At 60.8% G+C, this 56320-nt stretch carries 55 protein-coding genes, 1 other RNA gene and 1 pseudogene (2 of these 57 running past the window's edge); 34 read left to right on the top strand and 23 right to left on the bottom strand.

What is annotated here, in order from left to right; translation table 11 throughout:
* The 10 genes from PG900_RS18230 to PG900_RS18185 all read right to left on the bottom strand — a co-directional run.
* On the bottom strand, positions 1-848 hold the 5' portion of the coding sequence (locus PG900_RS18230) for a DgaE family pyridoxal phosphate-dependent ammonia lyase (RefSeq protein ID WP_270831966.1). It extends 268 nt beyond the left edge of the window; 848 of the gene's 1116 nt are visible here — the first part of the coding sequence; it begins with the start codon at positions 846-848; the stop codon falls past the left edge of the window.
* Positions 832-1971, bottom strand: coding sequence for an amidohydrolase/deacetylase family metallohydrolase (locus PG900_RS18225; RefSeq protein WP_270831965.1), 1140 nt, complete (start codon positions 1969-1971; stop codon positions 832-834). Before PG900_RS18225 ends, PG900_RS18230 begins: the two co-directional genes overlap by 17 nt.
* A gap of 43 nt (positions 1972-2014) precedes the next feature.
* The gene (locus PG900_RS18220) at positions 2015-2665 is read right to left on the bottom strand and encodes a DUF4310 family protein (protein ID WP_011707606.1); all 651 of its coding nucleotides are present in this window, start codon (positions 2663-2665) and stop codon (positions 2015-2017) included.
* 11 nt (positions 2666-2676) lie between these two features.
* The gene (locus PG900_RS18215) at positions 2677-3453 is read right to left on the bottom strand and encodes a DUF4311 domain-containing protein (protein WP_106551611.1); all 777 of its coding nucleotides are present in this window, start codon (positions 3451-3453) and stop codon (positions 2677-2679) included.
* A 40-nt stretch (positions 3454-3493) separates the two neighbouring features.
* Positions 3494-3790: a DUF4312 family protein gene (locus PG900_RS18210; protein WP_106551612.1), complete on the bottom strand. Its 297-nt coding sequence runs from the start codon at positions 3788-3790 to the stop codon at positions 3494-3496.
* On the bottom strand, positions 3790-4155 hold the full coding sequence (locus tag PG900_RS18205) for a glycine-rich SFCGS family protein (protein WP_011707603.1): 366 nt from the start codon (positions 4153-4155) through the stop codon (positions 3790-3792). Before PG900_RS18205 ends, PG900_RS18210 begins: the two co-directional genes overlap by 1 nt.
* Positions 4156-4518, bottom strand: coding sequence for a transcriptional regulator (locus tag PG900_RS18200; RefSeq protein ID WP_017409378.1), 363 nt, complete (start codon positions 4516-4518; stop codon positions 4156-4158). It lies immediately after the preceding gene.
* Between the two features lie 308 nt (positions 4519-4826).
* Positions 4827-5948, bottom strand: a complete 1122-nt coding sequence (degS, locus tag PG900_RS18195) for an outer membrane-stress sensor serine endopeptidase DegS (RefSeq protein WP_011707601.1) — start codon at positions 5946-5948, stop codon at positions 4827-4829.
* A gap of 89 nt (positions 5949-6037) precedes the next feature.
* Positions 6038-7399, bottom strand: coding sequence for a Do family serine endopeptidase (locus tag PG900_RS18190; RefSeq protein ID WP_011707600.1), 1362 nt, complete (start codon positions 7397-7399; stop codon positions 6038-6040).
* An 81-nt stretch (positions 7400-7480) separates the two neighbouring features.
* Positions 7481-7861: a YhcB family protein gene (locus PG900_RS18185; protein ID WP_011707599.1), complete on the bottom strand. Its 381-nt coding sequence runs from the start codon at positions 7859-7861 to the stop codon at positions 7481-7483.
* 140 nt (positions 7862-8001) lie between these two features.
* Between PG900_RS18185 and zapE the strand changes: the two genes are divergently transcribed.
* The 8 genes from zapE to PG900_RS18145 all read left to right on the top strand — a co-directional run bounded on the left by zapE (position 8002) and on the right by PG900_RS18145 (position 14175).
* The gene (zapE, locus tag PG900_RS18180) at positions 8002-9096 is read left to right on the top strand and encodes a cell division protein ZapE (protein WP_270831962.1); all 1095 of its coding nucleotides are present in this window, start codon (positions 8002-8004) and stop codon (positions 9094-9096) included.
* Between the two features lie 266 nt (positions 9097-9362).
* Entirely contained in the window at positions 9363-9791 is a 429-nt protein-coding gene (gene rplM / locus PG900_RS18175; RefSeq protein ID WP_005336289.1) for a 50S ribosomal protein L13, read from the top strand.
* A gap of 15 nt (positions 9792-9806) precedes the next feature.
* On the top strand, positions 9807-10199 hold the full coding sequence (gene rpsI / locus PG900_RS18170; RefSeq protein ID WP_005336286.1) for a 30S ribosomal protein S9: 393 nt from the start codon (positions 9807-9809) through the stop codon (positions 10197-10199).
* 295 nt (positions 10200-10494) lie between these two features.
* Positions 10495-11085: a ubiquinol-cytochrome c reductase iron-sulfur subunit gene (gene petA, locus PG900_RS18165; RefSeq protein WP_011707597.1), complete on the top strand. Its 591-nt coding sequence runs from the start codon at positions 10495-10497 to the stop codon at positions 11083-11085.
* A 2-nt stretch (positions 11086-11087) separates the two neighbouring features.
* Entirely contained in the window at positions 11088-12305 is a 1218-nt protein-coding gene (locus tag PG900_RS18160; protein WP_011707596.1) for a cytochrome b, read from the top strand.
* Positions 12302-13036 carry a cytochrome c1 gene (locus PG900_RS18155; protein WP_085734751.1) on the top strand — a complete coding sequence of 245 codons (735 nt, stop codon included), beginning with the start codon at positions 12302-12304 and terminating at the stop codon, positions 13034-13036. Before PG900_RS18160 ends, PG900_RS18155 begins: the two co-directional genes overlap by 4 nt.
* Positions 13037-13123: 87 nt before the next feature.
* On the top strand, positions 13124-13753 hold the full coding sequence (gene sspA, locus PG900_RS18150; protein WP_011707594.1) for a stringent starvation protein SspA: 630 nt from the start codon (positions 13124-13126) through the stop codon (positions 13751-13753).
* Positions 13750-14175, top strand: coding sequence for a ClpXP protease specificity-enhancing factor (locus PG900_RS18145; protein WP_017409380.1), 426 nt, complete (start codon positions 13750-13752; stop codon positions 14173-14175). Before sspA ends, PG900_RS18145 begins: the two co-directional genes overlap by 4 nt.
* A 52-nt stretch (positions 14176-14227) precedes the next feature.
* Here the strand turns inward: PG900_RS18145 and dolP are convergent, their stop codons facing one another.
* Genes dolP through PG900_RS18125 form a run of 4 tightly spaced genes read right to left on the bottom strand, consistent with a single transcriptional unit; the run spans position 14228 to position 17511 of the window.
* Positions 14228-14806 carry a division/outer membrane stress-associated lipid-binding lipoprotein gene (gene dolP / locus PG900_RS18140; protein ID WP_024945441.1) on the bottom strand — a complete coding sequence of 193 codons (579 nt, stop codon included), beginning with the start codon at positions 14804-14806 and terminating at the stop codon, positions 14228-14230.
* 4 nt (positions 14807-14810) lie between these two features.
* Complete coding sequence (locus PG900_RS18135) at positions 14811-15401, bottom strand: D-sedoheptulose-7-phosphate isomerase (RefSeq protein ID WP_270801186.1); 591 nt, start codon at positions 15399-15401, stop codon at positions 14811-14813.
* A gap of 9 nt (positions 15402-15410) precedes the next feature.
* The gene (locus PG900_RS18130; RefSeq protein WP_073351968.1) at positions 15411-15803 is read right to left on the bottom strand and encodes a YraN family protein; all 393 of its coding nucleotides are present in this window, start codon (positions 15801-15803) and stop codon (positions 15411-15413) included.
* On the bottom strand, positions 15724-17511 hold the full coding sequence (locus tag PG900_RS18125; protein WP_045525728.1) for a penicillin-binding protein activator: 1788 nt from the start codon (positions 17509-17511) through the stop codon (positions 15724-15726). The genes PG900_RS18130 and PG900_RS18125 overlap by 80 nt, the downstream gene beginning before the upstream one ends.
* Before the next feature lie 199 nt (positions 17512-17710).
* Here PG900_RS18125 and rsmI point away from each other — a divergent pair, with 199 nt between their 5' ends.
* The 21 genes and pseudogenes from rsmI to mutT all read left to right on the top strand — a co-directional run bounded on the left by rsmI (position 17711) and on the right by mutT (position 41674).
* Positions 17711-18544, top strand: a complete 834-nt coding sequence (rsmI, locus tag PG900_RS18120) for a 16S rRNA (cytidine(1402)-2'-O)-methyltransferase (protein ID WP_039213937.1) — start codon at positions 17711-17713, stop codon at positions 18542-18544.
* 115 nt (positions 18545-18659) lie between these two features.
* An RNA gene (rnpB, locus tag PG900_RS18115) (RNase P RNA component class A) lies at positions 18660-19046 on the top strand.
* A 449-nt stretch (positions 19047-19495) separates the two neighbouring features.
* Complete coding sequence (gene mraZ, locus PG900_RS18110) at positions 19496-19954, top strand: division/cell wall cluster transcriptional repressor MraZ (protein ID WP_005305730.1); 459 nt, start codon at positions 19496-19498, stop codon at positions 19952-19954.
* Positions 19955-20893, top strand: coding sequence for a 16S rRNA (cytosine(1402)-N(4))-methyltransferase RsmH (rsmH, locus tag PG900_RS18105; RefSeq protein ID WP_270831961.1), 939 nt, complete (start codon positions 19955-19957; stop codon positions 20891-20893). It abuts the gene before it with no gap.
* 3 nt (positions 20894-20896) lie between these two features.
* On the top strand, positions 20897-21211 hold the full coding sequence (ftsL, locus tag PG900_RS18100; protein ID WP_005305726.1) for a cell division protein FtsL: 315 nt from the start codon (positions 20897-20899) through the stop codon (positions 21209-21211).
* On the top strand, positions 21208-22962 hold the full coding sequence (locus PG900_RS18095) for a penicillin-binding transpeptidase domain-containing protein (protein WP_270831960.1): 1755 nt from the start codon (positions 21208-21210) through the stop codon (positions 22960-22962). Before ftsL ends, PG900_RS18095 begins: the two co-directional genes overlap by 4 nt.
* Entirely contained in the window at positions 22943-24427 is a 1485-nt protein-coding gene (gene murE / locus PG900_RS18090) for a UDP-N-acetylmuramoyl-L-alanyl-D-glutamate--2,6-diaminopimelate ligase (protein WP_270831959.1), read from the top strand. Before PG900_RS18095 ends, murE begins: the two co-directional genes overlap by 20 nt.
* Positions 24424-25779, top strand: coding sequence for a UDP-N-acetylmuramoyl-tripeptide--D-alanyl-D-alanine ligase (gene murF / locus PG900_RS18085; RefSeq protein ID WP_194759168.1), 1356 nt, complete (start codon positions 24424-24426; stop codon positions 25777-25779). Before murE ends, murF begins: the two co-directional genes overlap by 4 nt.
* Complete coding sequence (gene mraY, locus PG900_RS18080) at positions 25773-26855, top strand: phospho-N-acetylmuramoyl-pentapeptide-transferase (RefSeq protein WP_011707583.1); 1083 nt, start codon at positions 25773-25775, stop codon at positions 26853-26855. The genes murF and mraY overlap by 7 nt, the downstream gene beginning before the upstream one ends.
* 3 nt (positions 26856-26858) lie before the next feature.
* Positions 26859-28142: a UDP-N-acetylmuramoyl-L-alanine--D-glutamate ligase gene (gene murD / locus PG900_RS18075; RefSeq protein WP_017409430.1), complete on the top strand. Its 1284-nt coding sequence runs from the start codon at positions 26859-26861 to the stop codon at positions 28140-28142.
* Complete coding sequence (gene ftsW / locus PG900_RS18070; protein WP_016352178.1) at positions 28139-29320, top strand: cell division protein FtsW; 1182 nt, start codon at positions 28139-28141, stop codon at positions 29318-29320. The genes murD and ftsW overlap by 4 nt, the downstream gene beginning before the upstream one ends.
* On the top strand, positions 29320-30405 hold the full coding sequence (gene murG, locus PG900_RS18065) for an undecaprenyldiphospho-muramoylpentapeptide beta-N-acetylglucosaminyltransferase (protein ID WP_270831957.1): 1086 nt from the start codon (positions 29320-29322) through the stop codon (positions 30403-30405). The genes ftsW and murG overlap by 1 nt, the downstream gene beginning before the upstream one ends.
* Complete coding sequence (gene murC / locus PG900_RS18060; protein ID WP_010635950.1) at positions 30402-31856, top strand: UDP-N-acetylmuramate--L-alanine ligase; 1455 nt, start codon at positions 30402-30404, stop codon at positions 31854-31856. Before murG ends, murC begins: the two co-directional genes overlap by 4 nt.
* A gap of 97 nt (positions 31857-31953) precedes the next feature.
* On the top strand, positions 31954-32706 hold the full coding sequence (locus PG900_RS18055) for a cell division protein FtsQ/DivIB (protein WP_017409434.1): 753 nt from the start codon (positions 31954-31956) through the stop codon (positions 32704-32706).
* A complete protein-coding gene (ftsA, locus tag PG900_RS18050) occupies positions 32687-33946 on the top strand; it encodes a cell division protein FtsA (protein WP_005305690.1) in 1260 nt (419 codons plus the stop codon). Before PG900_RS18055 ends, ftsA begins: the two co-directional genes overlap by 20 nt.
* Positions 33947-33986: 40 nt before the next feature.
* The gene (gene ftsZ, locus PG900_RS18045; protein ID WP_005305686.1) at positions 33987-35138 is read left to right on the top strand and encodes a cell division protein FtsZ; all 1152 of its coding nucleotides are present in this window, start codon (positions 33987-33989) and stop codon (positions 35136-35138) included.
* 101 nt (positions 35139-35239) lie between these two features.
* On the top strand, positions 35240-36163 hold the full coding sequence (lpxC, locus tag PG900_RS18040) for a UDP-3-O-acyl-N-acetylglucosamine deacetylase (protein ID WP_011707578.1): 924 nt from the start codon (positions 35240-35242) through the stop codon (positions 36161-36163).
* Positions 36164-36303: 140 nt separating this feature from the next.
* Positions 36304-37209 carry a M23 family metallopeptidase gene (locus PG900_RS18035; protein ID WP_016352175.1) on the top strand — a complete coding sequence of 302 codons (906 nt, stop codon included), beginning with the start codon at positions 36304-36306 and terminating at the stop codon, positions 37207-37209.
* A 59-nt stretch (positions 37210-37268) separates the two neighbouring features.
* Positions 37269-39989: a preprotein translocase subunit SecA gene (gene secA, locus PG900_RS18030; protein WP_011707576.1), complete on the top strand. Its 2721-nt coding sequence runs from the start codon at positions 37269-37271 to the stop codon at positions 39987-39989.
* Between the two features lie 74 nt (positions 39990-40063).
* Positions 40064-41252 (top strand): annotated as a pseudogene (locus PG900_RS18025) (tetratricopeptide repeat protein).
* Between the two features lie 8 nt (positions 41253-41260).
* On the top strand, positions 41261-41674 hold the full coding sequence (gene mutT, locus PG900_RS18020; RefSeq protein WP_016352173.1) for an 8-oxo-dGTP diphosphatase MutT: 414 nt from the start codon (positions 41261-41263) through the stop codon (positions 41672-41674).
* A 60-nt stretch (positions 41675-41734) separates the two neighbouring features.
* On the opposite strand, the gene yacG is transcribed toward mutT, so the two are convergent.
* From yacG to PG900_RS17975, 9 genes are all read right to left on the bottom strand, one after another.
* The gene (gene yacG / locus PG900_RS18015; protein ID WP_005305661.1) at positions 41735-41929 is read right to left on the bottom strand and encodes a DNA gyrase inhibitor YacG; all 195 of its coding nucleotides are present in this window, start codon (positions 41927-41929) and stop codon (positions 41735-41737) included.
* Positions 41930-41938: 9 nt separating this feature from the next.
* Positions 41939-42661: a cell division protein ZapD gene (zapD, locus tag PG900_RS18010; RefSeq protein ID WP_024945431.1), complete on the bottom strand. Its 723-nt coding sequence runs from the start codon at positions 42659-42661 to the stop codon at positions 41939-41941.
* 37 nt (positions 42662-42698) lie between these two features.
* On the bottom strand, positions 42699-43313 hold the full coding sequence (gene coaE, locus PG900_RS18005; protein ID WP_270801156.1) for a dephospho-CoA kinase: 615 nt from the start codon (positions 43311-43313) through the stop codon (positions 42699-42701).
* 19 nt (positions 43314-43332) lie between these two features.
* Positions 43333-44205: a prepilin peptidase gene (locus PG900_RS18000; protein ID WP_270801150.1), complete on the bottom strand. Its 873-nt coding sequence runs from the start codon at positions 44203-44205 to the stop codon at positions 43333-43335.
* Between the two features lie 62 nt (positions 44206-44267).
* Positions 44268-45509 carry a type II secretion system F family protein gene (locus PG900_RS17995; RefSeq protein ID WP_270831953.1) on the bottom strand — a complete coding sequence of 414 codons (1242 nt, stop codon included), beginning with the start codon at positions 45507-45509 and terminating at the stop codon, positions 44268-44270.
* 115 nt (positions 45510-45624) lie between these two features.
* Positions 45625-47331 carry a PilB family type IVa pilus assembly ATPase TapB gene (tapB, locus tag PG900_RS17990; RefSeq protein ID WP_029302067.1) on the bottom strand — a complete coding sequence of 569 codons (1707 nt, stop codon included), beginning with the start codon at positions 47329-47331 and terminating at the stop codon, positions 45625-45627.
* Between the two features lie 6 nt (positions 47332-47337).
* Entirely contained in the window at positions 47338-47769 is a 432-nt protein-coding gene (locus tag PG900_RS17985) for a pilin (protein ID WP_041216993.1), read from the bottom strand.
* Positions 47770-48091: 322 nt separating this feature from the next.
* Positions 48092-48949: a carboxylating nicotinate-nucleotide diphosphorylase gene (gene nadC, locus PG900_RS17980; protein ID WP_041216965.1), complete on the bottom strand. Its 858-nt coding sequence runs from the start codon at positions 48947-48949 to the stop codon at positions 48092-48094.
* A 5-nt stretch (positions 48950-48954) separates the two neighbouring features.
* Positions 48955-49425, bottom strand: coding sequence for a retropepsin-like aspartic protease family protein (locus tag PG900_RS17975; protein ID WP_024944772.1), 471 nt, complete (start codon positions 49423-49425; stop codon positions 48955-48957).
* A gap of 147 nt (positions 49426-49572) precedes the next feature.
* On the opposite strand from PG900_RS17975, the gene ampD reads away from it, so the two are divergent.
* From ampD to lpdA, 5 genes are all read left to right on the top strand, one after another.
* Positions 49573-50145 (top strand): 1,6-anhydro-N-acetylmuramyl-L-alanine amidase AmpD, encoded by a 573-nt coding sequence (gene ampD, locus PG900_RS17970; RefSeq protein WP_270831951.1) that lies wholly within the window; start codon positions 49573-49575, stop codon positions 50143-50145.
* Positions 50146-50420: 275 nt separating this feature from the next.
* Positions 50421-51185, top strand: a complete 765-nt coding sequence (gene pdhR, locus PG900_RS17965) for a pyruvate dehydrogenase complex transcriptional repressor PdhR (protein ID WP_011707564.1) — start codon at positions 50421-50423, stop codon at positions 51183-51185.
* Positions 51186-51264: 79 nt separating this feature from the next.
* Positions 51265-53925: a pyruvate dehydrogenase (acetyl-transferring), homodimeric type gene (gene aceE, locus PG900_RS17960; RefSeq protein WP_011707563.1), complete on the top strand. Its 2661-nt coding sequence runs from the start codon at positions 51265-51267 to the stop codon at positions 53923-53925.
* Between the two features lie 113 nt (positions 53926-54038).
* Entirely contained in the window at positions 54039-55940 is a 1902-nt protein-coding gene (gene aceF / locus PG900_RS17955; RefSeq protein ID WP_270831949.1) for a pyruvate dehydrogenase complex dihydrolipoyllysine-residue acetyltransferase, read from the top strand.
* Between the two features lie 149 nt (positions 55941-56089).
* Positions 56090-56320, top strand: partial view of a dihydrolipoyl dehydrogenase gene (gene lpdA / locus PG900_RS17950; RefSeq protein WP_011707561.1) — the 5' end (the start) only. 1197 nt of this gene lie beyond the right edge of the window; 231 of the gene's 1428 nt are visible here — the first part of the coding sequence; the start codon lies at positions 56090-56092; the stop codon falls past the right edge of the window.

Raw genomic sequence — 56320 nt, 5'->3', positions numbered from 1 at the left:
AGGCGCTCGATAAAGGGGGTCATCTTGGTGACCATGGCGGCGCCGCTCTCCTTCTCTTTGGCCAGGTAGCGCTCGATGGCGTGGGTGAGGCCGAGGATCCCCTCCTTGCCCACCTTCATGGCGCGACCGATGCCGTTGGCCTGCTGCTTGACCCACTCCACATACTGGCGCTTGCCGAGCACCAGCCCGCTGGTGGGCCCTTCGATGGCCTTGGCGCCGCTGTAGATGACCAGATCGGCCCCCTGGTTGTAGTAGAGACGCAGATCTTCCTCGGCTGCGGCATCGACGATGAGCGGGAGCCCGTGGGCCTTGGCCACCTCGGCTGCCTCGGCCACCGACAGAATGCTCTTCTGCACGCAGTGGTGGGATTTGATATAGAGGATGGCAGCTGTGTTGGCATTGATGGCGGCGGCCAGCTGGGCGGCAGAGCACTCGTTGGCATAGCCGGCCTCCACCACCTTGCCGCCACCCAGGTTGACCATGGTGCCGACCGGGGCGCCGAAGTTGACGTTGTGTCCCTTGGGCAGCACGATTTCGCTCGGCACACCGTGGGCATGGGCGTGCAACTGCTCGAGGCGGTAGGGGTCGCCGCGCACTATCACTGCGGCCACCGACTGGGCGATGCCGGCGCTGGCGCAGGAGACCACCACCGCATCTTCCACGTCCAGCAAGCCTGCCAGGTAGGCGCCGGTCTTGTTGACCAGATCCTTCACCTCGAAGTAGTGGCCGAGGCCGAAGTTGACCGCGTCGACCACCTCCTGCTCAGGGGTGGAGACGCCGAGAATGGTCATGCGTCCGGAGGCATTGATCACCGGTTTGAGCTGATATTTCTCATACACAGAAGGCATGGTGTGATTTCCCATAGTGAGTCAGAACCAGTTCGCCACCGACCAGGGCGGCGAGGGGTAGCAACTGCCGATCGCCATTGCGGGCGCCGGCTTCGGTATCGGTAAAGAGGGTGGGGCCGCTGCTCACCTCGAACAGGGTCAGGTCGGCATCGGCGCCCACCTCGAGTCGCCCCTTGCCGGGCAGACGCAGGGCATCGGCGGCATGGTGGGTGACGCAGGCGATCACCTGCTCCAGGGTCATGCCGATGGCGAGAAATTTCGACATCACGTGGGCCAGGCTGTAGACCGGTCCCTTGATGCGGTTCTTGCAGTAAATGTCGGAGCTGATGGTGCGGGGCAGGATCCCTTGGGCAATGGCCAGCTCCGCCACCTCGAAGCTGAAGCTGGCGCCGCCGTGGCCGATGTCGAGCAAGAGGCCCCGCTGCATCGCCTCACGCACCGCCTGGCGCAGTTCGCCGGCCGGGGTCAGGATGCGGTTGGGCTTGCCGTTGAAGCAGTGGGTCAGCAGATCGCCATCGCCCAGCAGGGCGACGATCTCGTCCAGATCCGGCGGCGTGTTGCCCACGTGTACCATCAGCGGCAGCCGGCCGTGGGCCTGTTGCAGTGCCTTGGCCATGCGTAGCGGCTGCAGGCCGTTCTCACCCACTACGCTGCCGCTCATCCGCGCCTTGATGCCGACGATGAAGCCGGGGTGGCGGCGGATGGCCGCCGAGGCGAGATCCATGTCGAGGTCCCGGCTGTCGGCCAGCTCGTTCTGGCGCAACAGGCCGATGCGGGAGATGTTGAGCAGGGCGTGCACTCGGGTCTTGCAGCCGGCGGCGAGACGCTGGAAGTCATCCACGTCGTCGGCCCCGGTGCTGCCGGCGTCGATGACGGTGGTGACACCGGACTCCACGCCCACCTTGTCCGGCTCATCGTGATAGATGGGGGAAGCGGGATAGCAGTGGGTGTGGCCGTCGATCCAGCCGGCGCTCACATGCACCCGGCCGCCGAGATCCAGGATCTGCTGCGCCGCGGTCGTCTCCGGCAGGGTGCCGATGGCGGCTATCTTGCCCTGCTGGATGGCGATATCGACGAGCTGGCCATCTCCCTGGCGTCCCGCTCTGATGATGATGTCGTACATGCTAGATGGCCTCTCGAGCGCCGCCCCGCAGGGCGGCGGATGGTTATGCAAGTGCAACCGGGAAGAAGGTGCCGAGCAGCATGGCCCCCAGGATGGCGCCGCCGGTGATGGGCTTGCCCCACACGTAGAACAGCAGAGCACCCAGCAGGGAACCGATACCGATCGGGATCGAGGCGCCCATGGCGGAGAGGATGATGAGGGGGCCGAGGAAGCGGCCCGAGCTGTTGCCAGCCCCCATCATGACGTCTGCGCCGTAGGTGGAGTTGCTCTGGTTGATGGTGAACTTGCGCGCCAGGATGATCACGTAGCCGATGGCCAGACCAATCCCCATGCCGGTCGCCAGCGAGGCACCGAAGTTCTCCACCGGATAGACGATGCCGGCCCCCAGCAGCAGGGCAGGCACGCCGAGGCCTACCCCGGTCTGGATGGCGCCGCCGATATCCAGGATCCCCACCAGGGAGCCCTCGATGATGCGGGCAAACAGGAAGCTGGCGCCGAAGGCCGCCACCGCGCCATAGGCACCGGTATCCATGCCTGCCTTGAGCATGGCGACGAAGGCCACCTCGTTGAAGGCGCCGACCCCGTACAGGTAGAACATGTGGGTACCGGCAAAGACCCCGGCCGAGAGCAGGCCGACAAAGATGGGGAAGGACCAGTCGGCGTACCAGAAGTTGTTTTTCAGTTTCTCATCCACGGTGTGACCCCTTATTTGCCGCTGAGCAGGTTATGGACGTTTTCCAGCCACAGGGGAACCCCCAGATGGAAGGACTCGATGAGTTTCATGTCGAAGCCGCGGAAGAAACCGCTCAGCACGAACAGCAGGACGATGGCCGCCATCATCACCTTGGTGACATGGTTCCAGCCGCTCTCTTCCACGCCCTTGCCGATCAGGATGCCGAGCACCAGGCCCGGTACCGCGTTGCCCATGATGAGCTGGGCCAGACCGCCGAAGATGGTGGCCCAGAAACCGGACTTCTTGCCCGCCTCGATGGCGGCCAGCCAGAAGATCACCGGCATGACGGTGTTGACCAGCAGGTTGGCGGCCGGTACCAGCACCTTGACCGCGGTGACCTGCAGGGCGGCCGGTACGGCGGCGGCCGTGCTGTTGAGGAAGGCGACCACGATGGCACCTATGATGCCGCCGGCAATGGCCATCTTCTTCGGGTCGTGCAGGGTGGTGACGAGATCCCGGTTCTTGAACAGCAGTGCCGCCGTGGCCCAGTGCGGAATGATGCGGTGATCCACATCCTGGGTGAAGGCGCCGGCCGCCACGGTGGAAGCCCAGGCGTTGAAGAAGAAGCCGAGACCAAACGAGAAGTGGGAGGCGGGGTCCCCTTCACAGGAGTTGAGCTCACCCAGGGTACGGAAGGCTCCCATGCCCTGTACGGTCGGCGCGTGGAACATCCGTGCCGCGCCGGCCCCCACCCCGACGCCTACCAGGCCGCCGATGATGAGTGACTTGATAAATATGATTAGAAACATCCAACGTATCCTTCTTGTGGGGTGGTACCCGCGGGCGGCGTCACACCAGGGTGAACCTTACTTGCTCGGCATCCAGGCTGGTGACCTTGACCGTGATTGCCAGCTGGACCCGGAATTCGCGGCGCTGGCGCGGCAGGAAGAAGAACAGGAACTTCTCCACCCGGACCGACTCTTCGGCCTTGAGCACCTGCACCTCGAGCGGCTCGATGCGCAGCATCACCCGCGGGTTGTCCTTGAGCAGCGTTGGCTGCACCTGGCTGAGGGCGGCGGCGAACGCCTGCTGGCGAGTCGGTCCCTTGCCGTTGACCATGACCTGGGTGGTGAAGTCCTCTTTCATCAGGCGCGTCCGTGTTTCTTGGCGAAGGCTTCGATCAGCTTCTGACCCAGCTCTTCCTTGTCCATGAAGCCGAAGCCCAGCACCACGCAGCCTTCGTTGATGGCGGTCACGCCCTCTTCGATGGAGCGCATGCCGTAGCGGCACTTGTAGCCGTACTTGGTCTGCGCCGTGATGGCACCGGCGCCGCCGCTGCCGCAGAAGGAGATGCCGAGATCCGCCTGCTCCTTGTTCATCACGTCACCGAGCTTCATGTCGGCGGCCATGCCGGGGATGATGGTCACGCTGGCACCGGCGGTTTCCGCGCCTGCCCCCACTTTCTGGCCCTTGCCGAGTCGATCACCGATCACGAGTTTGATGGCTGTCATTTAGCTTTCTCCTTTCACTGAGCTGAGTTCGTTTTCTTTGGCAACTTCGAAATGGACGGACAGCAGATGGGCCTCTTCATAGGCCAGCTTGTCCAGCCAGGCGACGACCTGTTCGGCCAGGCGCAGGGAGAGGGGGGAGATCTCCTCGAACAGGCTGAGATCCACCTCCGGCAGCGATTCACCGCTGTAGGAGCGCCACACCATGGCTTTGACATGGGAGGCCAGCATCTGCCGCTGTACCTCGTTGGGGCGGATGCCCTGCTCGCCGAGCAGGGTGTGGATGCGCGCCAGCGTGTGGTCGGTCTGGCGCAGCAACGCCGGGCTGTCCGGGGTCAGGTTCTGGTCATGGGTCTCTGTGTGCAAGGTCTGCTCTCCAAGGCTGGCAGAAGGGATAGCGCTACCCTAAGCCGGCAGTAGAGGAGAGAGGAGGCACTGTTTTTCCGATTCGAAGCGGAAATTCCCGCACGCTTGGGCCGAAAGCGGTGATTTTTGTGGGGTGGAGGGGCAAAGGGTTGCTATCGGGGCCGACTTTGTGTGATCGAGGGCGCACTTGGCCCGTCGAGCCGGGCCGACAAGGCTTGCTGGAAACTGTGAGTCGCCTCACGGATGGGGGAGAGCGGGAAAAGCAAACAGGGGCGGTTGACCGCCCCTGTCGAAGAGAATTGGCGGGATCAGCTGGCGGTGGCGGCGCTTGCGCTGGCCCGGTTCTGGTAGCGCAGATCCTCTTCGATGGTGACCTCCACCTCCAGCGGCTTGCCGTCACGGATCACCGAGATGGTGAGCTTGGTGCCCGGCCGGCTCTCGACGATCTTGTCCATGGCGGTACGCACACCACTGATGGCCTCGCCGTTGATCTTGAGCAGCACGTCGCCCCGCTTCAGCCCGCCTCTGGTGGCCGGGCCGTTGGGATCCAGGCTCTCCACCACCAGGCCGCGCAGGTCGCCCAGATTCATCATGCGGGCGACGATGGGGTTGATCTCGACGCTGGAGATGCCGAGGTAGCCGCGGATCACCCGACCGTTGGCGATCAGCTCATCCATGATGCGCTTGGCCAGCTTGTAGGGGATGGCGAAGCTGATGCCGTAGCTCTCCTGATTGCCGTTGAGGTGGTAGGCGGCGGTGTTGATGCCTACCAGATCGCCGCGGGCATTGACCAGGGCGCCCCCCGAGTTGCCCTCGTTGATGGCGGCGTCGGTCTGCAGCAGATCCTGCCGGCCGTTGCTGTCCGGGCCCATGCTGGAGAGGCCGATGCGGCCGGTAGCGCTGATGATACCCTGAGTGATGGTCTGGCCGACGTTGTAGGGGTTGCCGATGGCGAGCACCACGTCGCCCACGTCGGGCAGGCGCTCCGGATCCTGCGGGATCACCGGCAGATTGTCCGACTCGATGTAGAGCACCGCCAGATCGGTCAGCTGATCGGAGCCGACCAGCTCGGCGCTGAATACCCGCCCATCCTGCAGCGCGACGATGATCTGGTCCGCATCGGCGATGACGTGATAGTTGGTCAGCACGTGGCCACGCTGGCTCATGATGACGCCGGAGCCGAGCCCTTGCGGCCTGAGTTCGGCCTGATTGCCCTGGTTGCGGGCGAAGCTGCGGGTATAGATGTTGACGACCGCCGGCCCGGCGCGGTGGGCGGCGTAGGAAAAACTCAGTTCACGGGCATTGGTGATGAGGCCGGGCAGCTGGGCCCCGCCACGGAAATTGGGAAACAGCAGCAACAGAAGAGCCGCCACGGTGAGACCGAAGCCGACAGACTTGCCCAAGTAACTGACTAGAGGGGGGATTTTCATGTCATTCTCATCCGTACATACAGCGCGCAGAGAATAACACTATCGGTGGATAAAAATCACCCGCGGCGAGGGCCGCGGGTGAGAGGCAGTTAACGGATCACCAGATAGAGGGAGGATTCCCCGCGCTGGATGTTCAGCGCCAGCACATCCGGCTTGTTCTTCAACGCCTTGCTCAGCTCTTCCAGCGAGTTGATGCGCAGGCGGTTGACCCCGATGATGATGTCACCCTTCTGCAGGCCGGAGGCGGCGGCAGGTGAGCGCGGATCGATGTCGGCCACGGCCACGCCGGTCACCGGCTCGGCGGTGGTGCTCAGCTTGGCCCCTTCCAGTGCCGGGTGCAGGGCGCTGGCCAGGATCTCGCTGTCATCCGCCTTCTTCAGCGTGACCTTGACGGTCTGCTCCTTGCCATCGCGGATGAGGCCCAGAGCGACCTGCTTGTCAGCCCCCATGGTGGCGATCTTGGCGCGCAGCTCACCAAACGAGCGGATGGCCTTGCCATCGATGCTGATGATGATATCGCCGGCCTTGATGCCCGCCTTGGCGGCGGCGGAGTCAGGCATGACCTGGTTGACGAAGGCACCATCCTTCTTGTTGTAGCCGAAGGTCTTGGCGATTTCGGAGGTGAGCTCGGTGCCGGTGATACCCAGCTGGCCGCGGCGCACTTCCCCGTATTTCACGATCTGCTCGGACAGGTCGCGCACCATGTTGGACGGAATGGCGAAGCCGATGCCGATGTTGCCGCCGTTCGGGCCCAGGATGGCGGTGTTGATGCCGATCAGCTCGCCGCGCAGGTTGAGCAGGGCGCCACCTGAGTTGCCGGAGTTGATGGCCGCATCGGTCTGGATGAAGTTTTCCAGATTTTCGATGTTGAGGCCGCTGCGGCCAAGCGCACTGACGATGCCGGAGGTAACGGTCTGGCCAAGGCCGAACGGGTTGCCGATGGCCAGCGCATAGTCACCGACTCGCAGCTCGTCGGAGTCGGCAAACTTGATCTGCACCAGATCCTCGGCCTTGATTTGCAGCAGCGCGATGTCGGACTGCTTGTCCTCGCCGATCTTCTTGGCGGCGTATTCACGGCCATCCTTCAAGTTGACCTTGATCTCGTCCGCCTCGTGCACCACGTGGGCGTTGGTGATCACGTAGCCCTTCTTGGCATCGATGATGACGCCGGAGCCGAGCGCCTGGAAGGGCTGCTCGCTCACCTGCTCGTCGGGCATGTTGGGGCCGAAGAAGAAACGGAACTGTTCCGGCAGACGCTGGCGGGTGATCTTCTTGCCGGAGACTGAAATGTTGACCACGGCAGGCGTGACCTGCTCGAGCACCGGCGCCAGGCTCGGCATCTCCTGATTGTTCGCCAGCAGAGAGGGCAGTGCAGCCTGTACAGGGGCCGCAGACATGGCGATACCGACACTGAGGGCTAACACACTGAGCACAGAAAGAGGTTTACGCATATGAAAAACAGCTCCCAGAAAAAGTTGCAATGCAATCGTCAAGGTCTGACCACGCTACCGCGCAATTAGTTCCGCAGGGAACTAACTGGACTGCTTGAGCAGACCGGAGGCCCCTGCATAGTCACGGGGTGGTACGCCCGGTTCTTCATTGGCCGGGACATCGCTGCTCTCGTCGAGCAGGGTTTCACGGAACAGCGGCTCCTGAGCCTTGGCCAGGAACTTGCTCTGCTCCGCCATATGGCGATAAAGGGTCTGGTACTGCTCGGCCAGCTGCTCCATCAGGGCGGCGCTGTCGGCGAAGTGGGTATTGATCTGGCCCTGGTAGCTTTCCAGTTCCTTGTGAGCCTTCTTTAGTTCTTGTTCCAGACGGCCGGCATCCCGGCTGCGCACTGTGAAGCGGCCGATGATGACACCGATAATCAAGGCGGCGACAGCCAGCAGGATCCCGTTTAACAGACTCATAGATGCTCCTTGTTACAGCTAAATCAATGTGGGTTGATGCGGCCAAAGCGGCCGCTACGCCTTGATGGCACTATACCGTGCACCCCGAGAGCGTGATACCATTTTGTCCTTCATTCAGGGACTTGAAGGCAATCGACAGGATGACCCCGCAGCAAAAGTATCAGCAGGATTTGCAGCGCCCCGGCTTCGTGGCCGACCCCGCCCAGGCGATGGCAGTGGCCCGTCTGGAGCGACTCTATCAGGATTTGTGCCAAACCCCGACTCCGACCAGATCCCGCGGCCTGCTGGGCTGGCTGCAAAAGCCGAAACCCCGCACGCCCATCCTGGGTCTATATATGTGGGGCGGAGTGGGCAGAGGCAAGACCTGGCTGATGGATACTTTTTTCGACAGCCTGCCGGGAGAGCGCAAGCTGCGCATTCACTTCCACCGTTTCATGCACCGGGTGCACGATGAGCTCAAGGGGCTGACCGGTCAGGCCGATCCGCTCAAGCTGATCGCCAGCAAGCTGGCCGGCGAGACCGACGTCATCTGCTTCGACGAGTTTTTCGTCTCCGACATCACCGACGCCATGCTGTTGGGGACTCTGTTCCAGGAGTTGTTCGGCCATGGAGTGGTACTGGTGGCGACCTCGAACATACCACCGCAGGATTTGTATCGAAATGGTCTGCAGCGGGCCCGTTTTCTACCGGCGATCGCGCTCATCGAGCGCCATTGCGAGATACTTAACGTGGACGGCGGCACCGACTATCGCCTGCGCACGCTGGAGCAGGCGGAGATTTATCACTTCCCGCTGGATCAGCAGGCAAAATCCAATCTGGATCGTTATTTTCGGCAGTTAACCGGGCTGGAAGAGGCCCGGGCGGGCAGTGTCGAGATCAATCACCGTCAACTGATGTCGCTGGGGATGGGAGAAGGTGTGCTCTATATGGAGTTTGAGCAACTTTGCTGTACTCCCCGCTCACAGGGCGATTACATCGAACTGGCCCGGCTGTTTCACACCGTCCTGCTGGCCAATGTGCAGCCAATGGGGGCGGGCACGGATGACGCGGCGCGGCGCTTCATCGCCATGGTGGACGAGTTCTATGAGAGGCACGTCAAGCTGATCATATCGGCGGCGGTACCCATGCAGGAACTCTATGGCAACGGGCTGCTGAATTTCGAGTTCAAACGTTGTCTTTCACGGCTTCAGGAAATGCAATCGCACGAATACCTTGCCAGAGTGCACCTTCCTTAGTCACAATACCGCGCCTGCCAGTCGGATGGGCATCTGCGGCAGGTAGGGCCGGGCGACATTTGCTAGCTTCATGGCAGTGAAATTAGCAGGTGATATTTAAGGCAACTTCACTTATAATCGCCCGGCCCACGTTACAGCTGTCGATAAGACAGCAACACTTTAAGCTTTACTTGTATTCGAAGGGGTACAGGTAGGCCATCGTTTGTTGTTTGTGGGAGAGCCCCCATAAGCAATTGGGTCTGTAACAGGTAATTGGGTTTAACTTAATGAAAACTTTCGTTGCCAAGCCAGAAACCGTAAAACGTGACTGGTACATTGTGGACGCAGAAGGTAAAACTCTGGGTCGTATCGCAACCGAGATCGCTGCTCGTCTGCGTGGTAAGCACAAAGCTGAGTACACTCCGCACGTTGACACCGGTGATTACATCATCGTTGTAAACGCTGAGAAGGTACACGTAACCGGTAAGAAATTTACCGACAAAATGTACCATGCTCACTCCGGTTTCCCGGGTGGTATCAAGTCCATCAGCTTCGACAAGCTGATTCAGCGTAAACCGGAAATGGTAATCGAAGCTGCCGTCAAAGGCATGCTGCCGAAGGGTCCGCTGGGCCGTGCCATGTTCCGTAAGCTGAAAGTTTACGCAGGCGCCGAGCACGCTCATGCTGCTCAGCAACCTCAAGTACTGGATATCTAACGGGAACTGGCAACAATGGCAGAAAATCAATACTACGGTACCGGCCGTCGCAAAAGCTCCACTGCTCGCGTATTTATCAAAGCGGGTAGCGGTAAAATCGTAATCAACCAGCGCTCCCTGGAGCAGTACTTCGGCCGTCCGACTGCCCGCATGGTAGTTCGTCAGCCGCTGGAACTGGTTGAGATGACCGAGAAACTGGACCTGTACATCACCGTTAACGGTGGTGGCATCTCCGGTCAAGCTGGTGCGATCCGCCACGGTATCACTCGTGCTCTGATGCAGTACGATGAAACCCTGCGTTCCGAACTGCGTAAAGCAGGCTTTGTTACTCGCGATGCCCGTAAGGTTGAGCGTAAGAAAGTCGGTCTGCACAAAGCTCGTAAGCGTCCGCAGTACTCCAAGCGTTAATTCGCTTTTTGTACGCGCTCTCGCGAGTGTCAAAAAAGCCTGGCCATGTGCCAGGCTTTTTTTATTGGTAATATTACCAACGACATTGCTAACACCACGTCACAAAAGACAAAAAATTGTGTATTTATTGTTTTTGACCTTCGCTTCTCTTTCTTGTCAAGTTGTTATCTTTTCTTTAAAATTCCCTCGGTTTTTCTGTGACAATTGTAACTCCGCTTCCGCCGCTGTTGTCACGGAAGAAAGGGGAACAGGGACACAATAAGAATGTGCGGAGTCCACATGGGAGAGTTTTTGGATGAGCAATGCGCCAGTTGATACCGGTCGCCGCAGATTTCTTACCTGGTCAACGGTCGCCGTTGGTGGGGTAGGAGCTGCTTTTACCGCAGTGCCGTTTATTAAGTCATGGAACCCGAGTGCCAAAGCCAAAGCGGCGGGTGCTCCGGTAGAAGTGGATATCAGTAAGTTGGAACCAGGCCAGCTCATCCGTGTTGAGTGGCGAGGCAAGCCGGTCTGGGTGGTGAAACGCACCAAGCAGACGCTGGATGCCCTGGCCGCGCACGACGACAAGTTGCGCGATCCGGCTTCCGACGAGCCCCAGCAACCCGACTATGCCCACAACGGTTACAGATCCATCAAGCCGGAGATCTTCGTGGCCGTCGGTATCTGCACTCACCTGGGCTGCTCCCCCTCCTATCTGCCGGACAGCTTTGGCGAGCAGGTGCAAGGCGTGACCTCAGGCTTCTTCTGCCCCTGTCATGGCTCCAAGTTCGACATGGCTGGTCGAGTGTTCCAGGGGGTGCCAGCACCCTTGAACCTGGTCATTCCGCCGTACAAATATCTTAGCGACACCACCATCCTGGTCGGTGCCGATGGCAAGGAGGCCTGACCATGTTTGCCAAACTGATGGGCTGGATTGACTACCGCTTTCCGCTCACTGCCATGTACAACGACCACATGGCCAAGTACCCGGCGCCCAAGAACCTGAACTTCTGGTACTTCTTTGGCTCGCTCGCCATGCTGGTGCTGGTCAACCAGATCATCACGGGTATCTGGCTGACCATGAACTACAACCCCTCCGCCGAAGGTGCCTTCGCCTCCGTCGAGTACATCATGCGGGATGTGGACTACGGCTGGTTGCTGCGCTACATGCACTCCACCGGTGCATCCGCCTTCTTTATCGTGGTCTATCTGCACATGTTCCGCGGCATGATCTACGGCTCCTACCAGAAGCCGCGCGAGCTGCTGTGGATCTTCGGCATGCTGATCTTCCTCTGCCTGATGGCGGAAGCCTTCATGGGCTATCTGCTGCCGTGGGGCCAGATGTCGTTCTGGGGTGCCCAGGTCATCATCTCGCTGTTTGGCGCCATTCCGGTCATCGGTGACGATCTGACCCTGTGGATCCGCGGTGACTACGTCATCTCCGGCGCTACCCTGAACCGCTTCTTCGCGTTGCACGTCATCGCCCTGCCGCTGGTACTGGTGATGCTGGTTGCCATGCACATCCTGGCGTTGCACGAAGTGGGTTCCAACAACCCGGACGGCATCGACATCAAGAAGCACAAGGACGAGAACGGCTGGCCGCTGGATGCTGTGGCATTCCACCCCTACTTCACCGTCAAGGACATGATCGGGGTTGCAGGCTTCCTGTTCCTGTTCTGCGCCATCATCTTCTTCAAACCGGACATGTGGGGTTATTTCCTCGAGAAGCCGAACTTTGAAGTGGCCAACGGTCTGAAGACCCCGGCACACATTGCCCCTGTCTGGTATTTCACCCCCTTCTACGCCATCTTGCGGGCGGTGCCTGACAAGCTGCTGGGCGTCATCATGATGGGGCTTTCCATCGTGGTGCTGTTCCTGCTGCCCTGGCTGGATCGCTGCAAGGTACGTTCGGTGCGCTATCGCAGTACCCTGCACAAGCTGAACATCGCCCAGTTCGTGGTCTGCTTCATCATTCTCGGGGTGCTCGGCGTCTTGCCATCGACTCCGACCCTGACGCTGATCGCCCAGATCTGTACCCTGGGTTATTTCGGTTTCTTCGTCCTGTTGTTCTTCTACAGCAAGAATGAAAGCACCAAGCCGCTGCCGGAGAGGGTGACATTTAAATGAAAAGAATAATTTTTGCAGTGCTGACCCTGCTGCCGTCGCTGGTGTTTGCCAACACCGGGGTTGTGCACCTGGACAAGGCCAACTACGACCTGAACGACAAGGCGTCGTTGCAGCGTGGTGCGGCAACCTTCATGAACTATTGCTTTGGCTGTCACAGCACCCAGTACCAGCGTTACAACCGGGTGGCGGCAGACATCGGTATTCCGGAAGATCTGATGGCGGCCAACCTGATCGTCAATGGTGCCAAGATCGGCGATCTGATGGAAAACTCGGTGCCGGACAAGGATGCGGCCAAATGGTTTGGCGCCCCCCCCCCCGATCTGACCCTGGTTGCCCGGGTACGTGGTGCCGACTGGATTTACACCTACCTGCGTTCTTTCTACGTGGATGAGACCCGTCCGTTTGGCGTGAACAACGTGGTATTCCCGTCCGTGGGCATGCCCCATGTGCTGGAGCCGCTGCAAGGCACGCCCCGCGCCGAGTTCGCGACCCACACCGTCGACGGAGTGGAAGTACAGCAGGTTGTCAGTGTCAAATCTGACGGCAACGGTGAAATGAATAACGAAGAGTATGATCAGACGGTACTGGATCTGGTAAACTTCTTGGTCTACTCGGCTGAACCGGTACAACAGGAGCGCGAACGCATGGGCTTCTGGGTACTTGGCTTCATCGTGATCTTCTTCATCTTCACTGTGCTGTTGAAGAAGGAATTCTGGCGCGACGTTCACTAAGCGACCAGATCCGGGTAATATAATGCACGGCAATGAAGACCAAGAGGCTTCATTGCCGTTTCTGTTTTTTAATGACGGGAGGGTTCAATGGCTGTAGCTGCCAATAAGCGTTCGGTAATGACGCTGTTTTCCGGTGCCAACGATATGTTCAGCCATCAGGTGCGCATTGTCCTGGCGGAGAAGGGTGTTAGCGTAGATATCTGCCAGGTTGACCCAAGCAACCTGCCGGATGAGCTGGCCGAGCTGAACCCCTACAACACCGTACCGACCCTGGTCGATCGCGAGCTGGCGTTGTACACCTCACGCATCATCATGGAGTATCTGGACGAGCGCTTCCCGCACCCGCCCCTGATGCCGGTCTACCCTGTGGCCCGCGGCAACAGCCGTCTGATGATGCATCGTATCGAGCTGGACTGGTATTCTCTGGCCGACAAGATCATGGCGGGTACTGACGTGGATGCGGCGCGTGCCGAACTGCGGGACAACCTGCTGGCCATCGCGCCGATCTTCGGTGAAATGCCCTATTTCATGAGCGAAGAGTTTGGCCTGGTCGACTGCTACATGGCCCCGCTGCTGTGGCGTCTGCCGAGCCTCGGTATCGACTTCACCGGTCGTGGCGCCAAAGAGCTGAAGGCCTACATGGTTCGTCTGTTCGAGCGCGAGTCTTTCCAGGCTTCCCTGACTGAAGCCGAGCGCGAGATCCGTGCCGGCGTATGAGCATGGAACCGACAATGACACCCAGTCGCCCGTACCTGCTGCGGGCGTTCTTCGACTGGTTGCTGGACAATGACCTGACCCCGCATCTGGTGGTCAACGTCAACATCCCTCATGTGATGGTGCCGATGCAGTTTGTCCAGGATGGACAGATAGTGCTGAACATCGCCCCCCGTGCGGTAGGGCAGTTCCACATGGACAATGAAGCCATCAGCTTCAGCGCCCGTTTTGGTGGTGTCTCCCAGCAGGTTTACATCCCGATGGCGGCCGTATTGGCCATCCATGCCCGGGAAAACGGCGTGGGAACCCTGTTCCCGCCTGAGCCGGGTTATGACCTCTGGCTGGAGCAAGCCGAAGCACCGGTGGAACCCGAGCCGGAACCGCCGCGTCCGAGCGGTCGTCCGACCCTGAAGGTCATCAAATAAAAAACGCAGCCAGCTGGCTGCGTTTTTTTATGCCGAGAGTCGGCGGTCAGTGCTAGTTCTGGGCGAACTCGAAGGCCTTGATCACGCGCTTCACGCCGCTGACGTGGCGGGCGATCTCGACGGCGTGATCCCCTTCCTGGCGGGTCACCAGGCCAATCAGGAATACCTCGCCGTTCTCGGTGACCACCTTGACCTTGGCACTGTCAAAATTCTTGGCGCCCAGCATGTCTGCCCGCACCTTGGAGGTGATCCAGGAGTCGTTGCTGCGAACCCCTATGCTGACCGGCTGGCCGAGGCGCAATTCGTTGTAGACGTGGCGCACCCCCTCGATGCGGGCCACTATCTTGCCAGCTTCGAGCTTGTAAGCGTCAGAAGGTGTCTGGCCGACCAGCAGCACGCGGCCGTTGTTGCTGTAGACGCTGATCTTGCTGGCCGCGCTCAGCGGCTTGTTGTCAGCCAGCAGGTTGGCCGCTTTCAGCTCGATGGCCTGATCATCCCACTGGGCGCCCAGGGTGCGGCGATCGCCGGAGGCTTTGGCGGTGCCAGCGGCACCGCCTACCACTACGGCCGCGCAGCCTTGCAGCAGCAGGGTGCCGGCCAGCAGGCCGAGCAGGAGCATTTGCTTGTTCATGGTTTCAATCTTCCTGTTGCGGGAAAAGAGTCTGGTCGATGAGATCACACAGGCAGTGCAGGGTCAACAGGTTCACTTCCAGAATGCGGGGTCGACGAGCCGACGGTACCCGGATCTCCACGTCGTTGGGGCCGAGCAGGCCGGCGATCTCGCCGCCGTCACCACCACCCAGCACCACTATGGTCATGTCGCGGGAGAGGGCGGCCTCGGCGGCCTTGATCAGGCTGCGGCTGTTGCCGGTGGTGGTGATGACCACCAGGATATCGCCGGGCTGACCGAGCGCCCGGATCTGCTTGGCATACACCTCTTCAAAACCGTGATCGGTGGCGATGGCACTGATGGTGGCCATGTCAGGGGTCAGCGCCATGCCGGGCAGGGAAGGGCGCTCGGTTTCGTAGCAGTTGACCAATTCCGAGATGAACAGCTGGGCCAGCGCTGCGGAAGGACCGTTGCCGCATGCCATCACCTTGTGGCCATTGAGCAGGCAGATGGTCAGCATCTGGGCTGCGGTATGGATGGCATCCGACAGCGCCTCGGCGGCGGCTATCTTGGTCTGGATGCTCTCGGTGTAGTTCTCTTTGATGCGGTCAGTCATGGGGTCCTCTTAAAATGCGTTCTGGATCCAGTCTGGCTGGTCGCCCTCGAACGCGATCACATCGAATCGGCAGGCCTGGCTGGCCTCGTTGATGGCATGTTGCTTGAAATAGTGGCGCGCTGCCAGCACGATCTTGTGCTGCTTGCGCCGGGTGACCGAGGCGGCGGCGCCGCCATGGCTGGTCTGGGCGCGGTAGCGGACCTCAACAAACACCAGGGTCTCCCCCTGGCGCATGATGAGATCGATCTCGCCGCCCCGGCAGCGGTAGTTGCGGGTCACGGGTTGCAGGCCGCGGGCCTGCAACCAGCGTTCCGCTAGCTGCTCAAAGTGCTGTCCCTTGCTCGGTGCTGACGGGAACAGGTTCTGCCACTGCTGGTGCATCCGTGCCAATAGACCCTTCATGGGGGGCTCCCTCGAGCTGAGGCATGGCACTGTCGCTGACCAGCTTGCCATTCTGGTAGGTGGCCCAGTCCAGTACCCGCACTATGTTACCGCTGGCATCCACGCTCAGCTGGCCGCTCATGCCAGGCTGCTGCATGGCATTGACCTTGCGCATTTGCTGCAGGTTTTCCGCCAGCGCCACGGCATCGTAGCCCAGGGCGAACAGGCGCAGCAGATCACCCTGGGTTTGCGGCCAGAGCAGGGCGATCTGTTCGCGCTGCTTCTCGTAACCGCCCAGCAGCAGCGGCATGTCGGAGATATGCATGCCGTTGAGCTCGGAGGCCACTTCGGTGGTGGCGCTGTCATAGCTGCGCGAGCTGCTGTAGATCGGCAGGCTGCCCATCGGATTGACCGAGATGTCCACATACGGCTTGATCATCCGGGTCTCCAGGCTGTTGGCGACCACATAGACCACGTCGATGCTGCGTGGCGCCGTGTCAGCCAGCTGCACCACTTCGCCGGCCCGGGCGGTGGAGCGACCGCTCAGGGCGTTCTTGACCATGCCCTGCACTTCGTTGCGAGCGCCGAAGGTGGCGACGACCGGCTTGTCCTGGCTCACGGTAGCCCAGGCCTGTTCAAACGCCTTGATGCTGCCATAACCGATCCGCCCCTGGGCGGCGATCAGCAGGGGTTTGCGATAGCCCTGGCCATAGAGGTACTGGGCAGCCTGCGCTGCATCGGCGGCGGCGGAGAGGGAGAAGTAGAAGGTGTTGTCATTGACGATCGGCTTGTCCAGCTCGTTGAGTGCCAGCACCGGTACGGTCGGATTGGACTTGAGCAGCTCCTCGACCCGGTCTTTGAGCAGCGGGCCGATGATCATGTTGGCCCCTTCCTGAATCGCCTGTTTGTAGAGCTCGCCCATCGCCTTGGTCTGGGTGTCGTAGAAGTTCAGGGTGAACTGGCCCTGATTCTCCTTGTAAGACATCAGCATGCCGTTGCGGATGGCGGCGCCCTGAGGCTCCAGATTGCCGGAGAGCGGCAGGAACACGGCGATCTGCTGCAGGGTGTTGATGTTGCTGGTCGTCAGATCGCCCAGACCCGCTGGCATGTCTTTCTGGGCAGGGTGGTTCGGGAAGGCCTGCTTCCAGCCAGCGAGCTGGCGTGCCAGCTGATTGGGCTGGGCGCCGAACTCGTTCACCAGCGCCGCCAGTCGCAGCCAGCCGGTAGTCACGTCGGGAGCCGGCGCCTCTTCCAGTGCCTGCAGGGTGGAGGGGGTCATGCTTTTGAGCAGTGACCAGATTTGCTGGTGATTGGTCGCCAGCTCATTCTGGGCCAGATAGGGCTCCAGCAGGATCAGCGACTTGGCGGCACCGAACTTGTTGTTGATGTCCAGTTGCAGCACCACCCGCTGGCGATACCAGTCTTTCTGGGTATCGGCATCCAGCGCCACCTCGGGTTTGCCCTCCAGCAGGATCAGCGCCTGGTTGGCGTTGCCCTGGGCGAGCAGCAGGTGAGCCTGCAACAGTTGCAGCTGGGCTTTTTGCTCGGCGCTCTGGCCCTGCTTCTGCAGTTGCTGGAACAGGGCCGCGGCCGGCTTGGCCTGACCGAGCGCCAGATAGCTGCGCGCCGCCATCACCTGCCAGGTGAAGGCTTCGGCCGGTTTGGCCGGATCCACCTGCGCCAGATACCACTGGGCATTCTTGGTCAGATCCGAGAAGGCCGACGGCATGCCGGATTGTCCGGTTGATTGATTGGGCTCCGACGCACAGGCGGCAAGCAGTACTGCCGCGAGTAGGATGCCGAAGAGTCGTGATACACTTAGCTGCTTTGTAACCCGGTTCAAGTTCATTCCCCGACCAGTGTTGAAATTCTCCATAGTGTAAACGGGCCAATATGGCGACACAATTGTCGGGACACTCGGAGCTCCCATGAGTGACATCCCAACCCTGTACATAGTCCCCACCCCGATCGGCAATCTGGCTGACATTACCCAGCGTGCATTGGACATTTTACGCAGTGTCGATCTGGTGGCTGCCGAGGATACCCGCCATACCGGCATCCTGCTCAGCCACTATCAAATCTCGGTGTCCACCTTCGCGCTGCACGATCACAACGAACAGCAGAAGGCGGACGTGCTGATCGGCCGGATAAAAGATGGCAAGAGCGTGGCCCTGGTCTCCGATGCCGGTACGCCACTCATCAGCGACCCCGGTTATCACCTGGTCACCCGTTGTCGCGAAGCCGGGGTCAAGGTAGTTCCGCTGCCCGGCCCCTGCGCTGCCATCACGGCACTTTCTGCGGCCGGGCTGCCCACCGACCGGTTTGCCTTCGAAGGTTTTTTGCCTGCCAAGAGCAAGGGACGTGACGACCGTTTGCAGGCGGTGATCGAAGACACCCGCTCACTGGTGTTCTACGAATCCCCGCGTCGGGTGCAGGACACGGTGGAAGCGATCGCCCGCATTCTCGGCGAACGCCAGGTGGTGGTGTGTCGCGAGCTGACCAAGACCTTCGAGTCGATCCACGGTCTGCCTGCTTCCGAGATGCTGGTCTGGCTGGGCGAAGACGAAAATCGCTGCCGCGGCGAGATCGTGCTGGTGGTCGCGGGCGCCAATAAAACGGAAGAGGAACTGCCGGCCGAGGCGATCCGTACCCTGGGGCTGCTAGTGGCCGAACTACCGCTCAAAAAAGCGGCGGCGCTCACCGCCGAGATCCACGGGGTGAAGAAGAACGCGCTCTACAAGTACGGCCTCGAACATTACTGAGGCGGGCAGATACAGGCCGGAGGCCAGCCTTGGCGTTCTCTCGAGTACGATTAACTCGGTCAAAACTCAATTGCAGGTTTACCCGAGGTGCCGGACAAGGCTATAATCCGCGCCCGGAGTTGGCTGGGCAATCGCTGCTTCGTCGTTGTGTCCCTCGGGACAGACGGGCGGAGGGGAGGAAAGTCCGGGCTTCATAGGGCAGGGTGCCAGGTAACGCCTGGGGAGCGTGAGCCTACGACCAGTGCAACAGAGAGCAAACCGCCGATGGCCCGCAAGGGATCAGGTAAGGGTGAAAGGGTGCGGTAAGAGCGCACCGCGCGACTGGTAACAGTTCGTGGCACGGTAAACTCCACCCGAAGCAAGACCAAATAGGCCCCTATTGGCGCGGCCCGCGTTGGGGGCGGGTAGGTTGCTTGAGCCAGCGAGCGATTGCTGGCCTAGAGGAATGATTGCTACCCGGGGCAACCCGGTACAGAACCCGGCTTACAGGCCGACTCCGACCTATTCCTGAAGAGCCTTGCGATTTATCGCGAGGCTCTTTTTTATTGGCGAGAAAATAGCAGCTTGTACCGAGAGATATATGTGTTGGCGGATCGTGAGATGGTCGACTCTATGCATATAGATCAGTTGGTTATGGTTTTTTCATACAAAATGCCTGAGTTATGTGGGTACCTGTGAATCTGAGCGGATCATCCCGCTGCTTATTGGTTCACCCTGCTGATCTTTTAATTCTTCGCAATTAATCGGATTGCCGTAAACACAAATAACTTGTGGAAAATCAACTCATTTAATCCTCGCTGCTGAAACGCTGCGTCAATATGTTCCCCATGCCCGAGATCCTCGCTTGAAAAGCCCTCAGCACGTCCTTAAACTTCAAGGTGGGGAAAAGTGGATCAAAGTGGTTTTTATAGGGCGGTTTGCCCCCTTTAACTCATTTTCAGGGACTGCAATTTGTTGCGTGGTGCGCATGCCATCAGCCTCGACAGCAAGGGGCGATTGGCGATTCCGACCAAGTACCGTGATTGGCTGCGCGACGAAAGCGAGGGCCAGCTGGTCTGCACCATCGATATTGCCCATCCCTGCCTGCTGCTTTACCCCCTAAACGAATGGGAAGAGATCGAGCGCAAGCTCAAGACGCTCTCCAGCATGAATCCCCTTGAGCGCCGCCTGCAGCGGCTGTTGCTCGGGCATGCGACCGAATGCGAGCTGGACGGCAATGGCCGTCTGCTGCTCAGCCAGCCACTGCGCAGCCATGCAGGGCTGGACAAGAAGATCATGCTGGTGGGCCAGCTCAACAAGTTTGAGCTGTGGGATGAAGCCCGCTGGCAACAACAGGTCAATGACGACATTCAGGGCCTGCCCGAGGACGATTGGGCAAGCTCGCCACGACTACAGGATTTCTCTTTATAAATGACCCAAGCCGCTGAACACATCACAGTGCTGCTGCACGAAGCCGTTGAAGGGCTGGCCATCAAGCCGGGCGGCATCTACGTCGACGGTACGTTTGGCCGGGGTGGTCACTCTCGTCTCATTCTCCAGCAGCTTGGCCCCAACGGCCGGCTGATCGCCATCGACCGGGATCCCCAGGCCATTGCAGAAGCGGCCAAGATCCAGGATCCGCGCTTCGAAATCGTGCACGGCCCCTTCTCCGGCATTGCCTCCTATCTGGATGAACGCGGCCTGCTGGGCAAGGTAGACGGTTTCCTGCTGGATCTGGGGGTCTCTTCTCCCCAGCTGGACGATGCCGAGCGTGGTTTCAGCTTCATGAAGGACGGTCCGCTCGACATGCGGATGGACCCCACCTCCGGTCAGAGCGCCGCCGAATGGCTGGCTCGCGCCGATGTGGACGACATTGCCTGGGTGCTGAAGACCTTTGGCGAGGAGCGTTTCGCCAAGAAGATCGCTCGTGCCATCGTGCACGATCGGGTGACCGAGCCCTATGTCCGCACCCGTCAACTGGCGGAGATGATTGCCCGCGTCAATCCGAGCAAGGAGAAGGGCAAGCACGCCGCCACCCGCAGCTTCCAGGCCATCCGCATCTACATCAACAGCGAGCTGGACGAGATCGAGACAGCGCTCAACGGTGCCCTGCAGGTGCTGGCACCGGAAGGTCGTCTCTCCGTCATCAGCTTCCACTCGCTGGAAGATCGGCTGGTGAAGCATTTCATTCGCAAGCATGAGAAAGGGCCGGAAGTGCCGCACGGCATTCCGTTGACCGAGGCCCAGCTGGCCGGCGGTCGCAAATTGAAGTCGGTCGGCAAGGCGCTCAAGCCTTCCGAGCACGAGGTCAATGAAAACAGTCGGTCCCGCAGCTCGGTGCTGCGGGTCGCCCAGCGGTTGGCGGAGTAAGCCATGAGCGAGGTGCGCGTTCATCTGGCCAGGGAGATCCTCGGAGATCTCTGGCGGCACAAGCTGCAGGTGGTGCTGGCCATCGCCGTGCTGATCACCGCCTTTGCGGTGATCCTGGTGACCAACATGACCCGTGGTCTGACGGCCAAGCAGAACGACCTGATGGCGGAGGAGGATCGGCTCAACATCGAATGGCGGCACCTGTTGCTGGAGCAGGGCACGCTGGCCGAGCACTCCCGGGTGGCGAGTCTGGCCATGGACAAGTTGCAGATGGCTCGCCCGCTGGTGACCACCGAGAAGGTAATTACACAACCATGAAACGCAAGGCTTCCGCCAAGGCTCAACCCAAGGTCAAAGCTCCGTCACTCTATCCGTGGCGCTTTCGCACGCTGGTGTTCTTCATCGGCATTGCGTTTGCCGGCTTGATCCTGCGACTGGCCTGGATCCAGGTGATCGACCCGGATCGGCTGCGTCAGGAAGGGGACATGCGTTCGCTGCGTACCACCGCCACTCAGGCGGTGCGCGGCATGATCACCGATCGCAACGGCGAGCAGCTGGCGGTGTCGGTGCCTGTGGAAGCCGTCTGGGCCGATCCCAAGACGGTGCACGAATCTGGCGCCATCCATAACGAGCGGGCCTGGCTGGCCCTGTCCGCCGTACTCAAGCTCGACATCAATACTCTCAAGCACCGCATCTCCAACCCGAGCAAGCGCTTCGTCTACCTGCAGCGTCAGGTGACGCCGGCGGTGGCGGAATACATCAAGGGCCTCAAGCTGGGTGGCATCTATCTGCGCCCCGAGGCGCGCCGTTTCTACCCGACCGGCGAGATCAGCGCCCACCTGGTGGGGGTGACCAACATCGACGGTAGCGGCATCGAGGGGATTGAGCGCAGCTACAACGAGTGGCTGACGGCAACCCCTGGCGAGATGCGGGTGCGCAAGGACAGGCAGGGCCGGGTCATCGAGCGGCTTGGTCTGGTCAAAGAGGGCAAGAACGCCAACGACCTGCAACTGAGCATCGACCAACGGGTGCAGGCGCTGGCCTACCGGGCGCTCAAGCGCGCCACCGACGAGAACAAGGCAACCTCCGGCTCCATGGTGATGCTGGACGTCAAGACCGGCGAAGTGCTCGCCATGGTCAACACCCCCTCCTACAACCCCAACAACCGCGGTCAGTACCAGAGTTTCCGGGTGCGCAACCGGGTGGTGACCGATACCTACGAGCCGGGCTCCACCGTCAAGCCGTTGATCCTGTTCAGCGCGCTGCAGGCCGGTGTTACCAGCTGGAAGGACACCATTCCGGGTGGCCCTCTGTTTATCGGGGCCAAGCAGATCCGCGACGTGAGTATCCACAAGGCGACCAACCTGTACGACATCCTGCGCTACTCCTCCAACATCGGCATGTCGCGCATCGCGCTGCGGATGCCGGCGCAGGAGATGATCAACACCCTCAGCATGGTGGGCTTCGGGATGGACACCGGCAGCGGCCTGATGGGTGAGAGCAGCGGCATGCTGCCCCAGCGCCGGCGCTGGTCCGACATCGAACGGGCCACCCTGTCGTTCGGTTATGGCCTGCGGGTCACCCCGCTGCAGTTGGCCTCCGCTTATGCCACTTTGGCCAACAAGGGCAAGCGGGTACCGCTCTCCATCGTCAAGGTGACCGAGCCGCCCAAGGGGGAGCAGGTCATCGACCACAACAATGCTACCGCCATGTTGCAGGCGCTGGAGTACGTGGTCAGCAATGCCATTCCGAAAGCGCAGATCCCCGGTTACCGGGTCGGCGGCAAGAGTGGTACCGCCAAGGTCGCGGTCGCAGGTGGCTACGGCAAGGATTACATGGCCTGGTTCGCCGGTTTCGCCCCGGCCAGCAATCCCCGTTTCGTCATGGTAGTGGTGATCAACGAGCCCAAGGGCGACGCCTACTACGGTGGTGCCGTTGCGACGCCGCCGTTTGCCGAAGCCATGGGCGGGGTACTGCAGCTCTTCAATATTCGTCCCGACGCGGTACCGCCTGCGGTGCCCACCAAACTTGCCCGTACGGAGGCTTCCAATGTTGTCCCGCGCACTTGATCAACTGATGCGCCCCTTTGGCATTACTGCCCCGGCGCTCGCGCTTACCGACATCCAGCTGGACAGTCGGCGGGTTGGGCCCGGTTGTCTCTTCGTGGCGATTCGCGGGCATCAGGTGGATGGCAGACGGTTTATTGAACAGGCGGTGGCTCAGGGAGCGACCGCCGTACTGTTTGAAGAGGATGGTGAATTCGTGGCACCGGCGCTGAGCGTGCCTTGTCTCGGGATCCCGGATCTGCCAGCCAGGCTCTCCGAGCTGGCCGGCTATTTCTACGACCAGCCGGCCAGCAAGCTGGATCTGGTGGGCATCACCGGCACCAACGGCAAGAGCACCACGGCGCTGCTGGTGGCCAACTGGCGCACCCTGCTGGGGGGCAAGGCCGGGGTGATGGGCACCATTGGCAACGGTCTGTTCGGCGAGCTGGTGGAAGCGGAGAACACCACTGGCAGCGCGGTGCAGGTGCAGGCCAATCTGGCCGCTCTGCAAGCGCAGGGGGCGGATCTGGTGGCGATGGAGGTGTCCAGCCACGGCCTGGTACAGCATCGCGTCGCGGCCCTGCCGTTTGCTGCCGCCGTGTTCACCAACCTGAGCCGGGATCATCTGGACTATCACGGCACCATGGAGGCCTACGGCGCCGCCAAGGAAGAGCTGCTGAAACTGGTGGACGAACCCTGCGCCGTGCTCAATGCCGACGACCGGTTGGGCCGCCAGTGGCTGGCTGCCTATCCGGCCGCCGTGGCGTTCAGCGTGCACGGCCCGGTGGCCTGTCACCCGGGGCGACAGCTGACGGCGCAGGATCCCCATTTCCACCAGCAAGGTTTTCGCACGCAGATTAACTCCAGCTGGGGGAATGGTGTATTATCCGCCCCCTTGCTCGGGCGCTTCAACGTCAGCAACGTGCTGGCCGCTATGGGCGCCATGCTGGTGCTCGGTTATGACTTCGACGAGTTGCTGGCCAGCGCGCCGCAACTGCAGCCGGTAACCGGCCGCATGGAGTGCTTCGGTGGCGGCAAGGCGCCGCTCGCCGTGGTCGATTATGCCCACACGCCGGATGCGCTGGAGAAGGCCTTGCAGGCCCTGCGGGTGCACTGTGAAGGACGGCTCTGGTGTCTGGTGGGTTGTGGTGGCGATAGGGATCGCGGCAAGCGTCCCATGATGGCCGCCATGGCCGAGCTGCATGCGGATCGCGTGATCCTGACCGATGACAATCCCCGTACCGAGGAGCCGGCCCGGATCATGGCCGACATGGTGGCGGGTCTTCGCGATCCCGGCGCCGTGCAGATCGAGCACGACAGGACCAAAGCAATCCAGCTGGCACTGAGCCAGGCGAGCAAACAGGACATCATCCTGGTGGCCGGTAAGGGTCACGAGGATTATCAGATCATTGGAACCGACAAGCGGCACTACAGCGACCGGGAAACCGTTGCGGCCGCCTTGCACACATTATTGGAGTCATTCGCATGATGACCCTCAGGCTTGCCGAGCTGGCGCAGGTACTCGATGCCCGTCTGATTGGTGAAGATGGAGCGATCACGGCTGTCAGCACCGACACCCGTACCCTGGGCGCAGGCGCGTTGTTTGTTGCGCTGCGCGGCGAGCGTTTCGATGCCCACGATTTCTGCGAGCAGGCCGTGGCCGCCGGGGCATCGGCCCTGCTGGTCGAGCGTGAACTGCCGTTGGCGATCCCCCAGCTGGTGGTGACCGACAGTCTCAAGGGGCTGGGTCGCCTCGGCCGGCTGGTGCGCGAGCGGATCAACCCGAAAGTGCTGGCCATCACCGGCAGTTGCGGCAAGACCACGGTGAAGGAGATGGCGACCGCCATCCTGCGTCAGGAAGGGGACGTGCTGGCCACCGCCGGCAACTTCAACAACGAGGTGGGGGTGCCGCTGACCCTGCTGCGCCTCGAGCCGCAACACAGGTTTGCGGTGATGGAGCTGGGGGCCAACCACCCGGGCGAGATCGCCTGGACTACCTCGTTGGCCAAACCCGATGCCGCCATCATCAACAACGTGGCGGCCGCGCATCTGGAGGGCTTCGGCTCGCTGGAAGGGGTATTCCACGCCAAGAGCGAAATCTTCGAGGGGCTGGGCGAGGGCGGCACCGCCATCGTCAATGCCGACAACGAATTCTGGCCGAAGTGGCAGGCGCGCGGGATCCACTGCGCCTTCTCCATCGAGGATCAGCGTCAGCCGTTCCATGCCAGCAACGTGGTGATCAACCAGCAGGGCTGTGCCGAGTTCGTCATGGTGACCCCGCAGGGTGAAGTGAGCCTGACCCTGGCCATCCCGGGCCGCCATAACGTGGCGAACGCCCTGGCCGCTGCCGCCGGCACGCTGGCGCTCGGCGCCTCGCTCGCCTCGGTCAAGGCCGGACTCGAGCAGATGGCGCCGGTCAAGGGCCGTTTCTGCGTCCAGCGCTGGGGTGGTCTTACCCTGGTGGACGACACCTACAACGCCAGCGTGGAGTCCGTGCTGGCGGGCATTGATGCCCTGACCGCCATGAGTGGCTACAAGGTGCTGGTGTTCGGTGACATGAAGGAGTTGGGTGAGGAGTCCGCCGAGCAGCATGCCCGGGTCGGACGCCACGCCAGCGAGCGCGGCCTCGATGCCGTGCTGACTGTAGGGGAACAGAGTCGCCACACCGCAGATGCCGCGGCTGGCCGACATTTCGATAACAAGGCGTCGTTGTTTGAAGTGCTTGCGCAAATGATAAATACACATCAAGAAATCGCGATCCTGGTCAAAGGGGCCCGCGGCTCCCGCATGGAAGATATCGTCGAGATGGTCAAAGACCGTCAGGAGTCAGCCACATGCTAGTCTGGCTGGCGGAACTGCTCACCCCGCACTTCACCTTCTTCAACGTCTTCTCCTACCTGACGTTTCGCGCCATCCTGTCGATCATCACCGGCCTGGTGGTGGCGCTCTGGATGGGGCCGCGTCTCATCCGCCGCCTGCAGATCCTCAAATTCGGCCAGGTGATCCGCAATGACGGTCCGGAGTCGCACCTGAGCAAGAAAGGCACTCCGACCATGGGCGGTCTGATGATCATCGCCGCCATCTTCATCTCGGTGCTGCTCTGGTGCCGCCTCGACAACCCTTATGTCTGGCTGGTGCTGTTCGTGCTGGGTGCCTATGGCGCCATCGGCTTCGCCGATGACTACCTCAAGGTGGTGCGCAAGAACACCGACGGCCTGATCGCCCGCTGGAAGTACTTCTGGCAATCTGCCGTTGCGCTGGGGGTGGCCGTGTTCCTTTACGCCACCGCCACGCACGACGGTCAGACCCAGCTAGTGGTGCCCTTCCTCAAGGATGTGATGCCGCAACTCGGGCTGATGTTCATCGTACTGACCTACTTCGTCATCGTCGGCACCTCCAACGCGGTCAATCTCACGGATGGCCTGGATGGTCTGGCCATCATGCCGACCGTGATGGTGGCGGGGGGCTTCGCCTTCATCGCCTGGGCCACCGGCAACGTCAATTTCGCCAACTACCTGCATATTCCCTATGTACCCTATACCTCCGAGCTGGTGATCGTCTGTACCGCCATCGTCGGGGCGGGTCTGGGTTTCCTCTGGTTCAACACCTATCCGGCCCAGGTGTTCATGGGGGACGTGGGCTCCCTGGCGCTGGGCGGCGCACTCGGCACCATCGCCGTGCTGGTGCGTCAGGAGTTCCTGCTGGTGATCATGGGCGGCGTCTTCGTGATGGAGACCGTCTCGGTGATCCTGCAGGTGGGGTCCTACAAGCTGCGCGGCGTGCGCATCTTCCGCATGGCACCGATCCATCACCACTATGAGAAGAAGGGCTGGCCGGAGCCGCGCGTCATCGTGCGCTTCTGGATCATCACGCTCATGCTGGTGCTGCTCGGCCTCGCCACCCTGAAGGTGAGGTAAGCCATGGTCATCATCATCGGACTCGGCAAAACCGGACTCTCCTGCGTCGACTATTTCCTCGGCCGTGGCGTGACGCCGCTGGTGATGGACACCCGCGCCAACCCGCCCGGCAGGGATCAACTGCCTGCCGAGGTGGAACTCATCCACGGGCTGGATGGCGAGCTGCTCAAGCAGGCGCACATGATAGTGGCGAGTCCGGGCATTGCCCTGGCAACGCCCGAACTGCAAGCCGCAGCCGAGTTCGGGGTACGCATCGTCGGCGACATCGAGCTGTTCGTGCGCGAGACCCAGGTGCCGGTGATCGCCATCACCGGCTCCAACGGCAAGAGCACGGTCACCACCCTGGTGGGCGAGATGATCGCCGAGGCCGGCCTCAAGGTCGGGGTGGGTGGCAACATCGGCACGCCGGCGTTGGAGCTGCTCAAGCAGCCGATGGATCTGTGCGTGCTGGAGCTCTCCAGCTTCCAGCTGGAGACCACCCACAGCCTGCGCGCCGCCGCCTCCGTGGTATTGAACCTCAGTGAAGATCATATGGATCGCTATCAGGGCATGGCCGACTATCGCGCCGCCAAGATGGAGATCCATCAGCACTCCCAGCACATCCTGATCAATCGCGACGATGCCCAGACCCTGCCCGACGTGGGCCAGGTGTGGCAGAGCTTCGGCCTCGACTGCAACGGTTACGGTCGCTGCGAGCTGGATGGCCGTCACTGGCTGACCCTGCACGGCGAGCCGTTGCTGGCGGTGGACGAGATGAAGATCGTCGGCGCCCACAACCAGGCCAACGCGCTGGCGGCCATGGCCCTGTGCGATGCGGTCGGTATCCCGCGCGAGCCGCAGTTGCGAGTACTGCGCCGTTTCGAGGGGCTGCCTCACCGTGCCCGCTTCGTGCGGGAGGTGAACGGGGTGCGCTGGATCAACGACTCCAAGGCCACCAACGTGGGGGCGACCCTGGCTGCCGTGGCCGGGGTGCGCGAGTCGGTGAAGGGCCGTCTGCTGCTGCTGGCCGGTGGCCAGGGCAAGGGCCAGGATTTCGGCCCGGTGCAGGCGCTGCTCGGCAGCCAGATCGATCACATGTACTGTTTCGGCCAGGATGCCGAGGTGCTGCTGGCGCTGGGTGAGCAGACCGAGCGGGTGGCGGATCTGGATGCCGCGGTCGCCAAGGCGGCTGCCGACGCCAGACCCGGCGACTGGGTGCTGTTGGCGCCGGCCTGCGCCAGCCTGGACCAGTTCAAGTCTTTCGAAGCGCGCGGTGATCGTTTCACCGAGCTGGTACAGAAGTTATGAACGCCCTTCGCGCAGTCGCAGGCTTCTTGCAGCGCTGGCTGTTGCCGGCGCGCCCTGCCGGTCTCTATGACCGGCAGCTGGTCGTGCTGGCGCTGGCGCTGATGGCGGTGGGTCTGGTGATCGTGGCTTCCGCCTCGATCCCGGAGGGGATCGCCATCAACAACGATCCCTTCATGTTCGTGAAGCGTCACGGCCTGTTTCTGCTGATGGCACTCGGCATCTCCTGGTTTGTGCTGCAGGTGCCGATGGCGCGCTGGCAGCACTACAACGGCCCCATGCTGCTGCTGGCCATCGTCATGCTGGTGCTGGTGCTGCTGGTGGGCCGCAGCGTCAACGGCTCGGTGCGCTGGTTGCCGCTTGGCCCGTTCAACCTGCAGCCGGCCGAGTTCGGCAAGCTGGCACTGTTCGTCTATCTGGCGGGCTACCTGGTGCGCCGCCAGAGCGAGGTGCGCGAGCGTTTCATCGGTTTCATGAAGCCGATGGCGGTGCTGTTCGTGGTGGCCATCCTGCTGCTGGCCCAGCCCGATCTGGGCTCGGTGGTGGTGATGTTCGTCACCTCGCTCGGCATGCTGTTCTTGGCCGGTGCCCGCTTGGTGCAGTTCATCGGTCTCATCCTGGTGGGGGTGAGCGCCGTGGTGACCCTGATCATCGCCGAACCGTACCGGATGCGGCGGGTGACCTCCTTCCTCGATCCCTGGGCCGATCCGTTCGGCAGCGGTTACCAGCTGACCCAGTCGCTGATGGCCTTCGGCCGTGGCAGTTGGTTTGGCGAGGGGCTTGGCAACTCCATCCAGAAGATGGAGTACCTGCCGGAGGCGCACACCGACTTCGTGTTCGCCATCCTGGGGGAAGAGCTGGGCTATGTGGGCGTGCTGGGCGCGCTGTTTCTCATCTTTGCGCTGGCAATCAAGGCGCTCAAGCTGGGTCACCAGGCGCTGGTGGCCGAGCGACTGTATGAAGGCTATCTGGCCATCGGCATCGGCATTTGGTTCAGCTTCCAGACCTTCGTCAACGTGGGGGCAGCCAGCGGCATGATGCCGACCAAGGGGCTGACCCTGCCGCTGGTCAGTTATGGTGGTTCGAGCCTCATCATCATGATGGTGGCGGTGAGCATGTTGATTCGTATCGATTTCGAGTTGCGCCAGGCCAGTGCCCAGGCGCGCGTGCGGGAGGTTTAGTGAGCAAGACGCTGTTGGTGATGGCAGGCGGTACCGGGGGCCATGTGTTCCCCGGCTTGGCCGTGGCTGATCGCCTCAAGGCCCAGGGCTGGAGCATTCACTGGCTCGGCACCGCCGACCGGATGGAGGCCGAGCTGGTACCTGCCCATGGTTACCCCATCTCCTTCATCGATATTCAGGGGGTGCGTGGCAACGGCATCAAGCGTCTGCTGGTGGCGCCCTATCGCATCGTCAAATCCGTGCTGCAGGCGCGGCGGGTGCTCAAGACCATTCGCCCCGACGTGGTGCTCGGCATGGGCGGCTTTGCCTCCGGCCCGGGTGGCGTGGCGGCGTGGCTGTCCGGTATCCCGCTGCTGTTGCACGAGCAGAATGCTGCCGCCGGCCTGACCAACAAGCTGCTGGCTCGCCTCGCCAAGCGGGTGCTGATGGCATTTCCGGGCGCCTTCGCGCCGAGCCGTCGCACCGCCGTGGTGGGCAATCCGGTACGCCCCGAAGTGGTGGCGCTGCCGGATCCCCAGTTGCGCAGCGGGGCCGAGCCACTGCGGCTGCTGATCGTCGGTGGCAGCCTGGGGGCCCGGGTGCTCAACGAGCAGGTGCCGCCAGCGGTGGCGGCGGCCGGCGTGCCCATCGAGGTGCGTCACCAGTGCGGCAAGGGCAATCGGGATGCCGTGGCCGAAGCCTACGCCAAGCAGGGTGTTGCGGCCGAAGTGAGCGAATTTATCAAGGACATGGCCGATGCCTACGCCTGGGCCGATCTGGTGGTGTGCCGGGCGGGGGCGCTGACCGTCTCCGAAGTGGCTGCCGCCGGGGTCGCCGCCATTTTTGTACCGCTGCCTCACGCAGTGGATGATCACCAGACCCGCAACGCCCTGACCCTGGTCGATGGCGGTGCGGCTGAATTCCTGCCCCAATCCGAGCTGACGACGGCCTCGCTGGCCGCCCGTCTCTCCTGGCTTGCCGGGCGCAGGGAAACCCTATTGAACATGGCCCAGGCCGCCCGTCGCGTGGCCATTACCGATGCCGCCGAGCGGGTTGCCGATGAGTGCAAACGCCTGGCGACCGGGCAGATTGAGAGAGAACTATGACCAAGGTTGAACTGGCAAAACTGCGTACCGTTATCCCTGAAATGCGCCGCGTGCGTCGCATCCACTTCATCGGCATCGGTGGTGCCGGGATGGGCGGTATCGCCGAAGTGCTTGCCAACGAAGGGTATCAGGTAACCGGCTCGGATCTGGCCCGTAATGCGGTGACCGAGCGACTCGAGTCCCTTGGCGCCCACATCTTCGTCGGTCACAGTGCCGAGCACGTGAACGAGGCGAGCGTGGTGGTGGTCTCTACCGCCATCAAGCAGGACAACCCCGAGCTGCTGGCCGCCCGCGAGCTGCGCATTCCCGTGGTGCGCCGCGCCGAGATGCTGGCCGAGCTGATGCGCTTCCGCCACGGCATCGCCATCGCCGGCACTCACGGCAAGACCACCACCACCAGTCTGGTGGCGAGCATCTATGCCGAAGCGGACCGGGATCCGACCTTCGTCATCGGTGGCCTGCTCAACAGCGCCGGCACCAATGCCCGCCTGGGCAGCAGCCGCTACCTGATTGCCGAGGCGGACGAGAGCGACGCCTCCTTCCTGCATCTGCAGCCGATGGTCTCCATCGTGACCAACATCGAAGCGGATCACATGGACACCTATGGTGGCGATTTCTCCAAGCTGAAGGCCACCTTCATCGACTTCCTGCACAACCTGCCGTTCTACGGGCTGGCCGTGGTGTGCGTAGATGATCCTGTGATCCGCGGCATGCTGCCGGAGATCGCCCGTCCCACCATCACCTACGGCCTGAGTGATGATGCCGACGTGCAGGTGCTGGACTTCGTGCAGACCAGCAACCGCAGTCGCTTCCGGGTGCGCCGCAAAGATGCCGGCGAGCTGGAGGTGACCCTCAACCTGCCCGGCATCCACAACGCGCTCAATGCCGCCGCAGCGATTGCGGTCGCCACCGAGGACGGGATCGGCGATGATGCCATCATCCGGGCGCTGGCCAAGTTTGAAGGGGTGGGTCGCCGCTTCCAGCAATATGGCGAGTTCGAGACCGGTCGCGGCAAGGCCATGCTGGTGGACGACTACGGTCACCACCCGAGCGAGGTCAAGGTCACCATCAACGCAGCTCGCGCCGGCTGGCCCGAGAAGCGGTTGGTGATGGTGTTCCAGCCACACCGCTATACCCGTACCCGCGATCTTTACGAAGATTTCGCGGATGTGCTCTCCAAGGTGGACGTGCTGGTGATGCTGGAGGTTTATGCCGCCGGTGAAGAGCCGATTCCGGGCGCCGATGGCCGCGCCCTGTGCCGTTCCATCCGCTCCCGCGGCAGCCTGGAGCCCATCTTTGTCGCGACGCCGGACGATGTGCCGGCGGTGCTGGCCGGGCTGGTCGGCGAAGGCGATCTGGTGCTGACCCAGGGGGCAGGGAACGTCGGCGCACTGGCTCGCCGTCTCGGCGAGATGAAATTGAGCATCGAGAGCATGAAATCCGGCGCCTGAGGGCCCAATGAGTATTTTGACCGCCAAGCCGGGGCCTATATAATGGCGAACCGGTCTGCAAAGGGCCGGCATGGCGCGTTAAACGGGGATCGAGCGGGTGGAGGCAAGGGCACAAGGGCGCACCAAGGGGGGCTTCATCGCCGGGGTGGGATTTTTCATCCTGGTCATGTGGGGCCTCTACCAGACCGCGCTGGATGTTAAAGATTGGCTGACGGATGCCAATCGGTTGCCCATGAGCGAGCTGTTGCTGCAGGGGCAACACCAGTATTTGCAAACCGATGAACTGCGCAGCGCCGTGCTGGATGGTGCCGAGTTGCGCAACTTCTTCGAGTTGGATGTGAACGAATTGCAGGCGCGGTTGAACGCCTTGCCTTGGGTGGCCCAGGTCTCGGTACGCAAGAAGTGGCCCAACAAGATCAAGGTCTACCTCACCGAACAGGCGGTTGCGGCCCGCTGGAATGGCAACCGCTTCGTCAACACCAAGGGTGAGGTGTTCAGTGCGCCGGACAGGGTGAAGACTCCTCTGATGCAGCTGTCCGGGCCAGAAGATCAGGCCGTCAAGGTGCTGGAGGCCAGCCGTCAATACGAGGCGCAGCTGGCGGCCAGAGGGTACAAGCTGCTGGGGGTGAATCTGACCCCCCGCCATGCCTGGGAACTGACCCTGGATGGCAACATTCAGCTGTTTTTGGGGCGCTCGGATATCGCGCTCCGACTGCAGCGGTTTATCGATGCCTTTCCGGTCATCGAACCTCGTGAGCGGGTTGCTTACGTGGATCTTCGATACGACACCGGAATGGCAGTTGGCTGGAAGAAGAACGAAGAGAAAGTGAATGACCAAAACCGCAGATAGAAATCTGATTGTCGGGCTGGATATCGGCACAACCAAGGTGGCGGTTCTGGTTGGCGAAGTGCTGCCAGACGGTGAGCTCAATGTCATCGGCATGGGCAGTCACGCCTCTCGCGGCATGGACAAGGGCGGGGTCAACGATCTTGATTCCGTGGTCAAGTCCCTGCGTCGCGCGGTGGAAGAGGCTGAAATGATGGCCGACTGCCAGATCAGCTCCGTCTATCTGGGGTTGTCCGGCAAGCATATCGACTGTCGCAATGAAACCGGCATGGTGCCCATCTCCGATGAAGAGGTGACTCAGGAAGACGTGGACAACGTCATCCACACCGCCAAGTCGGTACGGTTGTCCGATGAGCTCCGGGTGCTGCACGTGCTGCCCCAGGAGTTCGCCATCGACTACCAGGAAGGGATCAAGAACCCGGTCGGCCTCTCCGGCGTGCGGATGGCGGCCAAGGTGCACCTGATCACCTGCCACAACGACATGGCTCGCAACATCGAGAAATGCGTGGAGAAGGTGGGTCTGCGGGTGGATCAGCTGATCTTCTCCGCACTGGCGTCCAGCTACGCCGTGCTGACCGAAGATGAGAAAGAGCTGGGTGTCTGCGTGGTGGACATCGGTGGCGGCACCATGGACATGTCGCTGTTTACCGGCGGCGCCCTGCGTCACACCAAGGTGATCCCGTACGCCGGCAGCACGGTGACCAGCGACATCGCCTATGCCTTCGGCACCCCGCCGCTGGATGCGGAGGCGATCAAGGTGCGCTATGGCTGCGCCCTCGGCCGGCTGGTCAGTAAGGAAGACAATATTGAAGTACCCAGTGTCGGCGGTCGTCCGGCGCGCAGCCTGCAGCGGCAGACACTGGCTGAAGTGATTGAGCCCCGTTACACCGAGTTGCTCTCCATGGTGAATGATGAGCTGGTGCGGGTACAAAGCGAATTGAAAGCGCAGGGGGTCAAGCATCAGCTTGCAGCCGGTGTGGTCTTGACCGGCGGCGCTGCCCAGATCGAAGGCATTGTGGAGTGCGCAGAGCAGATCTTCCAGAGCCAGGTCCGGGTAGGGGAGCCCATGAATATCCGGGGATTGAGTGATTATGTGCAGGCGCCTGTGTACTCGACCGCGGTCGGGTTGCTGCAGTATGGCCGCACCCATCAATCCACCGGCAGTAGCAAGGAATATGCCGCCAAGGCAAGCGTAGGTGGGCTGGTCAAACGGGTCAGCAACTGGTTGCGTGGCGAGTTCTAAAAGATTTTGCTGAGTCAGGCAAATAAAGCGGAGAGACAACATGTTTGAATTTATGGATAGCCACACTGACGAAGCCGTCATTAAAGTGATTGGTGTGGGTGGCGGCGGCGGCAACGCGGTCGAGCACATGGTTCGTCAAAACATCGAAGGCGTTGAATTCATTACCGTCAACACCGACGCCCAGGCTCTGCGTAACTCCAGCGCCAACACAACCCTGCAGATCGGCGGTGGCATCACCAAGGGTCTGGGTGCCGGAGCCAATCCGGAAGTGGGTCGTGATGCGGCCATGGAAGATCGGGAAGCGCTGCGCGAGCTGCTGACTGGCTCCGACATGGTGTTCATCGCTGCCGGCATGGGTGGTGGTACCGGTACCGGTGCTGCACCGATCGTGGCCGAAGTGGCTCGCGAGATGGGGATCCTGACAGTTGCTGTCGTAACCAAGCCGTTCTCCTTCGAAGGGAAGAAGCGGATGGGCTTTGCTGCTCACGGCATCGAAGAGCTGTCCAAGAACGTCGACTCCCTGATCACCATCCCCAACGACAAGTTGCTGAAAGTGCTGGGTCGCGGCATCTCCCTGCTGGACGCTTTCAAGGCTGCCAACGACGTACTGCTTGGCGCGGTACAGGGCATTGCCGAGCTGATCACCCGTCCGGGCTTGATCAACGTCGACTTCGCGGACGTGCGTACCGTGATGCGTGAAATGGGTACCGCCATGATGGGTACCGGTTCAGCCTCCGGTGATGACCGTGCCGAAGAAGCGGCCGAGAAAGCCATCTCCAGCCCGCTGCTGGAAGACGTGGACCTGGCCGGTGCCCGTGGCATCCTGGTCAACATCACCGCCGGCATGGACATGACCATCGAAGAGTTCGAAACCGTGGGTAACGCGGTCAAGGCCTTCGCCTCCGAGAACGCCACCGTGGTGGTGGGTACCGTAATCGACCCGGAAATGCACGACGAACTGCGTGTGACCGTGGTTGCCACCGGTATCGGTGCCGAGCGCAAGCCGGACATCACGCTGGTGAAGAACAACATGGTACAAGAGCGTCCGGCCCGTCAGCCCCTGATCAGCGAAGCCCTGCAGTCTCGCGTGATGGAAGAGGCCCCGGCCAAGGTGGTCAACGCCGAGCCGCAAGCTCGTCGCGAACCGGATTATCTCGATATTCCTGCGTTCCTGCGCAAGCAAGCCGACTAAGCCTCCAATGACGCTGGTTTGTTTGTTGCTTAAGGAATGTGCTAAGATGGCCCGGCAACGACCATCTGGTCAGGAATTTGAGCTGTTAAGCGGATACGCCCATGATTAGACAAAGAACCTTGAAAACGAGTGTCCAGGCCACCGGTGTCGGCCTGCATTCGGGTCGGAAAGTCACAATGACGTTCCGTCCGGCGCCTGTTAACACAGGGATCGTTTACTTGCGTACCGATCTGAATCCTGTGGTAGAGCTGCCAGCCAATGCCGATCAGGTGCGTGATACCGTGCTTTGTACCGCTCTGGTCAATGAAGCCGGTGTCCGAGTCTCTACCATTGAGCACCTCTCTGCCGCGCTGGCCGGGATGGGCATCGACAACCTCTATGTCGAGGTTGATGCGCCCGAGATCCCGGTGATGGACGGCAGTGCGCACCCCTTTATCTACCTGCTGCAAGAAGTCGGTATCCGTGAACAGAATGCGCCCAAGCAGTTTGTGCGGATCAAGCAGAGCATCCGGGTTGAAGACGGCGACAAGTGGGCGGAATTCCACCCCTATCGCAACGGCTTCAAAATGGATCTCGAGATCGACTTCCAGCATCCGGTATTTGAAGGACGCAATCAGCGTTGCGTGCTGGACTTCTCCGGTGCCTCTTTCGTGAAAGAGATCAGCCGTGCTCGTACGTTCGGTTTCATGCGTGACATCGAGTACCTGCGTTCCCAGAACCTGGCGCTGGGCGGTAGCCTGGAAAACGCCGTGGTGCTGGATGACTACCGGGTACTGAACGAAGATGGCCTGCGCTATGAAGATGAATTCGTCAAACACAAGATGTTGGATGCGATCGGTGACCTTTACATGTGTAACCGCAGCATCATCGGCGAATTCCGTGCCTACAAGACCGGCCATGCCCTGAACAACAAGCTGCTGCGTGCCTTGCTGGCCAAGCAGGAGGCCTGGGAACTGGTGACCTTCGAGGGTGAGGGCGACAAAGCGCCCATCGCTTACTACGATAACGGTCTGGTTCTGGCCTGATAGCTGTGCAACGGAACGTCGGTCCTCTCTCCGCACCGACGTTCCGTCATTTGTTTACTCCATTCTGTAATACCGATTATCTCCCGGTTTTATTTCCCGTGCGGGCCAATGGCCACACCTGACCGAGCAGACTGATTTCTATGAGCATTACCCTGATCCTCAATGGCAAGCAGCGACGCAAGTTGCACTTACCGAAACAACGTCTGGCCTGGGTCGGCGGTATCTTCTTCACTGTATTGGCCCTGAGTGGTGGCTGGCTCTGGCAGAGCTGGCATCAAAAAATGGAGGCGCTGGAAGTCGCGCTGGCCATGGCCGAACAGCAAAAATCCACGCAAGGGGCTGACGAAGCCCGCGAACAGCTTGCCATGCTGGCCGCCCAGGTGGGCACCATGCAGGGGCAGCTGGGCCGTCTCAACGCGCTCGGCGAGCGGCTGACCGAAAAGGCCGACCTCGATCCCGAAGAGTTCAATTTCAAGGAGCTGCCTCCCATGGGCGGCCCCTCCTATGATGCGGATCTGGAAGTCAGCCTCAACGAGCTGCAGGACTCCATGAAGCATCTCAGCCAGCAGCTCAGCAGTCGTGAAGAGCAGCTGTCGGTACTTGAATCTTTCATCATGAATCACCATATAACCGATGCCGGCTTTATTTCCGGAACACCGGTCAAGCAGGAGCGGGTTTGGGTCTCCTCTGGCTTTGGTGGCCGGGTCGATCCGTTCAACGGTCGCGCCAAGATGCACAAAGGGGTGGATTTCCGTGGCAAGCCCGGCACCCCCATTCTGGCGACGGGCCCAGGGGTTGTGAGCTGGGCGGGCCGTCATCCGGAATTTGGCAACATGGTGGAGATCAACCACGGCAATGGTTTGGTGACCCGCTATGCCCACAACTCCAAGTTGCTGGTCGAAGTGGGCACCCTGGTCGATGAGGGCCAGAAAATTGCCTTGATGGGACGCACCGGTCGCGCGACCGGGGTCCATTTGCATTACGAAGTGTTGAAAGATGGTCGTCAGGTGGACCCCGCGCGTTTTCTCAATGCCAGACGGGGTTAGGTTTTTTTCTCCAGGTTCCAGTGACGGAACACTTATATAACCAGAAATAGTTGGTACCCATGATTAGCACACTGCTTACCAAGATTATCGGCAGCCGGAACGACAGAACGCTCAAGGCTCTGCGCAAAATTGTAAAACAGATCAATGCGATGGAGCCTCAGTTCGAAGCTCTGTCCGATGCACAGTTGCAGGCCAAGACGGCCGAGTATCGTCAGCGTCTGGAGCAGGGTGAGACACTGGAGCAGTTGCTGCCGGAGGCCTTTGCCACCGTGCGTGAAGCCTCTCGCCGGGTGTTCGGCATGCGTCACTTCGACGTCCAGCTGATCGGTGGCATGGTGCTGAACTCCAACCGCATCGCCGAGATGAAGACAGGTGAAGGCAAGACCCTCACCGCGACCCTGCCGGCCTACCTGAACGCCCTGAGCGGTCGTGGTGTGCACGTGGTGACCGTGAACGACTATCTGGCCAAGCGTGACGCCGAGGCGAACCGCCCGCTGTTCGCCTTCCTCGGCATGACAGTCGACTGCAACGTGCCCGGCATGGACGCGTCCCAGAAGCGTGACGCCTACGCTGCCGACATCACCTACGGTACCAACAACGAATTCGGTTTCGACTACCTGCGCGACAACATGGCATTCTCGCCCGAGCAGCGCGTGCAGCGTCCGCTCAACTATGCGCTGGTGGATGAGGTGGACTCGGTGCTCATCGATGAAGCCCGTACCCCGCTCATCATCTCCGGCCCGGCAGAAGACAGCTCCGAGCTCTATATCCGCGTCAACAAGCTGATCCCGCTGCTGGTCAAGCAGGACAAGGAAGACTCCGAAGAGTACACTGGCGACGGCCACTACACGGTGGACGAGAAGAACCGCCAGGCATTGCTGACCGAGAACGGCCAGATCTTCGTGGAAGAGCTGCTCAAGAAAGAGGGGCTGCTGGCCGAGGACGACTCCCTGTTCTCCGCCACCAACATCAGCCTGCTGCACCACGTCAACGCCGGCCTGCGTGCTCACACCTTGTTTGAACGCAACGTCGACTACATCGTCCAGAAGGACGAGATCGTCATCGTCGACGAGCACACCGGCCGTACCATGCCGGGCCGTCGCTGGTCCGATGGTCTGCACCAGGCGGTCGAAGCGAAGGAAGGGGTCAAGATCCAGAACGAGAACCAGACCCTGGCCTCCATCACCTTCCAGAACTACTTCCGTCTGTACGACAAGCTGGCGGGCATGACGGGTACTGCTGATACCGAAGCCTTTGAATTCCAGCAGATTTATGGCCTGGATACCGTGGTTATCCCGACCAACAAGCCGATGGTGCGCAAGGACATGGGCGATCTGGTCTACCTGACCGCCAACGAGAAGTATGCCGCCATCATCGAAGACATTCGCGGTTGCGTCGAGCGCGGCCAGCCGGTGCTGGTCGGTACCGTCTCCATCGAGAACTCCGAGCTGCTCTCCGGCATCCTGACCAAGGAAAACATCCCGCACAAGGTGCTGAACGCCAAGTTCCACGCCATGGAAGCGGAGATCGTCGCCCAGGCAGGCCAGACCGGCGCCGTCACCATCGCCACCAACATGGCCGGTCGTGGTACCGACATCGTGCTCGGCGGTAACTGGCAAGCGGAAATCGCCCAGCTGGAGAACCCGACCGAGGCACAAATCGCCGAGCTGAAAGCGGCTTGGCAGGTGCGTCACGATGCGGTACTGGCCGCCGGTGGTCTGCACATCATAGGTACCGAGCGCCACGAATCCCGTCGTATCGACAACCAGCTGCGCGGCCGTTCCGGTCGTCAGGGCGACCCGGGTTCCTCCCGTTTCTACCTCTCCATGGAAGATACCCTGATGCGGATCTTCGCCTCCGATCGCGTCACCGGCATGATGAAGAAACTGGGGATGGAAGAGGGCGAGGCCATCGAGCACCCGTGGGTGACCAAGGCGATCGAAAATGCCCAGCGCAAGGTGGAAGGTCGCAACTTCGACATCCGCAAGAGCCTGCTGGAATTTGATGACGTGGCCAACGACCAGCGCAAGGTGGTCTATGAGCAGCGCAACGAGCTGCTGGACACCAGCGACATCTCCGAGACCATCCATGTCATCCGTGACGATGTCTATGGCGCCATCATCGACGAGTACATCCCGCCGCAGTCCCTGGAAGAGATGTGGGACGTGCCGGGTCTGGAAGCCCGCCTGAAGTCCGACTTCGCGCTGGATCTGCCGTTGCAGCAGTGGCTGGCGGAAGATGACAAGCTCTATGAAGAGAAGCTGCGCGAGCGCATCCTGGATGAAGCCACCAAACTCTATGCCCACAAGGAAGAGCTGGTCGGCAAGGAAGTGCTGCGCAACTTCGAAAAGGCGGTGATGCTGCAAACCCTGGACGGCCTGTGGAAAGAGCACCTGGCGGCCATGGATCACCTGCGTCAGGGCATCCATCTGCGCGGTTACGCCCAGAAGAACCCCAAGCAGGAGTACAAGCGCGAATCCTTCGATCTGTTCACCCAGATGCTGGAAACCCTCAAGCGCGACGTGGTCAGCATCCTGAGCCGAGTACAGGTTCAGGAGCGCGACGTGGAGGCGATGGAAGAGCAGCAGCGCCAGCAGGCCGAAGCCGCTCCCCGCACCTACACCCATGCCGCGGCCGACAACCAGCTGGCTGACGACGAGGCCCAGGCCGAAGCTGCGCCGGTTACCTTCGTGCGGGACGAGCAGAAGGTGGGACGCAATGACCCCTGCCCATGCGGCTCAGGCAAAAAATACAAGCACTGCCACGGTCAGTTGACCTGATAGCGCAATGACGATGATGCACCGCCTCCGGGCGGTGCATTCATTTCCGGCAGGCAAAGAAGGAGAGCCATGCGATGAGCAAGATGCCGACAGGATGGGATACTACTGCCCACAATAGCTGGCTGGCTGGCGGGCCAGCGCCAGGTTGCCATCCAGCAACTACTGGCCCGGCTCAACGGCAGCATGGCCAAGCCGATTGCCTTGCTGCTGCAGTTTGCCTATTACCTCTTCCTGTGCGACGACCCGGCTTCCGCGGCGCAGGTGCTGGAGATGGCCCACAAGGCCGAACCCGGCAATGACGAGGTGCTGCGCAACCTCTGCGCTTGCTTGTCGCGGGCCGGTCAGTACGAGCTGGCAGTGGCGCGTTTGCAGACCCTGCTGCAGCGCGTCTCCGACGATTTCCATGCGCTGGACGCCCTCTGCGCCTCGTTGGCCAAGCTGGATCGCTACGATGAGGCTGCCCAGGCGGGAACTCGCTCACTGACCCTGAAGGCCCGGTCGGCGGGAAAGGCGCCACCATCCTGGGCATTGCCTGCGGCAGAACCGGCCGTCTGGTTGGCCGATGGCAGTCGCAAGCCGGATGTCATCGCTTTTTCCCTGTGGGGTAGTGGTCCCCGTTATCTGCGGGGGGCCATCGACAACGTGCTGGCGGCGTCCTATCTCTACCCGGGTTGGCGGGTGCGTTTCTACGTGGATGAGAGCGTGCCTGCCGAGTTGCTCGCTGCGCTGCGCGAACTGGGGGCAGAGCTCTTGTTGCAACCTGCCGGTCAGTCTTTGCGTCAGCGTTTGTGCTGGCGTTTTCAGGTGGCCAATGATCCATTGGTGGGACGCTTTCTGGTACGGGATGTGGATTCGGTGCCGGGCGTGCGCGAGCGGCTGGCGGTACAGGAGTGGCTTGCATCGACGCGCTGGTTTCATATCATGCGCGACTGGTGGAGTCATACCGATCTGGTGCTGGCGGGGATGTGGGGTGGGATGGCCGGCGTATTGCCGCCGTTGGCGCCCCTGCTCGAAGGCTATCAGCCCGACGTGATGGAGACGCCGAACATCGACCAATGGTTTTTGCGCGACCGGCTCTGGGGTTATCTCTCGCAGAGCTGTCTGGTGCACGATCGCTGCTTCACGCCGCCAGGCGCCATACCCTGGCCGCAGCCCGCCCCTGGCGGGAGCGAGCATGTGGGGCAGGATATCTTTACGGCACAAAGGGAGCCGCAGGCCCGTCGGCTGGCGTCCTGGATTGCCCGTTTGCCGTGTTTACGTTGAGGACAATGATGGAACAGAAGAAACGGATCTGGGTGGCGGTCGGCGTCATCGAGAACGAACGGGGCGATATCTTTATCGCCAAGCGCTCCGCCGATCGCCATCAGGGGGATCGCTGGGAGTTTCCCGGTGGCAAGGTGGAAGCCGGAGAGGATCTGCTTACCGCGCTGGATCGCGAACTGTGGGAAGAGATCGGGATCCGGGTGCAGGATTGCGCCCCCTTCATGGAACTGCATCACGACTACCCGGACAAGCAGGTGCTGCTGGATATCTGGAAGGTGACCCGCTTCAGCGGCGAGCCGTTCGGCAAGGAGGGGCAGGAGTGTCGCTGGGTGCCGCTGGCCTCGCTGCACGAGTATCACTTCCCCGACGCCAATGGCCCGATCGTGACGCGCCTGCAGGCATCACTGGCCGCACAGGGCTGATGTGAGCCGCAGTGCATACCAAAACAAAAAGGGCCGTATCGGCCCTTTTTGCTTGCTGGCTTACTGCCACTGCTCCCCTTCTTCGGGGTAGGGCAGCAGCTCCGGGTCTATTTCCCCCGGGATCCGCTTCTCCTCGTCGGCCCACTCGCCGAGATCGATCAGCTGGCAGCGCTTGCTGCAGAACGGGCGAAACGGGCTTTGCGGGCCCCATTCCAGCTCGGTTTGGCAGGTCGGGCACTTTACTTTGGTCACCATGAATGCTCCTTAGCAGCAGGCAAGCTGGAAAGGGACATCACCGATCTGCTGCTCCGTGGTGGGCAGGAAACGCAGGGCGAACCGGTTCTTGTGGCCGCTCAGGGTGGGGTAGCACTGCTGGGTGCCGGTCAGACGGATGCGGATCAGCTCGGCGCTCTCGGCGGTATCCTGGAAGAAGCCGTTGACGGCAACCTGCTCGCTGAAGTTGCCGGACTCACGCCACAGCCGCAGCAGCAGGGAGATGGCGTTCATCAACAGGTTGATGTCGCTCAGCCACAGCTGCATCTGCTGATGACGGGCGATGGCCGGGGTAGCGAGCCAGTGGTGCAGTTGCGGCACGTCGAAGGCGCACAACCCGCCCGGAATGGAGAAGCGCTGGCGAATGGAGCCGAGCAGCCGATCCTCTTTGAGGCGGGCACCTGGACGCGGGGCACTCAGCAGGTTGCGGGAGAGTTGGGCGCTCTCCTGCTGCATCTGGCTGATCTGCTCCAGGTCGACATCGGGCAGGCTGGCCCAGTGGCTCAGGCGCTGGCCGAGGCGCTCCAGATCCTTGATCAGATCGGCGCGCAGGTCGCCGCGCTCCAGCAACTCCTGCAGGTCGAACAGACCCTTGAAAAAGGCGATATGTGCCCAGGACTGGTCGCTCTCCAGATTGTCGCGGATCTGGGAAAACAGGGACTCCAGACGAAGATAGGTCCGGCTTTTTTCATTGAGGGGAAAATCGTAAATCATGCCTAATCCTGGCCAGCCATAAACCGGCCTAGTGTACTCACAGTTGGCGGGCTTGTTGAGAGGCAAATGCCAGATATGTCTCGTGCAGCGCTAAAATTCGGCTCTTTATCGCCTCGGGCGTGCCATTCTGGTTGTCCAGCACATCGTCGGCTGCCGCCAGCCGTTCGGTCCGGCTCGCCTGGGCGGCCAGGATGGCTTGCGCCTGCTCGCGGCTCACACCGTCCCGGCGGCAGGTACGCTCAATCTGGGTCGCTTCGTCCACGTCGATCACCAGTACCCGATTGGCCAGGGCTGTGAGCCGGTTTTCCACCAGCAAGGGCACTACCAGCAAGCAATAGGGGGAGCGAGCGGCCGCACACTGGCGCTGCATCTCGGTGCGAATGAGGGGGTGGAGCAGAGCGTTGAGCCAGCCCTTGGCCTGCGGGTCAGTGAAAACCCGCTCACGCAGCCGACGGCGATCGAGCTGGCCAGCGGGGGTGATGACTGCTGAGCTAAAATGGGCGGCGATGGCGGCCAGGGCCGGGGTTCCGGGCTCGACTACCTCGCGGGCGATGACGTCCGCATCCACTACTTCGATGCCCAGTTCGGCAAACTGATTGGCAACCGTGGTCTTGCCGCTGCCAATTCCACCGGTGATTGCGACTACATACATGGGTCAGTGTTGCCTTTGATCAGAGAAACGTCGTGAGGTACCAGCGGGTGATGGTATCGCCCCACAACAGTGCGATCCAGCCGGCGATAGCCAGATAGGGGCCGAAGGGGATGGGTTTGTTCTGATGATGGTTGCGCAGCAAGATGAGACCAATCCCGATGAAAGCGCCAACCAGCGACGAGAGCAGCAACACGATGGGCAGTGCCTGCCAGCCGAGCCAGGCACCCAGCGCCGCCAGCAGCTTGAAGTCACCATAGCCCATCCCTTCCTTGCCGGTCAGCAGCTTGAAGGCCCAGTAGAGGTTCCAGAGCACCAGATAGCCGGCCATGGTGCCGATCACCGCATCGGCCAGTGGTACAAATCCCCCTGTCAGGTTGAACAGCAGGCCGCCCCACAGCAGTGGCAGGGTCAGCTGATCCGGCAGAAGCATTTTGTCCAGATCGATGAAAGTGAGTGCCACCAGTACCCAGGTGAGCAGCAGGGCGGCCAGTAAGCCCCAGCTTGGTGGGAATATCGCGGCGACGACCAGCGAGAGTAGGGCCGTCAGCAGCTCCACCAGAGGATAACGGGCCGAGATGGGGGCCTGGCATTCACGGCAGCGCCCCTTGAGCCAGAGCCAGCTGAGCAGGGGGATGTTCTCTATGGCCGTGATGGCGTGGCCGCAATGAGGGCAGGCAGAACGCGGCACCATCAGGTTGTAGCGTTCTTCCTGCTGCGGCTGTGTCTCTGGGTTGAAATAGCCGAGATATTCGGCTTGCCACTCCCGCTCCAGCATGATGGGCAGGCGATGGATGACCACGTTGAGAAAACTGCCGATCATCAGAGAAAAGAGGAATACCAGCGAGAAATAGAGCCAGGGCAGGCCATATTCCAGCTCGAGGAGAAGTGTCATAACCAACCGTCTGTCATGAATTGGGAGGAAGGGTATGTGTTGTTAGCACATACCCTCGTGAATCAGCCTACTACATCGCCTAGCTTGAAGATGGGCAAATACATGGCGACCACCATGCCGCCGACCAGAACCCCCAGCACTACCATGATGAGAGGCTCCAGCAGGCTGGTGAGGCCGTCGACCAGATCGTCCACCTCCTGCTCGAAGATGGTGGCGACCTTGGAGAGCATATCATCGATGGCGCCAGACTCCTCGCCGATCATCACCATCTGGATCACCATGTCCGGGAACAGATCGACGGTGCGCATGGCCACGTTGATCTGCATGCCGGCCACCACCTCGTTGCGAATGGCCATGACGGCAGTGCGATAGACATAGTTGCCAGAGGCGCCTGCCGCAGAGACCAAGGCATCCACCAGTGGAATACCGGCGGAGAAGGTAGTGGAGAGGGTGCGGGCGAAGCGGGCCATGGCGGCCTTGTGCAATATCATGCCGACCACGGGGATGGTCAGTATGAACTTGTCGGTGTTGTCCTTGACCTTCTGGGAGGCGCGCCAGGCGCGCACGTAGAGAAAGATGGCGAGCGCTATGCCGCCAAAGATCACATACCACCAGTTCTGCATGAAACGGGAGATACCGATGACGAACTGGGTGAAGATGGGCAGTTCGGCACCGAAGCTCTTGAAGATGTCCTCGAACTGGGGAATGACGAACAGCAGCAGGATGGAGGTAACGACAATGGCCACCAGGATGACCATGGTGGGGTAGAACATGGCTTTCTTGATCTTGGACTTGAGTGCTTCCGATTTCTCGCGATAGGTGGCGATGCGATCGTAGATGGTCTCCAGGGCGCCGGACTGTTCGCCAGCCTCCACCAGATCGCAGTAAAGATCGTCAAAGTGGCGGGGATGGCGGCGCAGCGCTTCGGACATGGGAGTACCGGTCTCCACATCGGCGGCAATCTGGCCCATGAGCTCGCGCATGGCGGCCTTCTCGTGGCTGCGAGCGATGATCTGCAGGCTTTGGACCAGAGGTACGCCGGCTGACAGCATGGTGGTGATCTGGCGGGAGACGACGGCGATGTCCATCGGCTTGATCTTGGCGCCGCCCTTGGAGAAGAGCCCCTGGCTCTTCTTGCTCACCTTGGTGACGTTGACACCCTGTTTGCGCAGCTCTGCCTTGACCGTGTTGATGCTGTCGGCCTGCAATTCGCCGGAGACCTTCTGGCCCTTGCGATTTACCCCGCTCCAGCGAAAGGCGAAGACTTTCTTGGGGGCATTCTGTTTCTGGGTTAGCGTTGCCATCACTGCGTCCTGCAATGGGGCCCGGGTTGCTCGTCATGAGGAGAAGCAGCCTCGGCCTGATGGAAATCGCCAGGGCCGGCGGCACCTGGATGAATCGGCTGAGCGATAGACTCTGTCAGTTGGTTGTTACCCGGTTTATCTCCGCCAGACTGGTCACCCCCAGGCGAGCCTTCTCAAGGCCAGAGGTACGCAAGGTGCGCATGCCCTCCTTCTGGGCGATGGCGGCAATTTGCAGAGAGTTGGCCCCCTGCATGATCAATTTTGCGATGTTTTCAGACATTAGCATGATTTCGTAGATGCCGACCCGGCCCTTGTAGCCACCCGAGCACTCTTTGCAGCCAACCGGTTTGAACAGCCGCAAGCCAGCGGCCAGCTGCTGCTGGGTAAAACCCAGCTCAAGCAGCTCAGCCTCGGGTACCACTTCGGGGGCTTTGCAGTGATCGCACAGTTTACGCGCCAGCCGCTGAGCCATGATCAGAGTGACCGAGGAGGCGATATTGAAGGCGGGTACCCCCATATTCATCATCCGGGTCAGCGTTTCCGCCGCCGAGTTGGTGTGCAGGGTGGATAGCACCAGGTGGCCGGTCTGGGCGGCCTTGATGGCAATTTCTGCTGTTTCCAGATCCCGGATTTCACCCACCATGACCACATCGGGGTCTTGGCGCAAGAAAGATCGCAGGGCGCTGGCGAAGGTCAGTCCTGCCTTGGGATTGACCTGCACCTGGTTGACGCCGGGCAGGTTGATCTCCACCGGATCTTCGGCGGTGGAGATATTGACCTCGGTGGTATTGAGAATATTGAGACCGGTATAGAGTGAAACCGTCTTGCCCGAACCGGTAGGGCCGGTCACCAGAATCATGCCCTGAGGCTTCGACAGGGCACGCAGGTATTGCGCCTTCTGGCGATCGTCAAAACCGAGCTGCTCGATATTGAGGCGTGCCGCGGAGGAGTCGAGCAGACGGATAACGATCTTTTCGCCCCACATGGTGGGCAGGGTATTGACCCGCATATCCATCGACTTGTTGCGCGACAGCTTCAGTTTGATGCGGCCATCCTGGGGCAGTCGCCGCTCAGCGATATCGAGCCGTGCCATCACTTTGAGGCGGGCGGAGAAGCGGTTGGCCAGGTTGACCGGTGGGGTCGCTATCTCATGCAGGATCCCGTCTATCCGAAAGCGGATGCGATATTTGGTCTCATAGGGTTCGAAGTGGAGGTCGGAGGCTCCGCGCTTGATGGCATCCATCATGATTTTGTTGATGTATTTGACGATGGGCGCGTCGTCGTCGGCCGTATTGACGCTCTCGTCGAGCCGCGATCCCTCGTCAGACACTTCCAGTTCGGAGATCTCGGATTCATCAATGTCCTCCATGCCGAGGGCATCTTGATCACTCTCCATCAGCTTGCCGATGGCTGTGGTGAGTTTGTTCTCCTCGACCAGCAGCGCCTCGGTATGCAACCCGAAGCTGAAGCCAAAATCCTCCAGTGCAGACACATTGGTCGGGTCTGACATGGCGATATAGAGGGTGTGGCCTTGGGTATAGATGGGCAGGACGTGATGTTTTTCAATCAGCTTTTGATTGAGGTATTTCTGCGGGATCTCGGCCAGGTCGAAGGCGGCAAGATCCAGCAGAGGTACCCCATACTCCAGCTCGCAGAAGTCCGCCAATGCTTTGCTGTCGAGGATTTCGTTTTCGATCAGAAAGGTCACAAAAGGTTTGCGCTGTGCCTTGGCTTGGCTCAGATAGCGTTGTGAGTCGGACTCACTGAGCAGGGAAGAGGCGGCCAGGCTTAACGCCAGGCCGCTATTGGGGCTAGAGGTCATGCTAAGTCAGCAAATTCCATCCGCAACACAGGTGCCAACAGAACCGCTTGGGTTTGACTCCCATTTAACTCTCCCACTTTCTTCAGTGCCTTGTAAGATATAGGTTTTATCAACCGGTGCATTTCCTTCAGCCTCGATCTTATATACAGCAGAGCCTTGGTTGCCTGAACTAGACACAGTTACGCTTTTTACTATGGCAGTTGCAACACTGCCACTCACCGCATTATTCCCGGTAGTAACGCATGTCGCTGGGGCATTACCTGCTTGGCTACAAATCTCTACTGCTGTTTTTGCTGCGCCAGTCGCGGTAACTACTTCTGTAAATTTCGCCTTTTTGGTATAGGTCTGATACGCCGGCAGCGCGATGGCGGCCAGGATGGCGACGATCGCGACCACGATCATCAATTCGATAAGGGTAAAGCCTGATTGTTTCTTCATTTCAAATATCCTTTTTGTCCTTGGTTCCTGGGAAGTGCCGGTGGAAAACTATCCACACGTCAGTATCTTATCCGAGCTGTTTGACTTGGCAACAGAGGCCGGGGTCTTTGTTAACAATCTTTCTGTCATTTGCGAAAATTTTGATATAAATCATGGATAAAGAGTCCCTATCGACTCTTTTTTACTGGCGGGGATGGGTCCATCTCACACTCCTTTGCCGAGGGATCCTGCCTTAAAGAAAAGGCGCCCGTGGCGCCTTTTGCAAGTCCTTCATCTTGTTATATGTCAGCGACAAGATGGGGGAGTGATGATGCCTCTGCGGCTAGATGAATCGCATCGAGAGGTCCAGGGCGCGGACATGCTTGGTCAGGGCGCCGACCGAGATAAAATCGACGCCGGTCGCGGCATAGTCAGCCAGGGTATCCAGCGTAACGTTGCCAGATACCTCCAGCTTGGCCCGGCTCTGATTGAGGGTAACCGCCTCGCGCATCATGGGAATGTCGAAGTTATCCAGCATCACTATGTCGGCGCTGGCAGCCAATGCCTGCTCCAGCTCGACCAGGGATTCGACTTCTACCTCTACCGGTTTACCCGGGTTGAGACGGCGCGCTTCACTGATTGCTTCAGCGATGCCGCCACAGGCGAGAATGTGATTTTCCTTGATGAGGTAAGCGTCGAACAGGCCGATCCTGTGGTTCTTGCCACCGCCACAGGTGACAGCGTACTTCTGGGCGCTGCGCAGTCCAGGCAGGGTCTTGCGGGTATCGAGCAGCCGACAATCGGTATCTGCCAGCTCGGCCACGTAGCGAGCGGTAAGAGTGGCCACTCCGGAGAGGGTCTGCACGAAGTTGAGGGCATTGCGCTCACCGGTCAGCAACACGCGGGCCGGGCCATGCAGGCGAAACAGTTCCTGATTGGGGGAGAGCACTTCACCATCTTGTACCAGCCATTCAACTCTGACTTCGCCACCAAGCTGGACAAACACCTCATCGACCCAGGGCTGGCCGCAAAATACGCCAGCCTCGCGGGTGATGACCCTGGCGCTGGCGAGGCGATCCGCCGGGATCAGCTGGGCCGTGATGTCGGCGCTGGCATCGGGTTGATCCAACGGGGTGAGGGCATCGCCCAAGTCTTCGAGTAGTGCGGCGCGCACGGCGCGGCGGATGTCCTGTTGTAGCATGCCTTTTATTCCTGCAAAGGTCTGAGCAGCAACTGCCGCTCCTTTTGAACCAGCTCCAGCCGGCCGAGGGCGTTCATGCCTACCAGCACCTCGTCGCCAGCCGCTGCCGGATTGATGAAGATGGCCAGATCGTACAAGGTCAGTGGTCCCATCGCCAGCGTTTCGATGGTGCCGTTGCCGACCCGGATAAAGCCGGCTGCCGTATTGACCTGACTGCTGCCGCGGGCGGTCAGGCCAAGCCGCTCGGCGACCTGTTGTGGCACGGTAATGCGGGTTGCTCCGGTATCGAGCAGCAGTTGCACCGGCTGACCGTTGATGGCACCCTCCAGACGATAGTGGCCGCTGGCATCGGCCTTGAGCAGCAGGTCGCCGCTGGCGGTGACTGATGGTTGTTCGCGGGCATGAAAATAGAGGGTCAGCAATCCCATCAGGGAGAGCCAGGCCAGCAACCAGAAGCGGCGTGCCATCGGGTGCATATCCTTTCCTGAGTCGAGCGGAAGATGGCTCAGCCTACCACAGTTGCCCGTTGTCATGAGGCGACTGCGATGAGCCTGAGAGGTGGATCGCCTTGTTGCCCGTCCAGTGTTGCCAGATGCGCCATCCCATTGCAGAGCGAGTAGACAATGACTCAGCCTAAAATAGTATTTTCCATTGGTTCAGACGGTTGGTGTGAGCAAGCCCGCAAGTTGCCGTCACCGCACTACAACGAGCGGGCCACCCCGAACGATATCTCCCTGCTGGTGGTGCATGGCATCAGCCTGCCGCCTGGCGAGTTTGGCGGTCCCTTCATCGATGACCTTTTCCTTGGGCGGCTCGATCCCGATGCCCACCCCTATTTTGCCGGTATCCATCAGCTGCGGGTCTCGGCACATTGCCTGATCCGGCGCGACGGTGAGCTGGTGCAATATGTGCCGTTTGGTGCCAGAGCCTGGCATGCGGGGGCATCGAGCTGGCAGGGGCGAGAGGCGTGCAACGACTTTTCCATCGGGATCGAGCTGGAAGGGACCGATGAGCAGCCCTACACGGATGCACAATACGAGGCATTGGTTGGGCTCAGTCGAACCTTATCCAGCCATTACCCCGCCATTACGGCGGATCGCATTGTCGGCCATTGCGATATAGCGCCGGGGCGCAAGACGGATCCGGGTGACAGTTTCGAATGGCCGCGTTACCGCCAGGCACTCAACTTTAAGTAATTATTCTAAAAATAAGTTTGTGTTTTTAAAACAATGGCTTGCCTTTATGGCAGGCCATTTTTGCTGGCTGTTGATCAAATGTTGCCTGTGAGCGATGTCAAAAATATTGGTCTGACCAATTTCTATGAGCTAAATCATAAATCCCTCTCTTTACCCCTTAAGTGGCAAGGTTGATTCTTGATTCAGATCATCTTTTGGGTGGACTTTTCCCATGCCCTCTGCTAATTTTCGCCCCATTCATGAAATTGGTAATACCAATTTAACAAAGCAGCCTCATGCCCTATCTCAAGATTACTCAACCCAAGTTGGCCGACGCCATTGTCGCCGAGCTGGAACAGATGATTCTGGAAGGCAGTTTACAGCCGGGCCAGAAGTTGCCGCCCGAGCGAGAACTGGCCATCCAGTTTCAGGTGTCGCGCCCCTCGCTGCGCGAAGCCATCCAGCGCCTCGAGGCAAGAGGACTCTTGTATCGTCGTCAGGGCGGCGGCACTTACGTACAAAACGCTTTGAGCAAAGGGATCGCCGATCCCCTGTTCGAGCTGCTCAGCACTCACCCGGAAGCCCAGTATGACCTGCTGGAGTTTCGCCACGCACTGGAAGGCATCTGCGCCTACTATGCTGCGTTACGGGGTACAGACGCCGATTTCGAGCGCATCCGTCAGGTGCAGTCCGCCATCGAGGAGGCCGGTCAGCAAGGCTCGCTGGTCAGCGAATCCGCTGCCGTCACCCAGTTCTATCTGGCGGTGGCCGAGGCGTCCCACAACGTGGTGCTGCTGCATCTGCTGCGGGCCATGGGCCCCATGCTTGAGCAGAACATTTTACGCAATAACGAAATTCTGAATCGCCGTCCGGGAGTGGTCGCCAAGATCCGTCGCCATCGCGCGCATCTGATCGAGGCTATCCTGTCGGGGGCTCCGGAGCGGGCCAGGGCAGCTTGTCATGAGCACCTGGCCTTTATCGAGGACACCTTGTTGGATATGCAGAGGGAAGACAGCCGGATCCAGCGATCCATGCGTCGGATCCGTCAGCAGGAAAACTAATCCCACAAGGCTTTATTGTCGAATGCTTGCGCCCTTCGCCGTGCAATGCCGTGCAATCACAACAAAATAGGAACCAGCCATGTCTGATATCCTGAAGAACGATGTGGACCCGATAGAAACGCTGGAGTGGCTTGCCTCTCTGGAATCCCTGCTGCGTGAAGAGGGTCCCCAACGCGCTCAGTTCATCCTTGAACAGTTGGCCGAGAAAGCCCGCGCAAGCGGTGTGGACGTGGCTGCCAAGGCAAACCGCGATTACATCAACACCATCCCGTCCAGCGAAGAGCCGGACTACCCGGGCGACCTGGAGATGGAGCGCCGCATTCGCGCCATCATCCGCTGGAACGCCATGATGATCGTGCTGCGCGCTTCCAAGAAAGACCTGGACCTGGGTGGTCACATGTCTTCCTTCGCTTCTTCCGCGACCATCTACGAAGTCTGCTACAACCACTTCTTCCGCGCTCGCAGCGAGAAGGACGGTGGCGACCTGGTCTACTTCCAGGGTCACATCTCCCCGGGCATCTATGCCCGTGCCTTCGCCGAAGGTCGTCTGACCGAAGAGCAGCTGGACAACTTCCGTCAGGAAGTGGATGGCAAGGGTATCCCTTCCTACCCGCACCCGAAACTGATGCCGGACTTCTGGCAGTTCCCGACCGTTTCCATGGGTCTGGGCCCCATCGCCGCCATCTATCAGGCTCGCTTCCTGAAGTACCTGACCGACCGTGGCATCAAGGATTGCTCCGAGCAGACCGTTTACGCCTTCCTGGGTGACGGCGAGATGGACGAGCCGGAAGCCAAGGGCGCCCTGACCGTTGCCGTGCGTGAAAAGCTCGACAATCTGGTATTCGTGGTCAACTGCAACCTGCAGCGTCTGGATGGCCCGGTTGTCGGCAACGGCAAGGTCATCAACGAGCTGGAAGGCCTGTTCTCCGGCGCTGGCTGGGATGTCACCAAGGTGATCTGGGGTCGCAAGTGGGATGAGCTGCTGAAGAAAGACACTTCCGGCAAGCTGATCCAGCTGATGAACGAGACCGTGGACGGTGATTACCAGACCATGAAGTCCCGTGATGGCGGCTACGTGCGCGAGCACTTCTTCAACCGTTACCCGGAAACCGCCGCGCTGGTCAAAGACATGACCGACGAGGAGATCTTCGCCCTGAACCGCGGTGGTCACGATCCTCGCAAACTGTTCGCCGCCTTCTCCAAGGCTGCAGCGACCAAGGGCAAGCCGACCGTGATCCTGGCCAAGACCATCAAGGGTTACGGCATGGGTGAAGCGGCCGAAGGCAAGAACATCGCTCACCAGGTCAAGAAGATGGATCTGGGCTCCGTGCGTCACCTGCGCGATCGTTTCAACCTGCCGGTCACCGACGAGCAGCTGGAAACCCTGCCGTACCTGAAGATCGAAGAAGGTACCGAAGAGCACAAATACCTGCACGCCCGCCGTGCCGCGCTGAAGGGCTATGTACCGACCCGTCTGCGCGAGAGCACCACCAAGCTGGAAATCCCGGCGCTGGATGCTTTCGGTCCGCTGCTGGGTGAACAGGCGCGCGAAATCTCCACCACCATGGCGTTCGTGCGTTCCCTGAACGTGATGCTGAAAGACAAGTCCATCGGCAAGCGCATCGTCCCGATCCTGGCTGACGAAGCCCGTACCTTCGGTATGGAAGGTCTGTTCCGCCAGATCGGTATCTACAGCCCGCACGGTCAGCAGTACACCCCGCAAGACCGCGACATCGTCTCCTACTACAAGGAAGACAAGCAGGGTCAGGTTCTGCAAGACGGCATCAACGAGCTGGGCGCCATGTCCTCCTGGCTGGCTGCTGCGACCTCTTACAGCACCAACGATTGCCCGATGATCCCGTTCTACATCTACTACTCCATGTTCGGCTTCCAGCGGATCGGCGACATGGCGTGGGCAGCCGGTGACCAGCAAGCCCGTGGCTTCCTGCTGGGTGCGACCTCCGGTCGTACTACCCTGAACGGCGAAGGTCTGCAGCACGAAGATGGTCACAGCCACATCCTGGCCAACACCATCCCGAACTGCGTCTCCTACGACCCGTCCTACGCCTATGAAGTAGCGGTGATCGTACAGGATGGTCTGCGTCGCATGTACGGTGAGAAGCCGGAGAACGTCTTCTACTACATCACCACCCTGAACGAGAACTACGCCATGCCGGCCATGCCGGAAGGCGCCGAGGAAGGCATCCGCAAGGGTATCTACAAGCTGGAAACCGTGGCCGGCACCAAGGCCAAGGTACAGCTGCTGGGTTGTGGCTCCATCCTGGGTCACGTGCGCACCGCCGCCCAGATCCTGGCCAGCGAGTACGGCATCGGCTCCGATGTGTTCAGCGTCACCTCCTTCAACGAGCTGGCTCGTGACGGTCAGGACGCGGATCGCTGGAACATGCTGCACCCGAACGCCGATGCTCGCGTACCGTACATCGCTCAGGTACTGGGTTCTGAAGCCACCATCGCCGCGACCGACTACATGAAGTCCTTCGCCGATCAGGTGCGTGCTTTCGTACCGACCGAGAACTACCGCGTGCTGGGTACCGACGGTTACGGCCGTTCCGACAGCCGTGCCAACCTGCGTCGTCACTTCGAAGTGAACGAATTCTACGTGGTGGTTGCTGCCCTGACCGAACTGGCCAAGCGCGGCGAGGTAGACAAGCAGGTTGTGGCTGACGCCATCGCCAAGTACGGCATCGATGCCGACAAGGTCAACCCGCTGTACGCGTAAGAGGATCAAGTGTCGTGCCGGGACTCGCTGCCCGGCACGACCTTGCAAAGGTTAACGCGAGAGACGCGTGACAGCAGTCGGTCACGCGGATGCACGCAAGAGGATAAAGCACAATGTCCAAACAGATTATGGTGCCGGATATCGGCGCCGATGAAGTTGAAGTCACCGAGATCATGGTGGCCGTGGGTGACAAGGTCGAACTCGATCAGTCCATCATCGCGGTAGAAGGCGACAAGGCCTCCATGGAAGTACCGGCCCCGTCCGCCGGTATCGTCAAAGAGATCCTGATCAAGGTGGGTGACAAGGTTGCCACCGGTTCCCAGATCATGATCTTCGAAGCCGAAGGTGCTGCCGCACCTGCGCCGGTTCAGGCCGCTGCACCGGTTGCAGCCGCACCGGCCGCAGCTCCTGCTGCTGCCGCTCGCAAAGACGTGCACGTGCCGGACATCGGTGACGACGAAGTGGACGTGACCGAGATCATGGTTGCCGTGGGCGACATGGTTGAAGCCGACCAGTCCATCATAGCCGTGGAAGGTGACAAGGCCTCCATGGAAGTGCCGGCACCGTTCGCGGGCCGCGTGGTCGAGATCAAGGTTGCCGCTGGCGCCAAGGTCTCTACCGGTTCCCTGGTGATGGTCTTTGAAGTGGCTGGCGCCGCTCCTGCCGTTGCTGCTGTACCGGCCCAGGCTGCCGCTCCCGTGGCTGCTGCCCCGGTTGCCGCCGCTGCCAAAGAGGTCAATGTACCGGATATCGGTGGCGACGAAGTCGAAGTCACCGAGATCATGGTCGCCGTGGGTGACAAGGTTGAAGCCGACCAGTCCCTGATCGCCGTGGAAGGTGACAAGGCCTCCATGGAAGTGCCTGCGCCGTTCGCCGGTGTGGTCAAAGAGATCAAGGTGAAGGCGGGTGACAAGGTCTCCACCGGTTCCCTGATCATGGTATTCGAAGTGGCTGGTGCTGCTCCGGCCGCCGCCGCTGCCCCGGTTGCTCAGGCTGCCGCCTCGGTCGCTGCTGCCCCTGTTGCCGCTGCTCCGGCTCCGGTTGCCCAGGCTTCTGCCGCCTCCGACTTCGTTGCCAACGATGCCTACGTACACGCCTCTCCGGCCGTGCGCCGTCTGGCGCGCGAGTTCGGCGTCAACCTGGCCAAGGTGAAAGCCTCCGGTCGCAAGGGCCGCATCGTCAAAGAAGACGTGCAAGCCTACGTGAAGGATGCGGTCAAGCGCGCCGAGTCCGCTCCGGCTGCAGGTCAAGGCACTGGCAACGGTAGCGGCATGAGTGTGCTGGCGTGGCCGAAGGTCGATTTCAGCAAGTTCGGTGATGTGGAAGAGGTCGATCTGACCCGGATCCAGAAGATCTCCGGTCCGAACCTGCACCGTAACTGGGTCATGATCCCCCATGTCACCCAGTTCGACGAAGCCGATACCACCGAGCTGGAAGCGTTCCGCAAAGAGCAGAACGCGATGCTCGAGAAGCAGAAGGCTGACGTGAAGATCACCCCGCTGGTGTTCATCCTGAAAGCCGCCGCCAAGGCGCTGGAAGCCCATCCACGCTTCTGCAGCTCCCTGTCCGAAGATGGCAGCAAGCTGATCATGAAGAAGTACATCCACATCGGTGTGGCGGTGGATACCCCCAACGGTCTGGTTGTGCCCGTGGTGCGCGACGTCAACAAGAAGGGCATCATGGAGCTGTCTCGCGATCTGGCCGAGATCTCCAAGAAGGCCCGTGCCGGCAAGCTGACCGCTGCCGACATGCAGGGCGGTTGCTTCACCATCTCCAGCCTGGGTGGCATCGGCGGTACCAGCTTTACCCCGATCGTCAACGCGCCGGAAGTGGCCATCCTCGGTGTCTCCAAGTCCGAGATGAAGCCGAAGTGGAACGGCAAAGAGTTCGCGCCGCGCCTGATGCTGCCGCTGGCCCTGAGCTACGACCACCGCGTCATCGATGGTGCCGATGGAGCCCGCTTCATCACCACCATGAACGGCGTACTGTCCGACATTCGTCGACTGGTCCTGTAAGTGAGAGGGCGGGCCCAGAGCCTGCCCTTTTTACTTCTCATTTCGTTAACAGGATTGTAAACTTGCCCCGTTTTTTTCACGGCTGCAGCCGCCTCGTTCTGGTTTAAGACTGCGCTGTCCGGGGATATAAGAACGACAAAGAGGTCATGATGAGTAAAGAAATCAAAACCCAGGTCGTAGTACTGGGTGCTGGCCCTGCCGGTTATTCCGCTGCCTTCCGTGCGGCTGATTTGGGTCTGGATACCATTATCGTCGAGCGTTACTCCACCCTGGGTGGCGTCTGCCTGAACGTGGGTTGCATCCCGTCCAAGGCGCTGCTGCACGTCGCCAAAGTCATTGAAGAAGCCAAGGCGCTGGCCGAGCACGGCATCGTCTTCGGT

The sequence above is a fragment of the Aeromonas sp. QDB03 genome (assembly GCF_027707985.1).
Taxonomy (GTDB): Bacteria; Pseudomonadota; Gammaproteobacteria; order Enterobacterales; family Aeromonadaceae; genus Aeromonas; species Aeromonas hydrophila.
The sequence above is the reverse complement of the archived record's forward strand: the minus strand, read 5'-3'. Positions and strand labels throughout refer to the sequence as shown.

What these genes read in the sequence shown, in the direction of transcription:
- rsmI (WP_039213937.1), top strand. Translation starts at nt 17,711, where the DNA reads ATGAGTGACATCCCAACCCTGTACATAGTCCCCACCCCGATCGGCAAT.
- murC (WP_010635950.1), top strand. Translation starts at nt 30,402, where the DNA reads ATGACCAAGGTTGAACTGGCAAAACTGCGTACCGTTATCCCTGAAATG.
- lpxC (WP_011707578.1), top strand. Translation starts at nt 35,240, where the DNA reads ATGATTAGACAAAGAACCTTGAAAACGAGTGTCCAGGCCACCGGTGTC.
- PG900_RS18190 (WP_011707600.1), bottom strand. Translation starts at nt 7,399, where the DNA reads ATGCGTAAACCTCTTTCTGTGCTCAGTGTGTTAGCCCTCAGTGTCGGT.
- pdhR (WP_011707564.1), top strand. Translation starts at nt 50,421, where the DNA reads ATGCCCTATCTCAAGATTACTCAACCCAAGTTGGCCGACGCCATTGTC.
- secA (WP_011707576.1), top strand. Translation starts at nt 37,269, where the DNA reads ATGATTAGCACACTGCTTACCAAGATTATCGGCAGCCGGAACGACAGA.
- petA (WP_011707597.1), top strand. Translation starts at nt 10,495, where the DNA reads ATGAGCAATGCGCCAGTTGATACCGGTCGCCGCAGATTTCTTACCTGG.
- PG900_RS18145 (WP_017409380.1), top strand. Translation starts at nt 13,750, where the DNA reads ATGAGCATGGAACCGACAATGACACCCAGTCGCCCGTACCTGCTGCGG.
- ampD (WP_270831951.1), top strand. Translation starts at nt 49,573, where the DNA reads ATGACTCAGCCTAAAATAGTATTTTCCATTGGTTCAGACGGTTGGTGT.
- PG900_RS17995 (WP_270831953.1), bottom strand. Translation starts at nt 45,509, where the DNA reads ATGGCAACGCTAACCCAGAAACAGAATGCCCCCAAGAAAGTCTTCGCC.
- PG900_RS18130 (WP_073351968.1), bottom strand. Translation starts at nt 15,803, where the DNA reads ATGAAGGGTCTATTGGCACGGATGCACCAGCAGTGGCAGAACCTGTTC.
- ftsL (WP_005305726.1), top strand. Translation starts at nt 20,897, where the DNA reads ATGAGCGAGGTGCGCGTTCATCTGGCCAGGGAGATCCTCGGAGATCTC.
- PG900_RS17975 (WP_024944772.1), bottom strand. Translation starts at nt 49,425, where the DNA reads ATGCACCCGATGGCACGCCGCTTCTGGTTGCTGGCCTGGCTCTCCCTG.
- nadC (WP_041216965.1), bottom strand. Translation starts at nt 48,949, where the DNA reads ATGCTACAACAGGACATCCGCCGCGCCGTGCGCGCCGCACTACTCGAA.
- PG900_RS18210 (WP_106551612.1), bottom strand. Translation starts at nt 3,790, where the DNA reads ATGAAAGAGGACTTCACCACCCAGGTCATGGTCAACGGCAAGGGACCG.
- PG900_RS18135 (WP_270801186.1), bottom strand. Translation starts at nt 15,401, where the DNA reads ATGACTGACCGCATCAAAGAGAACTACACCGAGAGCATCCAGACCAAG.
- coaE (WP_270801156.1), bottom strand. Translation starts at nt 43,313, where the DNA reads ATGTATGTAGTCGCAATCACCGGTGGAATTGGCAGCGGCAAGACCACG.
- rplM (WP_005336289.1), top strand. Translation starts at nt 9,363, where the DNA reads ATGAAAACTTTCGTTGCCAAGCCAGAAACCGTAAAACGTGACTGGTAC.
- rsmH (WP_270831961.1), top strand. Translation starts at nt 19,955, where the DNA reads ATGACCCAAGCCGCTGAACACATCACAGTGCTGCTGCACGAAGCCGTT.
- PG900_RS18205 (WP_011707603.1), bottom strand. Translation starts at nt 4,155, where the DNA reads ATGACAGCCATCAAACTCGTGATCGGTGATCGACTCGGCAAGGGCCAG.
- PG900_RS18215 (WP_106551611.1), bottom strand. Translation starts at nt 3,453, where the DNA reads ATGTTTCTAATCATATTTATCAAGTCACTCATCATCGGCGGCCTGGTA.
- murF (WP_194759168.1), top strand. Translation starts at nt 24,424, where the DNA reads ATGATGACCCTCAGGCTTGCCGAGCTGGCGCAGGTACTCGATGCCCGT.
- PG900_RS18160 (WP_011707596.1), top strand. Translation starts at nt 11,088, where the DNA reads ATGTTTGCCAAACTGATGGGCTGGATTGACTACCGCTTTCCGCTCACT.
- ftsZ (WP_005305686.1), top strand. Translation starts at nt 33,987, where the DNA reads ATGTTTGAATTTATGGATAGCCACACTGACGAAGCCGTCATTAAAGTG.
- ftsW (WP_016352178.1), top strand. Translation starts at nt 28,139, where the DNA reads ATGAACGCCCTTCGCGCAGTCGCAGGCTTCTTGCAGCGCTGGCTGTTG.
- zapE (WP_270831962.1), top strand. Translation starts at nt 8,002, where the DNA reads ATGACCCCGCAGCAAAAGTATCAGCAGGATTTGCAGCGCCCCGGCTTC.
- aceE (WP_011707563.1), top strand. Translation starts at nt 51,265, where the DNA reads ATGTCTGATATCCTGAAGAACGATGTGGACCCGATAGAAACGCTGGAG.
- sspA (WP_011707594.1), top strand. Translation starts at nt 13,124, where the DNA reads ATGGCTGTAGCTGCCAATAAGCGTTCGGTAATGACGCTGTTTTCCGGT.
- zapD (WP_024945431.1), bottom strand. Translation starts at nt 42,661, where the DNA reads ATGATTTACGATTTTCCCCTCAATGAAAAAAGCCGGACCTATCTTCGT.
- PG900_RS18155 (WP_085734751.1), top strand. Translation starts at nt 12,302, where the DNA reads ATGAAAAGAATAATTTTTGCAGTGCTGACCCTGCTGCCGTCGCTGGTG.
- mutT (WP_016352173.1), top strand. Translation starts at nt 41,261, where the DNA reads ATGGAACAGAAGAAACGGATCTGGGTGGCGGTCGGCGTCATCGAGAAC.
- PG900_RS18035 (WP_016352175.1), top strand. Translation starts at nt 36,304, where the DNA reads ATGAGCATTACCCTGATCCTCAATGGCAAGCAGCGACGCAAGTTGCAC.
- PG900_RS18125 (WP_045525728.1), bottom strand. Translation starts at nt 17,511, where the DNA reads ATGCCGTCGGCCTTCTCGGATCTGACCAAGAATGCCCAGTGGTATCTG.
- dolP (WP_024945441.1), bottom strand. Translation starts at nt 14,806, where the DNA reads ATGAACAAGCAAATGCTCCTGCTCGGCCTGCTGGCCGGCACCCTGCTG.
- murE (WP_270831959.1), top strand. Translation starts at nt 22,943, where the DNA reads ATGTTGTCCCGCGCACTTGATCAACTGATGCGCCCCTTTGGCATTACT.
- PG900_RS18000 (WP_270801150.1), bottom strand. Translation starts at nt 44,205, where the DNA reads ATGACACTTCTCCTCGAGCTGGAATATGGCCTGCCCTGGCTCTATTTC.
- rpsI (WP_005336286.1), top strand. Translation starts at nt 9,807, where the DNA reads ATGGCAGAAAATCAATACTACGGTACCGGCCGTCGCAAAAGCTCCACT.
- degS (WP_011707601.1), bottom strand. Translation starts at nt 5,948, where the DNA reads ATGAAAATCCCCCCTCTAGTCAGTTACTTGGGCAAGTCTGTCGGCTTC.
- mraY (WP_011707583.1), top strand. Translation starts at nt 25,773, where the DNA reads ATGCTAGTCTGGCTGGCGGAACTGCTCACCCCGCACTTCACCTTCTTC.
- PG900_RS17985 (WP_041216993.1), bottom strand. Translation starts at nt 47,769, where the DNA reads ATGAAGAAACAATCAGGCTTTACCCTTATCGAATTGATGATCGTGGTC.
- ftsA (WP_005305690.1), top strand. Translation starts at nt 32,687, where the DNA reads ATGACCAAAACCGCAGATAGAAATCTGATTGTCGGGCTGGATATCGGC.
- PG900_RS18185 (WP_011707599.1), bottom strand. Translation starts at nt 7,861, where the DNA reads ATGAGTCTGTTAAACGGGATCCTGCTGGCTGTCGCCGCCTTGATTATC.
- PG900_RS18095 (WP_270831960.1), top strand. Translation starts at nt 21,208, where the DNA reads ATGAAACGCAAGGCTTCCGCCAAGGCTCAACCCAAGGTCAAAGCTCCG.
- tapB (WP_029302067.1), bottom strand. Translation starts at nt 47,331, where the DNA reads ATGACCTCTAGCCCCAATAGCGGCCTGGCGTTAAGCCTGGCCGCCTCT.
- murD (WP_017409430.1), top strand. Translation starts at nt 26,859, where the DNA reads ATGGTCATCATCATCGGACTCGGCAAAACCGGACTCTCCTGCGTCGAC.
- PG900_RS18225 (WP_270831965.1), bottom strand. Translation starts at nt 1,971, where the DNA reads ATGTACGACATCATCATCAGAGCGGGACGCCAGGGAGATGGCCAGCTC.
- yacG (WP_005305661.1), bottom strand. Translation starts at nt 41,929, where the DNA reads ATGGTGACCAAAGTAAAGTGCCCGACCTGCCAAACCGAGCTGGAATGG.
- aceF (WP_270831949.1), top strand. Translation starts at nt 54,039, where the DNA reads ATGTCCAAACAGATTATGGTGCCGGATATCGGCGCCGATGAAGTTGAA.